This is a genomic window from Acinetobacter sp. YH01005 (genome assembly GCF_013420465.1).
Lineage (GTDB): Bacteria > Pseudomonadota > Gammaproteobacteria > Pseudomonadales > Moraxellaceae > Acinetobacter > Acinetobacter amyesii.
In genome coordinates, this window is the sequence record NZ_VOYA01000022.1 from 1 (window position 1) to 45,865 (window position 45,865).

General features: G+C 42.8%; 56 protein-coding genes. 12 read left to right on the top strand and 44 right to left on the bottom strand.

Going from position 1 to position 45,865, the window contains the following annotated elements; genetic code table 11:
* Positions 1 to 152: 152 nt before the first annotated feature.
* The 30 genes from FTT72_RS13205 to FTT72_RS13350 all read right to left on the bottom strand — a co-directional run bounded on the left by FTT72_RS13205 (position 153) and on the right by FTT72_RS13350 (position 16,420).
* Positions 153 to 1,643, bottom strand: coding sequence for an NAD(P)/FAD-dependent oxidoreductase (locus FTT72_RS13205; protein ID WP_180178532.1), 1,491 nt, complete (start codon positions 1,641 to 1,643; stop codon positions 153 to 155).
* Between the two features lie 216 nt (positions 1,644 to 1,859).
* A complete protein-coding gene (rplQ, locus tag FTT72_RS13210; RefSeq protein ID WP_005012953.1) occupies positions 1,860 to 2,225 on the bottom strand; it encodes a 50S ribosomal protein L17 in 366 nt (121 codons plus the stop codon).
* An 18-nt stretch (positions 2,226 to 2,243) separates the two neighbouring features.
* Positions 2,244 to 3,251 carry a DNA-directed RNA polymerase subunit alpha gene (locus tag FTT72_RS13215; protein WP_004650465.1) on the bottom strand — a complete coding sequence of 336 codons (1,008 nt, stop codon included), beginning with the start codon at positions 3,249 to 3,251 and terminating at the stop codon, positions 2,244 to 2,246.
* Between the two features lie 17 nt (positions 3,252 to 3,268).
* Positions 3,269 to 3,895, bottom strand: coding sequence for a 30S ribosomal protein S4 (rpsD, locus tag FTT72_RS13220; protein WP_078189268.1), 627 nt, complete (start codon positions 3,893 to 3,895; stop codon positions 3,269 to 3,271).
* A gap of 12 nt (positions 3,896 to 3,907) precedes the next feature.
* On the bottom strand, positions 3,908 to 4,294 hold the full coding sequence (rpsK, locus tag FTT72_RS13225; RefSeq protein WP_001040166.1) for a 30S ribosomal protein S11: 387 nt from the start codon (positions 4,292 to 4,294) through the stop codon (positions 3,908 to 3,910).
* 19 nt (positions 4,295 to 4,313) lie between these two features.
* Complete coding sequence (gene rpsM, locus FTT72_RS13230) at positions 4,314 to 4,670, bottom strand: 30S ribosomal protein S13 (protein WP_078189269.1); 357 nt, start codon at positions 4,668 to 4,670, stop codon at positions 4,314 to 4,316.
* A gap of 107 nt (positions 4,671 to 4,777) precedes the next feature.
* Positions 4,778 to 4,894 carry a 50S ribosomal protein L36 gene (gene rpmJ / locus FTT72_RS13235; RefSeq protein WP_000867907.1) on the bottom strand — a complete coding sequence of 39 codons (117 nt, stop codon included), beginning with the start codon at positions 4,892 to 4,894 and terminating at the stop codon, positions 4,778 to 4,780.
* Between the two features lie 20 nt (positions 4,895 to 4,914).
* A complete protein-coding gene (gene secY / locus FTT72_RS13240; protein WP_171263746.1) occupies positions 4,915 to 6,234 on the bottom strand; it encodes a preprotein translocase subunit SecY in 1,320 nt (439 codons plus the stop codon).
* A gap of 45 nt (positions 6,235 to 6,279) precedes the next feature.
* Entirely contained in the window at positions 6,280 to 6,720 is a 441-nt protein-coding gene (gene rplO, locus FTT72_RS13245; protein WP_180178533.1) for a 50S ribosomal protein L15, read from the bottom strand.
* Between the two features lie 3 nt (positions 6,721 to 6,723).
* Complete coding sequence (rpmD, locus tag FTT72_RS13250; RefSeq protein WP_005012961.1) at positions 6,724 to 6,900, bottom strand: 50S ribosomal protein L30; 177 nt, start codon at positions 6,898 to 6,900, stop codon at positions 6,724 to 6,726.
* Positions 6,901 to 6,906: 6 nt separating this feature from the next.
* Positions 6,907 to 7,404 (bottom strand): 30S ribosomal protein S5, encoded by a 498-nt coding sequence (gene rpsE, locus FTT72_RS13255; protein ID WP_067762902.1) that lies wholly within the window; start codon positions 7,402 to 7,404, stop codon positions 6,907 to 6,909.
* A gap of 2 nt (positions 7,405 to 7,406) precedes the next feature.
* On the bottom strand, positions 7,407 to 7,757 hold the full coding sequence (gene rplR, locus FTT72_RS13260; RefSeq protein WP_067762903.1) for a 50S ribosomal protein L18: 351 nt from the start codon (positions 7,755 to 7,757) through the stop codon (positions 7,407 to 7,409).
* Positions 7,758 to 7,771: 14 nt separating this feature from the next.
* A complete protein-coding gene (rplF, locus tag FTT72_RS13265; RefSeq protein ID WP_078189272.1) occupies positions 7,772 to 8,305 on the bottom strand; it encodes a 50S ribosomal protein L6 in 534 nt (177 codons plus the stop codon).
* A gap of 13 nt (positions 8,306 to 8,318) precedes the next feature.
* Positions 8,319 to 8,714, bottom strand: coding sequence for a 30S ribosomal protein S8 (rpsH, locus tag FTT72_RS13270; protein ID WP_180178534.1), 396 nt, complete (start codon positions 8,712 to 8,714; stop codon positions 8,319 to 8,321).
* Between the two features lie 12 nt (positions 8,715 to 8,726).
* Entirely contained in the window at positions 8,727 to 9,032 is a 306-nt protein-coding gene (rpsN, locus tag FTT72_RS13275; protein ID WP_067762906.1) for a 30S ribosomal protein S14, read from the bottom strand.
* Positions 9,033 to 9,041: 9 nt separating this feature from the next.
* Complete coding sequence (rplE, locus tag FTT72_RS13280; RefSeq protein ID WP_067762907.1) at positions 9,042 to 9,578, bottom strand: 50S ribosomal protein L5; 537 nt, start codon at positions 9,576 to 9,578, stop codon at positions 9,042 to 9,044.
* Between the two features lie 15 nt (positions 9,579 to 9,593).
* Positions 9,594 to 9,911 (bottom strand): 50S ribosomal protein L24, encoded by a 318-nt coding sequence (gene rplX, locus FTT72_RS13285; RefSeq protein ID WP_078189274.1) that lies wholly within the window; start codon positions 9,909 to 9,911, stop codon positions 9,594 to 9,596.
* Positions 9,912 to 9,920: 9 nt separating this feature from the next.
* Entirely contained in the window at positions 9,921 to 10,289 is a 369-nt protein-coding gene (gene rplN / locus FTT72_RS13290) for a 50S ribosomal protein L14 (RefSeq protein ID WP_005012978.1), read from the bottom strand.
* A gap of 89 nt (positions 10,290 to 10,378) precedes the next feature.
* On the bottom strand, positions 10,379 to 10,636 hold the full coding sequence (gene rpsQ, locus FTT72_RS13295) for a 30S ribosomal protein S17 (RefSeq protein ID WP_078189275.1): 258 nt from the start codon (positions 10,634 to 10,636) through the stop codon (positions 10,379 to 10,381).
* Positions 10,633 to 10,830 carry a 50S ribosomal protein L29 gene (gene rpmC / locus FTT72_RS13300; RefSeq protein ID WP_005012982.1) on the bottom strand — a complete coding sequence of 66 codons (198 nt, stop codon included), beginning with the start codon at positions 10,828 to 10,830 and terminating at the stop codon, positions 10,633 to 10,635. Before rpmC ends, rpsQ begins: the two co-directional genes overlap by 4 nt.
* Positions 10,830 to 11,243, bottom strand: coding sequence for a 50S ribosomal protein L16 (rplP, locus tag FTT72_RS13305; protein WP_078189276.1), 414 nt, complete (start codon positions 11,241 to 11,243; stop codon positions 10,830 to 10,832). Before rplP ends, rpmC begins: the two co-directional genes overlap by 1 nt.
* 3 nt (positions 11,244 to 11,246) lie before the next feature.
* Positions 11,247 to 11,999, bottom strand: a complete 753-nt coding sequence (rpsC, locus tag FTT72_RS13310) for a 30S ribosomal protein S3 (protein ID WP_078189277.1) — start codon at positions 11,997 to 11,999, stop codon at positions 11,247 to 11,249.
* 1 nt (position 12,000) lies between these two features.
* Positions 12,001 to 12,330 (bottom strand): 50S ribosomal protein L22, encoded by a 330-nt coding sequence (gene rplV / locus FTT72_RS13315; RefSeq protein ID WP_035265103.1) that lies wholly within the window; start codon positions 12,328 to 12,330, stop codon positions 12,001 to 12,003.
* A gap of 11 nt (positions 12,331 to 12,341) precedes the next feature.
* On the bottom strand, positions 12,342 to 12,617 hold the full coding sequence (gene rpsS, locus FTT72_RS13320; protein WP_004281508.1) for a 30S ribosomal protein S19: 276 nt from the start codon (positions 12,615 to 12,617) through the stop codon (positions 12,342 to 12,344).
* 19 nt (positions 12,618 to 12,636) lie between these two features.
* Positions 12,637 to 13,461 (bottom strand): 50S ribosomal protein L2, encoded by an 825-nt coding sequence (gene rplB, locus FTT72_RS13325; RefSeq protein ID WP_078189278.1) that lies wholly within the window; start codon positions 13,459 to 13,461, stop codon positions 12,637 to 12,639.
* An 11-nt stretch (positions 13,462 to 13,472) separates the two neighbouring features.
* Positions 13,473 to 13,793 carry a 50S ribosomal protein L23 gene (rplW, locus tag FTT72_RS13330; RefSeq protein ID WP_005012992.1) on the bottom strand — a complete coding sequence of 107 codons (321 nt, stop codon included), beginning with the start codon at positions 13,791 to 13,793 and terminating at the stop codon, positions 13,473 to 13,475.
* On the bottom strand, positions 13,790 to 14,392 hold the full coding sequence (gene rplD / locus FTT72_RS13335; RefSeq protein WP_078189279.1) for a 50S ribosomal protein L4: 603 nt from the start codon (positions 14,390 to 14,392) through the stop codon (positions 13,790 to 13,792). The genes rplW and rplD overlap by 4 nt, the downstream gene beginning before the upstream one ends.
* Positions 14,393 to 14,403: 11 nt before the next feature.
* On the bottom strand, positions 14,404 to 15,042 hold the full coding sequence (gene rplC, locus FTT72_RS13340) for a 50S ribosomal protein L3 (RefSeq protein WP_078189280.1): 639 nt from the start codon (positions 15,040 to 15,042) through the stop codon (positions 14,404 to 14,406).
* A gap of 60 nt (positions 15,043 to 15,102) precedes the next feature.
* On the bottom strand, positions 15,103 to 15,414 hold the full coding sequence (rpsJ, locus tag FTT72_RS13345; protein ID WP_000070912.1) for a 30S ribosomal protein S10: 312 nt from the start codon (positions 15,412 to 15,414) through the stop codon (positions 15,103 to 15,105).
* A gap of 268 nt (positions 15,415 to 15,682) precedes the next feature.
* Positions 15,683 to 16,420 carry a type 1 glutamine amidotransferase gene (locus FTT72_RS13350; RefSeq protein ID WP_078189281.1) on the bottom strand — a complete coding sequence of 246 codons (738 nt, stop codon included), beginning with the start codon at positions 16,418 to 16,420 and terminating at the stop codon, positions 15,683 to 15,685.
* A gap of 158 nt (positions 16,421 to 16,578) precedes the next feature.
* Here FTT72_RS13350 and FTT72_RS13355 point away from each other — a divergent pair, with 158 nt between their 5' ends.
* From FTT72_RS13355 to FTT72_RS13385, 7 genes are all read left to right on the top strand, one after another.
* Positions 16,579 to 17,781, top strand: coding sequence for a PLP-dependent transferase (locus FTT72_RS13355; protein ID WP_180021614.1), 1,203 nt, complete (start codon positions 16,579 to 16,581; stop codon positions 17,779 to 17,781).
* A 14-nt stretch (positions 17,782 to 17,795) separates the two neighbouring features.
* Positions 17,796 to 19,379 carry a helicase HerA-like domain-containing protein gene (locus tag FTT72_RS13360; protein ID WP_180021612.1) on the top strand — a complete coding sequence of 528 codons (1,584 nt, stop codon included), beginning with the start codon at positions 17,796 to 17,798 and terminating at the stop codon, positions 19,377 to 19,379.
* 150 nt (positions 19,380 to 19,529) lie between these two features.
* Positions 19,530 to 20,738, top strand: a complete 1,209-nt coding sequence (hmpA, locus tag FTT72_RS13365; protein WP_078192460.1) for an NO-inducible flavohemoprotein — start codon at positions 19,530 to 19,532, stop codon at positions 20,736 to 20,738.
* Positions 20,739 to 20,824: 86 nt separating this feature from the next.
* Positions 20,825 to 21,268, top strand: coding sequence for an Rrf2 family transcriptional regulator (locus FTT72_RS13370; RefSeq protein ID WP_078192461.1), 444 nt, complete (start codon positions 20,825 to 20,827; stop codon positions 21,266 to 21,268).
* Positions 21,269 to 21,353: 85 nt separating this feature from the next.
* Entirely contained in the window at positions 21,354 to 22,214 is an 861-nt protein-coding gene (yihA, locus tag FTT72_RS13375) for a ribosome biogenesis GTP-binding protein YihA/YsxC (protein ID WP_180039474.1), read from the top strand.
* 156 nt (positions 22,215 to 22,370) lie between these two features.
* On the top strand, positions 22,371 to 23,315 hold the full coding sequence (locus FTT72_RS13380; RefSeq protein ID WP_078189287.1) for a metal-dependent hydrolase: 945 nt from the start codon (positions 22,371 to 22,373) through the stop codon (positions 23,313 to 23,315).
* 219 nt (positions 23,316 to 23,534) lie between these two features.
* Positions 23,535 to 23,960, top strand: a complete 426-nt coding sequence (locus FTT72_RS13385) for a VOC family protein (RefSeq protein WP_180105599.1) — start codon at positions 23,535 to 23,537, stop codon at positions 23,958 to 23,960.
* Here FTT72_RS13385 and FTT72_RS13390 read toward each other — a convergent pair.
* Together FTT72_RS13390 and FTT72_RS13395 are read right to left on the bottom strand one after the other, a co-directional pair.
* Positions 23,957 to 25,216: a dicarboxylate/amino acid:cation symporter gene (locus FTT72_RS13390; RefSeq protein WP_171525930.1), complete on the bottom strand. Its 1,260-nt coding sequence runs from the start codon at positions 25,214 to 25,216 to the stop codon at positions 23,957 to 23,959. The two genes, FTT72_RS13385 and FTT72_RS13390, sit on opposite strands and share 4 nt — an antisense overlap.
* 249 nt (positions 25,217 to 25,465) lie before the next feature.
* Positions 25,466 to 26,338 carry an acyl-CoA thioesterase II gene (locus FTT72_RS13395; RefSeq protein ID WP_180026061.1) on the bottom strand — a complete coding sequence of 291 codons (873 nt, stop codon included), beginning with the start codon at positions 26,336 to 26,338 and terminating at the stop codon, positions 25,466 to 25,468.
* A gap of 287 nt (positions 26,339 to 26,625) precedes the next feature.
* On the opposite strand from FTT72_RS13395, the gene plsB reads away from it, so the two are divergent.
* The gene (gene plsB / locus FTT72_RS13400; RefSeq protein ID WP_180010517.1) at positions 26,626 to 29,199 is read left to right on the top strand and encodes a glycerol-3-phosphate 1-O-acyltransferase PlsB; all 2,574 of its coding nucleotides are present in this window, start codon (positions 26,626 to 26,628) and stop codon (positions 29,197 to 29,199) included.
* Between the two features lie 87 nt (positions 29,200 to 29,286).
* Here the strand turns inward: plsB and FTT72_RS13405 are convergent, their stop codons facing one another.
* Both FTT72_RS13405 and FTT72_RS13410 read right to left on the bottom strand, forming a co-directional pair.
* Complete coding sequence (locus FTT72_RS13405) at positions 29,287 to 29,835, bottom strand: methyltransferase domain-containing protein (protein ID WP_373685436.1); 549 nt, start codon at positions 29,833 to 29,835, stop codon at positions 29,287 to 29,289.
* A gap of 198 nt (positions 29,836 to 30,033) precedes the next feature.
* The gene (locus FTT72_RS13410; RefSeq protein WP_180178535.1) at positions 30,034 to 30,813 is read right to left on the bottom strand and encodes an NAD-dependent epimerase/dehydratase family protein; all 780 of its coding nucleotides are present in this window, start codon (positions 30,811 to 30,813) and stop codon (positions 30,034 to 30,036) included.
* Between the two features lie 59 nt (positions 30,814 to 30,872).
* On the opposite strand from FTT72_RS13410, the gene recG reads away from it, so the two are divergent.
* Both recG and FTT72_RS13420 read left to right on the top strand, forming a co-directional pair.
* Positions 30,873 to 32,918, top strand: coding sequence for an ATP-dependent DNA helicase RecG (recG, locus tag FTT72_RS13415; protein ID WP_180178536.1), 2,046 nt, complete (start codon positions 30,873 to 30,875; stop codon positions 32,916 to 32,918).
* 146 nt (positions 32,919 to 33,064) lie between these two features.
* Positions 33,065 to 33,697 carry a ComF family protein gene (locus FTT72_RS13420; RefSeq protein ID WP_180178537.1) on the top strand — a complete coding sequence of 211 codons (633 nt, stop codon included), beginning with the start codon at positions 33,065 to 33,067 and terminating at the stop codon, positions 33,695 to 33,697.
* Between the two features lie 46 nt (positions 33,698 to 33,743).
* Here the strand turns inward: FTT72_RS13420 and FTT72_RS13425 are convergent, their stop codons facing one another.
* Together FTT72_RS13425 and FTT72_RS13430 are read right to left on the bottom strand one after the other, a co-directional pair.
* Entirely contained in the window at positions 33,744 to 34,151 is a 408-nt protein-coding gene (locus tag FTT72_RS13425) for an NUDIX domain-containing protein (protein WP_180021593.1), read from the bottom strand.
* Positions 34,151 to 34,756, bottom strand: coding sequence for a TIGR00730 family Rossman fold protein (locus tag FTT72_RS13430; RefSeq protein ID WP_180103003.1), 606 nt, complete (start codon positions 34,754 to 34,756; stop codon positions 34,151 to 34,153). The genes FTT72_RS13425 and FTT72_RS13430 overlap by 1 nt, the downstream gene beginning before the upstream one ends.
* A gap of 155 nt (positions 34,757 to 34,911) precedes the next feature.
* On the opposite strand from FTT72_RS13430, the gene FTT72_RS13435 reads away from it, so the two are divergent.
* The gene (locus FTT72_RS13435) at positions 34,912 to 35,925 is read left to right on the top strand and encodes a CorA family divalent cation transporter (protein ID WP_078189297.1); all 1,014 of its coding nucleotides are present in this window, start codon (positions 34,912 to 34,914) and stop codon (positions 35,923 to 35,925) included.
* Between the two features lie 78 nt (positions 35,926 to 36,003).
* Here FTT72_RS13435 and FTT72_RS13440 read toward each other — a convergent pair whose 3' ends face one another.
* The 8 genes from FTT72_RS13440 to dxs all read right to left on the bottom strand — a co-directional run bounded on the left by FTT72_RS13440 (position 36,004) and on the right by dxs (position 44,761).
* Positions 36,004 to 36,264: a lipid asymmetry maintenance protein MlaB gene (locus tag FTT72_RS13440; protein ID WP_218945760.1), complete on the bottom strand. Its 261-nt coding sequence runs from the start codon at positions 36,262 to 36,264 to the stop codon at positions 36,004 to 36,006.
* 39 nt (positions 36,265 to 36,303) lie between these two features.
* Positions 36,304 to 36,939 (bottom strand): ABC transporter substrate-binding protein, encoded by a 636-nt coding sequence (locus tag FTT72_RS13445; protein ID WP_180008463.1) that lies wholly within the window; start codon positions 36,937 to 36,939, stop codon positions 36,304 to 36,306.
* A 17-nt stretch (positions 36,940 to 36,956) separates the two neighbouring features.
* On the bottom strand, positions 36,957 to 37,637 hold the full coding sequence (locus FTT72_RS13450) for an outer membrane lipid asymmetry maintenance protein MlaD (protein WP_168379104.1): 681 nt from the start codon (positions 37,635 to 37,637) through the stop codon (positions 36,957 to 36,959).
* Positions 37,637 to 38,416, bottom strand: a complete 780-nt coding sequence (gene mlaE, locus FTT72_RS13455) for a lipid asymmetry maintenance ABC transporter permease subunit MlaE (protein ID WP_078189301.1) — start codon at positions 38,414 to 38,416, stop codon at positions 37,637 to 37,639. Before mlaE ends, FTT72_RS13450 begins: the two co-directional genes overlap by 1 nt.
* The gene (locus FTT72_RS13460; protein WP_168379103.1) at positions 38,413 to 39,231 is read right to left on the bottom strand and encodes an ABC transporter ATP-binding protein; all 819 of its coding nucleotides are present in this window, start codon (positions 39,229 to 39,231) and stop codon (positions 38,413 to 38,415) included. The genes mlaE and FTT72_RS13460 overlap by 4 nt, the downstream gene beginning before the upstream one ends.
* A 407-nt stretch (positions 39,232 to 39,638) precedes the next feature.
* Complete coding sequence (locus FTT72_RS13465) at positions 39,639 to 41,450, bottom strand: DEAD/DEAH box helicase (protein WP_180178538.1); 1,812 nt, start codon at positions 41,448 to 41,450, stop codon at positions 39,639 to 39,641.
* Positions 41,451 to 41,907: 457 nt separating this feature from the next.
* Entirely contained in the window at positions 41,908 to 42,738 is an 831-nt protein-coding gene (locus FTT72_RS13470; protein ID WP_078189303.1) for an inositol monophosphatase family protein, read from the bottom strand.
* A gap of 112 nt (positions 42,739 to 42,850) precedes the next feature.
* The gene (gene dxs, locus FTT72_RS13475) at positions 42,851 to 44,761 is read right to left on the bottom strand and encodes a 1-deoxy-D-xylulose-5-phosphate synthase (protein ID WP_180160132.1); all 1,911 of its coding nucleotides are present in this window, start codon (positions 44,759 to 44,761) and stop codon (positions 42,851 to 42,853) included.
* Between the two features lie 311 nt (positions 44,762 to 45,072).
* Here dxs and ribA point away from each other — a divergent pair, with 311 nt between their 5' ends.
* Entirely contained in the window at positions 45,073 to 45,675 is a 603-nt protein-coding gene (ribA, locus tag FTT72_RS13480) for a GTP cyclohydrolase II (protein WP_168379100.1), read from the top strand.
* Positions 45,676 to 45,865: the final 190 nt, after the last annotated feature.

Here is a 45,865-nt window from a genome sequence, read left to right on the forward strand (position 1 = left end):
TGAAATACGGTATTCTGATGTGACAAAACCTGAATCCTGGTCGTTAAAGTGTTTGTTTGCACTCATATTTTAACTGTTAGGACTCAGGTTTTTTTATTTAAAGCAAACTATGGGACAGCAGTGGCATGATGCTCCTTTTTTATGTAACTGACTTAAGAAACTAATCTGGGTTTAGCCGCCACTTGATCAGACTTTTTTTCAAATTTCAGCACTCCATCTTCAAATGAAGCATGCTTTAATTCTTTACGATCTGCCAAATAGTTATTGCTGACTTTCCACGGTGCATGTTTACCCTGTTTTGGCATCACATCTGCCGCACGTGCAATATAACCTGAAGTCAAGCTTCCCATTACTGTGTCTTCTAACAACTCGGTCGCATCGCCTTGTGGAATCACTTGGTTATAACCATTTTGATCCATATAGTTAATCAATTTACAGATGTATTCAGAAGCAATATCAACTTTTAATGTCCATGAAGCATTAATATAGCCAATAATCATCGCCATATTTGGTACATCACTGACCATCACGCCACGGTACAACATATGCTTAGAGGTATTTAATGGCTGTCCATCGATTGTGGCACTGATCCCGCCTAGAATTTGAATGTTGAGTCCTGTAGCTGAAATTACTACATCTGCATCAAGATGTTTACCTGATTTTAATTGAATGCCATTTTCAGTAAAACTTTCAATTTGATCGGTTTCAACAGATGCACGGCCTTCGCGTAAAATTTTAAACAAATCACCATCTGGCACCACACAAAGGCGCTGATCCCAAGGATTGTAATCTGGGGTAAAGTGCTTCATATCCACTTTACCTTTCAACTGCAACTCAATTGATTTTAATAAAAATTTACGGAGTAATTTAGGTTGCTTTTGTGCAATAGCATAAACAGCCCGTTGGACACCGATATTTCGTGCACGGGTAAGTTTATAAGCAACATCTTCAGGTAATACTTTACGCATTTTGTCGTAAATGATGTCAATAGAAGGTACTGAGGCAATATAGGTCGGAGAGCGCTGTAGCATAGTTACATGCCCTGCACCGCCTTTTGCCATTGCTGGCACAAGGGTAATTGCTGTTGCGCCACTACCAATAATCACAACTTTTTTGCCTGCATAATTAAAATTTTCAGGCCAATGTTGTGGATGAATGAAGGTACCTTTAAAGTTTTCCTGCCCTTTAAACTCAGGTTGGAAACCTTGGTCATAATTATAATAACCCGTACAGCCAAAGACGAAATTTGCAACCCAGGTTTGTTGTTTCTTCTTCGCATCTTCAATAACAACAGACCATTTACGAGTTTGTGAATCGTAGTTCGCACTCACAACACGGTGCTGAAAATGAATTTTTTCTTTGATCTTATATTCATCAATCACTTCAGAAAGATAGCCTTTAATCGAAGACCCATCAGCAAGCACACTAGATTTTTTCCACGGCTTAAAATTGAAGCCAAAAGTTGACATATCCGAATCAGAACGAATACCCGGATATTTAAAAAGATCCCATGTACCACCGAAACTTCCACGTCGTTCAATAATTTCAAATGAACGATTTGGACAATTTTTTGAAAGATGAGCAGCCAAACCTACACCAGAGATCCCTGCACCTACAATGAGAATATCAACTTGTTTTTCCATGTTGTTCTTTTAACCTATCTTAGATTTATATTTATTAAATCACATTTTTGACAATGCACAATGTCAAGTTTAAGCAAAAGGCGATTTATTTTTATCTTTTAAGGACAAATTGAATTATTGTCTAACAATATACAGCCAATACAAAACTGCAGGCATTAAAAAAGGTCGGTTAAAAACCGACCTTTTTTAGAACAACGTACGCTGCTCTTCACGAAATTAGTTAACTTCGCGATCTACTAGCTCAACGTAAGCCATCGGTGCAGCATCACCTGCACGGAAGCCCGCTTTAAGAACACGTAGATAACCGCCGTTACGTTCTTTGTAACGAGGGCCAAGAACGGTAAATAATTTACCAACAGTTGCAGCTGAACGAGTACGAGCAAACGCTAAACGACGGTTTGCTACAGAATCGACTTTAGCTAAAGTGATTAAAGGCTCAGCAACACGACGTAATTCTTTTGCTTTAGGAACAGTAGTTTTAATTAACTCGTGTTCGAACAAAGAATTAGCCATGTTTTGGAACATCGCTTTACGATGACTGCTTGTACGGCCTAATTTCACACCACTATTACGATGACGCATGGTGATAGTCCTACTTAATTAACGGCTACGATAAGCAAAGCGATCGTCCATGCGGAGGCTAGCCGGTGGCCAGTTCTCTAAACGCATGCCCAATTGCAAGCCTTTCGATGCCAGAACATCTTTAATCTCAGTCAACGATTTTTTACCTAAGTTAGGAGTTTTAAGCAACTCAACTTCAGTACGTTGAACAAGATCGCCAATGTAGTAAATATTTTCTGCTTTCAAACAGTTAGCAGAACGAACAGTAAGCTCTAGATCATCTACTGGACGAAGCAAAATCGGATCAACTTCTTCACGAGGCTCTTGAGCAACTGGTGCTTGATCTTTCTGAAGATCAACAAAAATTGCAATTTGTTGTTGCAAGATTGTTGCCGCTTTGCGGATTGCTTCTTCAGGATCAACAGTACCGTTGGTTTCAAGATCAATGATCAATTTATCAAGGTCAGTACGTTGTTCTACACGAGCGTTTTCCACTGTGTAAGACACACGTTTGATTGGGCTGTAAGAAGCATCTAATTGTAAACGACCCACTGGGCGAGTTTCGCCTTCAGGGAAGCGTGAATCAGAAGTCTCATAACCACGACCTTGAGAAACTTTCAGGCGCATTTTTAATGAGCCAGAAGCACTTAAAGTACCGATCAAGTGTTCAGGGTTAACCACTTCAACATTGTGTGGTAAACGAAGGTCAGCGGCTGTAACGTCGCCAGGACCTTGTTTTTCCAATGTCAGATAAGCTTCATTTTGATCGAACAGCTTAATAGACAATCCTTTTAGGTTCAGCAAGAGCTCGACGATGTCCTGCTGCAAGCCTTCCAAAGTACTGTACTCGTGCTCGACACCTTCAATCTCTACTTCAACCACGGCTGCGCCAGGTAAAGAAGACAAAAGGATACGACGTAAAGCATTACCAAGAGTATGACCAAAGCCACGCTCTAATGGTTCTAGAATAACTTTTGCCGAGGTCCCGCTTGCCGCTTCGACCTTGATCGCTTGCGGAGTTAGAAACTCATTTGCAGTACGCGTCATTATTGCTACCTCAAGGATTATTTAGAATACAATTCTACAATCAAGCTTTCGTTGATTTCAGCAGGTAAATCAGAACGATCTGGTGCAGCTTTGAACGTACCTTCCAATTTAGAATGATCAATTTCAATCCAAGCTGGAATGCCACGTTGAGTCGCTAACTCAACTGCGTTTTTGATACGCAATTGTTGTTTAGCACCTTCGTGAACTGCAACAACGTCACCAGCTTTAACTTGGATAGACGCGATGTTAACACGACGACCATTTAAAGTGATTGAACGGTGAGATACAAGCTGACGAGCTTCTGCACGTGTAGAACCAAAACCCATGCGATAAACAACGTTATCTAGACGGCTTTCAAGAAGTTTCAACAAGTTTTCACCTGTTGCGCCTTTAACACGAGCAGCTTCTTTGTAGTAGTTACTAAATTGACGCTCTAAAACACCGTACATACGACGTACTTTTTGTTTTTCACGTAATTGTAGTGAGTACTCAGATTGTTTGCCGCCACGAGCGCCACCATGTTGGCCAGGTGCTTTAGCAGCTTTTTTTGTTTTGACGTCAAATGGTTTAACGCCAGATTTTAATTGCAGGTCTGTCCCTTCGCGGCGAGAGAGTTTGCATTTTGGACCAATATAACGAGCCATGAATGTTTCTCCTTACACGCGACGTTTTTTAGGTGGACGGCAACCGTTGTGCGGGATTGGCGTCACATCGGTAATGCTGTTAATTTTATAACCCACTGCACCTAAAGCACGAACCGCAGATTCACGACCTGGACCAGGACCTTTTACAAGGACGTCCAAGTTTTTCAAACCGTAATCTAAAGCAGCTTTACCAGCAACTTCAGCAGCTACCTGAGCAGCAAACGGAGTTGATTTACGTGATCCACGGAAGCCTTGTCCACCAGAGGTAGCCCAAGCCAGTGCATTACCTTGACGATCGGTAATAGTCACAATGGTGTTATTAAAAGAAGCGTGAATGTGTGCAACACCTTCAGAGACGGTACGAGTGACCTTCTTGCGTGTGCGAGTATCTTTAGCCATCTTTTAGCTTCCAGAAATCTTATTTCTTAATAGGTTTGCGCGGACCTTTACGGGTACGTGCGTTAGTTTTGGTGCGTTGACCACGGACAGGCAAGCTGCGACGATGACGAAGACCGCGGTAGCAGCCTAAATCCATTAAACGTTTAATGTTCATGGAAATTTCGCGACGTAAATCACCTTCGGTAGGAACCTTAGTAACTTCTGCACGAATCGCATCAAGCTGAGCGTCATCTAATTCACGAATTTTAGTTGTTGGTGCAATACCAGCAGCAGCTAAGATAGCTTTTGCAGTGTGGCGACCAATACCAAAAATGTACGTTAGAGAGATAACAGCATGCTTGTTATCCGGAATGTTTACACCGGCAATACGAGCCATTCAATTTTCTCCAAAAAGGCAGTTAAGATAATCAACCGCCCGACAAAATCTTTGAGGGGCGGATAATAACCTAATTAGCCTACTGAAATCAACAGGTCTTGATCAGATTAACCTTGACGCTGCTTATGACGAGGTTCTGCGCTGCAAATTACGCGAATAACCCCATTACGACGGATAACTTTACAGCTACCACAAATTTTCTTTACAGAAGCTTGAACTTTCATAATGAAACCTCTAAGTGCGCTTATCCTTTCGGATGAGCAGTCGTTTTACGCATTAACGATTGATTGTCATATTGATGCGATGTGAGATGAGCTTGGAGCTGAGCCATAAAGTCCATCACCACCACCACTACGATCAGTAAAGACGTACCACCTAAGCTAAATGGAATACCAAATGAGCTTTGTAGAATCATCGGCATTAAACAGATGATTGTGATATAAACCGCGCCAATAAAAGTCAAACGATTCAAAATATGATCTAAATAGCGTGCAGTTTGCTCACCAGGACGAATACCCGGCACATAAGCACCACTACGTTTTAAATTCTCTGACACTTCTTTCGGACTAAATACTAGCGCAGTATAGAAGTAACAGAAGAAGATAATTAATGCACCAAATAGCACCAAATACATCGGTTGACCCGGCGACAATACGAGTGCCAAATCTTGTAGGCCACGTTTAATCACGCCAGCATTTGGGTCTGCACTGCCAACCCATTGCCCTAAGCTCGCTGGGAACAATAGCAATGAACTCGCAAAAATTGCAGGAATCACACCCGCCATATTAATTTTTAATGGCAAATGTGTTTGCTGAGCAGTAAATACACGACGACCTTGCTGTTTTTGAGCATAGTTTACTGGAATGCGACGCTGCGCCTTCTCAATAAACACAATTGCTGCTAACACTGCAACAGATAGCAATGCAAAGATTGCAAGACCAATTAAACTAGATTGGCCATTATCTACTGAGGTTAAAGATTGCAGAACCAAGTTCGGCAAACCAGCAACGATACCAGCGAAGATGATCATGGAAATACCATTCCCTACTCCACGCTCAGTAATTTGCTCACCTAACCACATCAGGAACATTGTACCTGCAACCAAAGAAGTTACAGCAGGAACGTAAAAAGCAAGTCCACTAGTCAAAGTAATATTTTGACTAATCAGACCTGCACACATCCCAACGGCTTGCACAAGTGCAAGAAACAATGTGCCTTGTCGCGTATATTGATTGATCTTACGCTTACCTTGTTCGCCTTCTTTCTTTAAAGCTTCCAGCGAAGGAACAACCGTAGACATTAACTGCACGATAATCGATGCAGAGATATACGGCATAATCCCAAGAGCAAGAATTGACATACGCTCTAATGCACCACCTGAGAACATGTTAAACAAACCAAGGATCGTACCTTGGTTTGCATTAAACAGATTCTCTAGTGCGGCATTGTTAATGCCCGGTACTGGAATATGTGCTCCCAGTCGAAAAACCAACAACGCCCCGATGAGGAACATCATACGGCGAATAATTTCACGATATTTCACATGAAAAGGTTGGCCTTTCATCATGTTAACATGACCTGTCGAACTAGGAGTCATAGACACTGGGGATTACTCCTCGACTTTACCGCCAGCAGCTTCAACAGCAGCTTTAGCGCCTTTAGTCAATGCAACACCTTGAACAGTGAATGCACGAGTAATTTCACCAGAAAGTATGATGCGTGCACGCAACATATCTTTACGTACAACGTTAGCAGCTTTTAAAGTTTCAAGAGACACGATGTCGCCTTCAACTTTAGCAAGTTCTGATAAACGTACTTCAGCAGTTTTCAAAGCCATTTGGCTAGTGAAACCGAATTTAGGTAAACGACGGTATAACGCAGTTTGACCACCTTCGAAACCAGGACGTGTACCACCGCTCTTACGTGAGTTTTGACCTTTGACACCACGGCCACCAGTCTTACCAACGCCAGAACCGATACCACGGCCTAAACGAAGGTTGTCACGCTTAGCACCTTCTGCAGGTGCAATTGTATTTAAACGCAGAGTCATGGCTTATTCCTCTACACTAACCATATAGTAAACTTGGTTGATCATACCACGGTTAGAAGGCGTATCTTGCACTTCAACTGTATGACCAATACGACGCAGACCTAAACCTTTAAGGCTAAGCTTGTGATTTTTCAAGCGGTGCGATGAAGATTTAGTCTGGGTAACTTTAATCGTTTTCATGATTGATTACCCTTGAATTTGTGCTACTGATAAACCACGTTTCGCAGCAACTTTCTCAGGAGAAGTCATATCACGCAAACCGTTAAAAGTCGCGTTTACTACGTTAGCAGCGTTAGTAGAACCATAACACTTAGTTAATACGTTACGTACACCTACAGCTTCTAAAACTGCACGCATAGCGCCACCAGCAATTACACCAGTACCTTCAGAAGCAGGTTGCATGTAAACGCGGCTTGCACCGTGACGAGCATTGATAGGGTGCTGAACAGTACCGTCAACAAGGTCAACAGTAATCATGTTGCGACGAGCAGCTTCAAGTGCTTTAGAAATAGCAGCTGGAACTTCACGTGCTTTACCACGACCAAAACCTACGCGACCATTACCATCACCCACAACAGTTAATGCTGTGAAAGAGAAGATACGACCACCCTTAACAACTTTGGCTACACGATCAACGGCAACCAGCTTTTCAACAAGACCTTCGTTTTGTTCAACTTTAGCCATGATTAGAACTCCAAGCCGTTTTCACGAGCAGCATCAGCCAAGGCTTTGATACGACCATGATATTTGAAACCAGAACGGTCAAATGCAACTTTAGTTACACCAGCCGCTTTAGCACGTTCTGCAATTAAAGCACCAACTTTCTGAGCCGATTCAACGTTACCAGTAGTACCAGCACGTAGAGTAGCGTCTAAAGTAGAAGCTTGCGCTAATACTTTGCCACCATCTGCAGAGATAACTTGAGCATAGATGTGACGCGGAGTGCGGTTTACACACAAACGAGTCGCACCCAATGCACGGATGTGCAAGCGTGTGCTTTTCGCACGACGCAAACGGGATTGTTTCTTTTCGTTCATAAGAACCTCGCGCCTTATTTCTTCTTAGCTTCTTTACGAAGTACAACTTCGTCAGAATAACGAACACCTTTACCTTTATAAGGCTCTGGCGGACGGTAACCACGGATTTCTGCAGCAACTTGACCTAATTTAGCTTTATCAGCAGATTTAAGTACAATTTCAGTTGCAGTAGGAGTTTCTGCAGTTACACCTTCAGGAAGGTTGTAGTCGATCGGGTGAGAGAAACCAAGGTTAAGGTTAACAATGTTACCTTTAACCGCAGCTTTATAACCAACACCGATAAGCTGTAACTTACGTTCGAAACCTTCGTTAACACCTTTTACAAGGTTGTTAAGCACAGCGCGAGCAGTACCAGCTTGCATCCAAGCATCTTTAGATTCAGCTTTAGGAGCAATAACTAGAGTACCGTCTTCCTGTTTTAGCTCGACCAGCGCATGCAGGTTGAAAGACAATGTACCTTTGCTGCCTTTCACTTCGACCTGCCGGCCGTTCTGAGTAACTGTAACACCGTTAGGTACAGTTACTGGGGCTTTAGCCACACGAGACATGAGGAATCACCTATTAAGAAACAAAAGCAATAACTTCACCACCGATACCTGCAGCACGTGCAGCGCGATCAGTCATGATGCCTTTGCTTGTAGAAACAATTGCAATACCTAAACCTTGCTTAACGCTAGGAAGTGCATCTTTACCGCGATATTGACGTAGACCAGGACGGCTTACGCGTTTCACAGTTTCAATCACTGGTTTGCCTTCGAAATATTTTAAAGTAATCGTTAAAGTCGCTTTGCCTTCATTGTCAGCAACAGCTACATCAGCGATATAACCTTCTTGTTGAAGTACGTTAGCAATCGCAACTTTCAACTTTGAGTTTGGCATAGAAACAGTTTGTTTCTTTGCCATTTGTGCGTTACGAACACGTGTTAGCATGTCGGCAACGGTATCTTGCATACTCATTTATAGTGCTCCTTACCAGCTTGCCTTAACAACGCCCGGTACATCACCTTGCATTACTGTTTCACGTAATTTGTTACGGCTTAAACCGAACTTACGGAAGTAACCATGAGGACGACCAGTTAAACCACAACGGTTACGTAGACGTACTGGAGACGCATTACGTGGTAATGCTTGAAATTTCATCATCGCTTCGAAACGTTCTTCATCTGATGCATTTACGTTTGCGATAATTGCTTTTAATTCAGCACGTTTCGCAGCGTATTTAGCAACAGTAGCTTCGCGTTTCAATTCGCGATTAATCATACCTTTCTTAGCCATATCGACCTCTTATTTGAACGGGAAGCCGAATGCACGCATAAGCGCACGGCCTTCGTCATCGGTGCGAGCAGTCGTAGTGATGGTAATGTCCATACCACGAATACGATCAATCTTATCAAAATCGATTTCAGGGAACATGATTTGTTCCTTAAGACCCATTGAGTAGTTACCACGACCATCGAATGATTTCGCAGAGAAACCACGGAAGTCACGGATACGAGGGATCGCGATAGAGATCAAACGGTCTAAGAATTCGTACATACGTTCGCCGCGTAAAGTAACTTTACAGCCGATCGGCCAACCATCACGGATTTTGAAACCAGCGATAGATTTACGAGCTAAAGTAAGTACTGGTTTTTGACCAGCAATTGCTTGCATATCAGAAAGAGCGCCATCTAACAATTTCTTGTCAGCTGATGCAGCACCAACACCCATGTTGATGGTGATTTTTGTAATGCGAGGGATATCCATCACATTCTTAACGCCCAATGTTTCTTTTAATTGAGCCTTAAGTTCGTCGTTGTAACGCGTTTTAAGTCTGGCCATTGCCTAGTCAACCTATTACTTCGCTACCGCCACTGATTCACCATTAGATTTGAATACGCGAGTTTTCACGCCTTCAATCACTTGGTAACCAACACGGTCAGCCTTTTGGGTTGTAGCATTAAAAATTGCCACGTTAGAGATATGAAGCTCAGCTTCTTGAGTTACGATGCCGCCTTCAGCGCCAGTAGCTCGGTTAGGCTTTTGATGCTTCGTTACCAAGTTAAGGCCTTCAACCTTAACACGGTCATTTGAAACAGACAAAACAGTACCTTGTTTGCCTTTTTCTTTACCTGCGATCACAATTACTTGATCGCCCTTTTTAATCTTAGCCATGAGTGCCTCTTATAGAACTTCAGGAGCCAATGAAATAATTTTCATGAACTGTTCAGTACGAAGTTCACGAGTCACTGGTCCGAAAATACGAGTTGCAATCGGCGCTTTGTTGTTGTTCAAAATAACAGCTGCGTTATCGTCGAAACGAATAACTGAACCATCTGCACGACGGATGCCGAATTTTGTACGTACAACTACAGCATTCATCACGTCACCTTTTTTAACACGTGCACGTGGAATAGCTTCTTTTACAGTAACTTTAATAATGTCGCCAACAGAAGCATAACGACGATGTGAACCACCAAGTACTTTAATACATTGTACGCGGCGAGCACCACTGTTGTCTGCTACGTCGAGCATACTTTCGGTTTGAATCATTGCCCTACTCCAAAACCGAGCATCACCGGTCGCAATTTCGAAAGGCTCAAAGAGTACTCGAAATTGACCGATGATGCAAGAACGTTTAATTACTCAGCAGCAGCTTCAACAACTTCAACTAAAGTCCAAGACTTAGTTTTAGAAATTGGGCGGCTTTCTTTGATGCTTACTACGTCGCCAACTTTAGCAACATTGTTTTCATCATGAGCGTGTAATTTAGTTGAACGGCGGATTGATTTGCCATACAACGGGTGTTGAACGCGGCGTTCGATAAGAACAACGATAGACTTGTCCATCTTGTCGCTAACTACTTTACCGGTTAACGTGCGAACTGTTTGTTCACTCATTGTCCGTTCCCCTGTTTTTCGGTTAGGAGTGTCTTAATACGAGCAATAGTTTTACGAGTAAGCGCAACTTCGTGCGATTTACCCAATTGACCAGTTGCTTTCGCCATACGAAGACGGAATTGGTTAAGCTGTTGCTCATCAAGCAAAGCTGTCAACTCTTCTACCGACTTTTCACGTAGATCATTAGTTTTCATTACATTACCGTCCGAGTCACGATAGTGGTTTTAAACGGAAGTTTTGCAGCAGCAAGCGTAAACGCTTCGCGAGCAAGTTCTTCGTTAACACCATCAATTTCGTACAAGACTTTACCTGGTTTGATTTGGCAAACCCAGTATTCCACAGAACCTTTACCTTTACCCATACGAACTTCTAATGGTTTTTCAGTAATTGGTTTGTCTGGGAAAACACGGATAAAGATCTTACCACCACGTTTAATACGACGGCTGATTGTACGACGCGCTGCTTCAATTTGACGTGCAGTCATTTGACCACGTTCAATTGATTTAAGTGCAATAGTACCAAAAGATACTGAGCTACCGCGATGTGCTAGACCAGTGTTACGGCCTTTTTGCACTTTACGGAATTTAGTACGTTTAGGTTGTAACATGGATTATTCTCCTTTTTCAGCAGAACGATCATTGCGACGACCACGACGCTCTTGACCTTCACCACGACCACGACCACGTTTAGCTGGACGTTCTTCAGCTGGAGCTGGGTTCATGACTTGTTTCATGCCACCCAAGATCTCACCACGGAAGATCCATACTTTAACGCCGATCGTACCGTAAGTAGTCTCAGCACGCATAGTAGCATAGTCGATGTCAGCACGAAGAGTATGAAGAGGTACACGACCTTCACGATACCATTCAGTACGAGCAATCTCAGCACCACCTAGACGGCCTGAAACTTCTACTTTGATACCTTTAGCACCAGCACGCATAGAGTTTTGAACCGCACGCTTCATAGCACGACGGAACATTACACGTTTTTCTAATTGAGAAGCGATTGCTTCAGCAACTAAACGAGCGTCTAAATCTGGGCGATCGATTTCGTTGATACTTACTTGCGCAGGAACACCCATAATGGCTGTTAATTCGCGTTGTAATTTCTCAATGTCTTCGCCTTTTTTACCGATCACGATACCAGGACGTGCAGTGCTAATAGTTACTTTAGCTGCGCCTGTAGGGCGTTCGATAAGAATATTGCTTACCATCGCATTCTTAAGTTTTTTAGTTAAAAACTCACGAACTTGAAGATCTTTTAGCAAATATTCAGCATATTGTTTCGGATTCGCATACCAGTTAGCGTTATGACGTTTCACAACACCTAGGCGGATACCGATTGGATGAACCTTCTGACCCATATCAAACCCCTACCTTAACGGTAATGTGACAAGTACGCTTAGTAATACGATCTGCACGGCCTTTAGCACGTGGCAAAATACGTTTCAGGCTCATGCCTTCATCAACGTAGATCGTAGAAACTTTAAGGTCGTCTACATCTAAACTGTTATTGTGTTCAGCGTTTGCAATCGCAGATTCCAATGCTTTTTTAACTAAAACTGCAGCTTTTTTGTTGCTGAAGTTTAAGATATTTAAAGCATGCGCAACAGATTTGCCGCGAATTAGGTCTGCAACCAAACGTGCTTTTTGTGCCGAGATAGCGGCACCGCGTAATTTAGCAGTTACTTCCATCATAGCACCTATTAACGTTTAGACTTCTTGTCAACACCGTGACCACGATAGGTACGAGTTGGCGCGAATTCACCTAATTTATGACCAACCATATGCTCAGATACGATCACTGGAACATGGTTACGGCCATTGTGTACAGAAATTGTTAGACCAACAAAATCCGGTAAGATCATCGAACGACGCGACCAAGTTTTGATCGGCTTACGGTTATTAGCCGCGATAGCCGCTTCAACCTTAGCGAACAAGTGCGCATCGACGAATGGGCCTTTTTTCAGAGAACGAGGCATTGTCAGATTCCTTTACTTGTTACTTAACGCGACGGTCGCGAATGATCATCTTAGTCGTACGCTTGTTGGTACGTGTTTTGTACCCTTTAGCTTTTTGACCCCATGGACTTACAGGTTGAATACCTTTGTTACGTCCTTCACCACCACCATGTGGATGGTCTACTGGGTTCATCGCCATACCACGTACGGTAGGACGAACGCCACGCCAGCGTGATGCACCTGCTTTACCAAGTGAACGAAGGTTGCTTTCTGAGTTAGAAACTTCACCTAACACAGCACGGCATTCAACGTGTACTTTACGCATTTCGCCTGAACGAAGACGAATGATAGCGTAAGAACCGTCACGACCCAACAATTGAGCAGATGTACCAGCAGAACGTACTAATTGTGCGCCTTTACCGATTTTAAGCTCGATGTTGTGAAGAGTAGAACCGATAGGCATGTTGCGAAGTGGCAAGCAGTTACCTGGACGGATTGGAGCATCGTTACCAGATTGAACTTGATCACCAGCGCGAAGGCCTTTAGGTGCAATAATATAGCGACGTTCACCGTCAGCATATTTCAATAAAGCAATATGAGCTGTACGGTTTGGATCGTATTCAATACGCTCAACTACAGCAGGGATGCTGTCTTTGTTACGTTTGAAGTCTACGATACGGTAGTGCTGTTTATGACCACCACCAACGTGACGAGTTGTAATGTGACCGTTGTTATTACGACCGCCAGTACGTTTTTTAGCTTCAACCAACGGAGCATATGGCGCGCCTTTGTGAAGGTGGTTATGAACCACTTTCTCTACAAAGCGACGTCCTGGAGACGTTGGCTTACATTTTTGAATCGGCATAATTTTCGTCCTTATTCCGCTGCGTTTTCAGCGGTATCGCCCAAGTCAGCCATTTCAACATCTTGGCCAGCTTTCAGGGTGACGTATGCTTTTTTAACATCAGAACGACGTCCTAATGTTTTACCAAAGCGTTTAGTCTTACCTTTAGTGATCGTTGTGTTAACTTTAACAACTTGAACACCAAATAGTTGCTCAACAGCTTTTTTGATTTCAAGTTTGTTTGCATCTAGTGCAACTTTGAACACTTGAACACCAGCAGTTTCGCCTAAAACTTGTGCTTTTTCTGAGAATACAGGTCCTTGTAGGACTTGATAGATACGTTCGTTGTTCATCCGAGTTCTACCTCAATTTTCTTAGCAGCAGCAACAGACATAACAACTTTATCGAACGCGATCAAGCTAACAGGATCGATTGCAGCAGCATCAACCACATCAACGTGTGGAATGTTGCGAGCAGCAAGATACAAGTTCTCATCAACAGCATCTGTAACGATTAATGCACGAGGTGCATTCAAGTCGTTAAGTTTTGCAAGCAATTCTTTAGTTTTTGGAGCTGCAACAGCAATCTCTTCAACTAAAACAAGGCGATCTTGACGAACAAGCTCAGCCAGGATGCATTGCATAGCACCGCGATACATTTTACGGTTTACTTTTTGAGACCAGTCTTGTGGACGAGCAGCAAAAGTTTTACCACCGCCAACCCAGATTGGGCTACGAATAGAACCAGCACGAGCGCGGCCAGTACCTTTTTGACGGAAAGGTTTTTTACCACCACCAGAAACGTCAGCACGTGATTTTTGCGCTTTCGAACCTTGACGACCACCAGCTAAGTAAGCTGTAACAACTTGGTGTACAAGAGCTTCGTTAAAATCACGACCAAACGCAACTTCAGATAACTCAACAGCAGAGCCGGAAACAGTATTTAAATTCACGTTATTTCCCCTCAGGCCTTGATAGTAGGACGAACAGTAACGTCGCCACCAGTAGCACCAGGAACCGCACCTTTAACAACTAGAACTGAACGTTCTGCGTCGATAGCAACGATTTCAAGACCCTGTGTAGTTACACGTTCAGCACCTAAGTGACCAGGCATTTTTTTGCCTTTGAACACGCGACCAGGAGTCTGGTTTTGACCTGTAGAACCGATAACACGGTGAGATACAGAGTTACCATGTGTAGCGTCTTGAGTACGGAAGTTCCAACGCTTAACACCACCTTGGAAACCTTTACCTTTAGATGTACCAGTAACGTCAACAATTTGACCCACTGTGAACACATCTACACCGATAGTTCCGCCAACTTCACGACCTTCAAGATCAGCTTCTGTAGCGCGGAATTCTTGAACTAGACGACCAGCAGCTACACCCGCTTTAGCGAAGTGACCTTTCTGAGCGTTAGTTACGCGAGATTCGCGACGTTCACCAGTAGTGATTTGAATCGCTTGATAACCATCAGTTTCAAGCGTTTTGATTTGTGTGATGCGGTTAGGATCAACCTCAATCACTGTTACAGGTACAGAAACACCAGCATCTGTAAAGATACGTGTCATACCGCACTTGCGACCGACTAAACCAATAGCCATGTGCATAAACCTCTAAAAAAAGCGGCCTAATTAACTTAGAGCGTTAATTAACCGAAAGCCTTAACCCAAAGCGATCTGAACATCAACACCAGCTGCAAGATCTAACTTCATCAATGCATCAACAGTTTTATCTGTAGGTTGAACGATGTCGATCAAACGTTTGTAAGTGCGGATCTCGTATTGGTCACGCGCATCTTTGTTAACGTGTGGTGATGTTAAAACGTTAAAACGTTCGATACGTGTAGGCATCGGGATTGGACCACAAACTTGTGCGCCAGTACGTTTTGCTGTTTCTACGATTTCTTGAGCTGATTGATCAATTAGACGGTGATCAAAAGACTTAAGACGGATACGAATTCTCTGGTTAGACATACCAGTTAACTCCAAGCCAAATATATAAAGAATCACCCTTGACGCATCTCACCCCACTTTAAAAGAGGCAAGTGTCAAGAGCAGTGAAATATCACTAAGGTCACGATCGATGCCGCGACTGTCACGATGTTAACTACTTTATTCGTAGCTAACCCCCTTCATCAAAGGGTCGCCCATTATAGCTATTGTTTAATGCATAAGCAAATCTCTTTTGCTGTTTTTCTTATATTTTTCATTTTTTATGCAAGATCAATTGCTTAACTTTTAATCAATAGGCATTTTTTCTTAATACATACTCTATTGCTTGGTTTAGTATTTGATTTCCCTCAATAAATTTGTTTTTTGCACTTTTCCGTAGATCATGTACTGGCTGTACATGTGTTCCTGAAAAAAATGCCACTTCTTCATCATTTTCCAAAAATAAATCGAGTACTTCTGGGGTAATTTCAGGATGAAATTGGAAGCCCAAAACATTTTGTCCGATTTGATACATTTGATTACGACACGCATCATTTTCTGCCAGTAATACCGCCCCTTTGGGTATTTCAAATGTTTCACTGTGCCACTGCATAACTTTAAACTCTTCAGGTAGTTTGAAACAGTCATGCGGTACGTTAGCAACCTTACGGATAGTCGTCCAACCTAATTCTTGTTGTGCATTTCGGCTCACCGCCCCACCCAAAGCATTGGCAATCAATTGCCCACCTAAACAAAGCCCGATTGCGGGTTTTCCGAGTGCTAAATAGCGTCGCAGCCACCGTTTTTCTATTTTTAACCATGGAAAATTGGCCTCATCATTCACACTCATGGTCCCACCCATGATGATGAGTAAATCGACATCTTCAACATGCGGCAAAGCCTCGAGATCCAAGGCTTGATCGACAGGTAATGCAAAGAATTCTGTGGCCGTAATTTTGGCCTGATGCTGTTTTAAAAATTCATAACAACTGCCGAACCCTTCGCCAGCAATATGCTGAAAATAATGTACTTTTAAATGCGACTTCATGCGCTAAACCTATTGTTGTTGCTCTGATATCGGTTTTGCAAGAATGAAGCCAACTTTGCTTTTCACTTAATTTTCTATACAAAAGCATCGTAAATCCATGCGTTTTAGTCGTATTCTTTTGAACATTCATTATTATTTTGATCATTTCAGAGCGCCACGTGAAAAAGAATCCTCAAACTGAACTCATTCATGCACCAAGAATGGCACCGCAATACATCAATAGTGTTCAACCTCCCCTGTTTCGTGCATCCACTATAATTTTCGAAAATACAGATGCGCTATTTAATCGCCATTGGACCGATGATTATGACTATAGCTATGGCACGCATGGTACCCCCACGACATTTACCCTAGGCGATCAGCTTGCTCAGATTGAAGGAGGCTTGTATCACTTACTTGCACCAAGCGGTTTGTCTGCAATTAATTTGGTCAATTCATGTTTTTTAAGTCAGGGGGATGAGGTTTGGGTCGCAGATAATATCTATGGCCCAAATATGGAACATCTACGCAACCTAGAAACCCGCTACGGTATCGTGGTCAAGGTTTATAACCCGATTGATGTCAACTCATTCACACCTTCAGCGCAAGCCAAGCTTATTTGGTTAGAAGCTGCTGGATCTGTCACTTTAGAGTTTCCAGATTTAGTCGGCTTGGTCAAAAAAGCCCAAGCCCATAACATTCTCACTGCACTGGACAATACTTGGGGAGCAGGACTTGCCTTTAATGCTTTTGATTTCAGTGCTGAGCATCTGAGTGTCGATATCAGTGTACATGCCTTGACCAAATACCCAAGTGGCGGCGGGGATATTTTGATGGGTTCGGTAATTACACGAGATAAAAAGCTTCATCACAAACTGTTTCGTGCCCACGCCATTCAAGGCATTAGCATCTCTGGTGATGATGCAGCACAAGTACAACGCAGCCTGGCTTCAATGCGCCTGCGCTATGAACACCAGTCACAAAGTGCTTTAACTTTATTAAATTGGCTAAAACAGCAGCCAGCCTTTGTACAGGTTTTACATCCTGCTGATGAAGCTTCCGCAGGACATCAGCATTGGAAAGAAATTTGTACAGAACAACACAGTGCCGGCTTGGTCAGCGTGGTATTTAATGAAAAATATAGCCTGCAAGATGTACGCCGCTTTTGCGATGCGCTGAAACTCTTTAAGCTTGGTTTTAGCTGGGGTGGCCCAGTCAGTTTAGTCATGCTATATAACTTAAAAGATATGCGTGTACTCGAACATTCACATATTCAAGCCGGCTTACTGGTTCGCTTTTGTATAGGACTAGAACATCCTGCAGATTTAATACAAGATATAGAAAACGCACTACAACATTTAAATAAACAGCAACTCGAATAAATACAGGAACATCTATGGGTACACCAATTATTATTGGCAAAAAAACACAAGACACCACACAAGATGTGGTGCTTCATTCACAATTTGCAAACCGCCATGGTTTGATTGCTGGGGCCACAGGTACTGGTAAGACGGTGACGTTGAAGGTGTTGGCAGAAAGTTTTTCTCGGCTGGGTGTACCTGTATTTTTAGCCGATGCCAAAGGGGATGTTTCTAGCCTTGCCAAAGCAGGTGAAAGCAATCCTAAGTTTGACGAACGAATTAAAAGTTTAAATATCGAGAGCATTCCTTTTGCTGCCTCCCCTGTGGTGTTTTGGGATTTGTTTGGTGAACAAGGACATCCCATTCGCACCACCATTTCTGAAATTGGCCCACTGCTCCTTGCCCGAATTCTGAATTTAAACGACACGCAAGAAGGCGTGTTATCTGCGGTCTTTCGTATTGCCGATGATCAGGGCTTATTGCTCATCGACTTTAAAGACTTAAAAGCCATGATCAGCTACGTCAGTGAACATGCAGCTGAATTTAAAAATGAATATGGCAATTTATCGCCTGCAAGTTTAGGTGCAATTCAACGTAATTTGCTTGCCTTGGCAGATCAAGGCGGTGACAAGTTCTTTGGTGAGCCTGCGCTCAATATCATGGATTTCATTCAAACGGATGCACAAGGTCGTGGCAACATCAACCTGCTCGCAGCCGACAAGTTAATGAATACCCCTAAGCTCTATGCGACTTTCTTACTTTGGATGCTGTCAGAACTGTTTGAACAATTGCCCGAAGTTGGAGATATGGATAAACCCAAACTGGTGTTCTTCTTTGATGAAGCGCATTTATTGTTTGATAATGCCAGCCCTGCTTTACAAGAAAAGATTGAACAAGTGGTTCGTCTAATTCGCTCTAAAGGCGTCGGGATTTACTTTGTAACGCAAAATCCACTTGACCTACCCGAGAGTGTTTTAGGACAACTAGGTAACCGCGTTCAGCATGCGCTACGTGCATTTACCCCCAAAGATCAGAAAGCTGTTAAGACGGCAGCAGATACTTTCCGAGCCAATCCTGCGTTTAAAGTCGATCAAGTGATTACGGAACTGGCTGTAGGTGAAGCACTGATCAGCTGTCTAGATGAACAAGGCACACCTCAAATTGTTGAACGTGCTTGGGTGATGCCACCCTACTCTTCATTTAGCCCAATTGCTGTAGAAGAACGCAAAGCTCTGATGGCAAATAGCGTTGTCGCAGGTGTGTATGACACCGAAGCAGATCGTGAAAGTGCCTATGAACTTTTACAAAATAAAGTGGCGGAGCGCCAACAACAAGCCGTCCAAGCGGAACAAGATAAAATAGAAGCCAAAGAACAAGAAGCGTTGGCCAAACAACAAGCCAAAGAAGCAGATGCACTCGCTAAACAGCAAGCGCGTGAACAAGAACGCCTTGCACGCGAACAACAAAAAGACGCTGAGCGCTCAGCCAAACAACGTGAAAAACTGATTCAAGACACTGTAGGAACTTTTGCAAAAAGTGCAGCACGCAGCTTGGGTGGGTCGACAGGTCAGAAAATTATCCGTGGCCTCTTAGGTTCTATCTTCGGCAAGAAATAATCTAAAAGCCCAATTAAAAAGTACAAATTTATGGAATCTTTTTATATTCCATAATTTTTTTATGGTTTTTACTAAAACATGTATTGCGCGGATGTATTTAAAAATGTATTTTAAATACATCTTATAAATAACAGCCATGAGAGATCAGCTATGACTCCGCAGCAAATTGACCTAGTAAAAGCTACTGTTCCTGTTCTACGTGAAAATGGTGTCGCGCTGACTGGTTACTTCTATAATCGTATGTTGGGCAATAACCCTGACCTCAAAGAAACCTTTAACATGGGACATCAGCGCAGCGGTGCTCAGGCACAAGCCTTGGCGGGTGCTGTATTGGCTTATGCTGAAAATATTGAGGACCCATCTGTACTTTTACCAGTTGTAGAATTAATTGCGCATAAACATGTGAGTCTTAACATTCAAGCGCCAGACTATAATATTGTCGGCGAAAATTTGCTGCACTCGATCAGTGAAGTATTAAGCATTTCAATGGAAGATCCACTGATTGCAGCTTGGGCAGCAGCATATGGACAATTGGCAGACTTGTTTATCAGCACTGAAAAAGCGATTTATGAGCAACATCAGCAAACTAAAGGCAGTTGGTTAGGTTGGCGTAATTTCAAAATCGCGAAAAAAGTGGCTGAAAGTGATGAAATCACCTCATTCTACCTTGAGCCTTCTGATGGTGGTGATTTACCAAAATATGAAGCAGGTCAGTACATCTCTGTACGTGTATTGGTCGATGAGCTGGGTCTAAAACAACCACGTCAATATACACTGTCTACCAGCCCACAAGACAACTACTTACGTATCTCTGTAAAACGTGAAGATCAGAAAGGTGACTTGGTTCCAGGTTGGGTATCGAATACACTGCATGGCTTGGAGATCGGTTCAGAAATCGAAGTGTCTGCACCAACAGGTAATTTCTTCCTGATTGATTCACAAAAACGCAATGTCTTTATCAGTGGTGGTGTAGGTCTAACACCAATGATTGCGATGCTAAATCAGTTGGTGACTTTAGACATGCCACAACCTGTAACATTTATCCATGCCTGCCGTAGCAAACAAGTGCATGCAATGCATAAACACATTCAGGATTTGGAAGCAAAATACCCACGTCTTAGCACCTTTACAGCGTATGAGTTCCCTCATGCTAATGATAAATTAGGTGAAGATTATGATGCTGCTGGTCGTCTAGACTTAGGCAGCATGGATACTGCACTGTTACCGATCAATGCGGATTATTACCTTTGCGGTCCAATGCCATTTATGGCTGAACAACAGAAAGCTTTAATTGCTCGTGGTATTCCTGCTAGCAATATTCACAGCGAAGCTTTCGGCACTGGTGGTGTAAAACACTAACTAAGCTATTCACCTGAAATACAAAGGGTTAGTTTAGTTATGCTAGACTAACCCTTATTTATTTCTCTCAGACTCACAGTATTATCATGCAACTCAATAAATTCACCGATTATGCATTACGCATTTTGCTCTATATCGCACGTCCTCGTGATGTGCCTTATAACATTGCTGAAATTGCAGAAGACCTGCACGTTTCGCGTAATCACTTGGTGAAAATTGTGCATTTTATGGCAAAGCAAAACTGGTTAATCACCAGCCGCGGCAAAGGTGGCGGCATTCGCCTAAACCCTGAAGCACTTGAGGCTCAGCTCGGTCAAATCGTACGGATTTTGCAAGGTAATCACCAGATTGTTGAATGCAATGACCCACCCTGCGTACTGCGCAGTCAGTGTGGTTTAAAAAGCATTTTAGACCAAGCTTTAGAACAGTTTTATCAAAGTCTCGATCAGTACAAACTTGCCGATGTCTTGCAACCAAGCAGCGCATCTAAATTTACAACACAATCTCCGATTCAAATGATCAATCTCTAATTTCACTTTGCCTGCGACAAAATTCGCTTGCCTGCCCGACTTCCTTTATAATACGTGTTGTTAAATCAGTTATTGAAGTTGGGTTATGCATCAGCACAGAGGAAAATCACGAAACAGTAAAGCGGCCAATGCGCCGAAGCAAAAGATTACTTATGAGAAAAAAGTAGACTCTGCGATTACTGAATATGCTGTGCGCTCGCTCAACTGGCTACGCAAAGCTGAGTTCTTAATGAGTGCGCCTAAACTCAACCTCTGCGTTGAAGATACCGGCTATGAAATTGCCTTTGCTGGCCGCTCAAATGCGGGTAAGTCAAGTGCCATTAATGCGCTCACTAACCAAAAACAATTGGCTCGTGCATCGAAAAAACCGGGTCGTACCCAAATGATCAACTTTTTCAGTCTAGGAAATCCTGATCAACGTTTGGTCGACTTACCGGGTTATGGCTATGCCGCTGTACCTGAAGCGATGAAAATCGTGTGGCAAAAAGAGTTAGAAAACTACCTGATACACCGTGAAAGTTTACAAGGCCTTGTGCTGCTGATGGATATCCGTCATCCACTACAACACTTTGATGTCATGATGTTGGAATGGGCACATTCACGTAAATTGTTCGTGCATGTACTGCTCACCAAATCAGATAAATTAAACCGTGGCCCAGCCTCTAAAGCACTACAAGAAGTGAAAGCAGCATTGAAAAAAATGAAGCTAAACTTCTCTATCCAATTGTTCTCATCATTGAATAAACAAGGTTTAGAAGAATTAGCGAGTGTCATGGCGGGTCGTCTCAACTTCACTCTAGAACAATCGACAGAGTTTGATCTTGATAGCATTCCTGAAGCATCAGAAGATGATATTGAAATCGATGCAGACGCGGAAGCATTCGATGACTTCCACACTACATCTGAAGACTTACCCCAAACTGAAGGCAAAAATTCAGACCACTAATCGAGTAATGTTAAAGTCAGTATAAAGATGATTGTCTGACAAAAAGTATCATCTGAAGATAATGAAATGTCCTGTATTGCTAATCACAATGCAGGATTTTTTTAGATACTGAATACATCAAATGTGTACTCGATCACATAAAAACAAGGATAGGTCATGAAATTACTCTCCCGCTTGAGAAACACAAAACTTGGATCATCAATCGAATATAAAATTAAGCCACGTAAAGTGAAATTTGAGTGGCAAGATACTCAGGTTGATTGGGTACCCAATCAACCTTTTGTCAGCTATTTTATTAATGAAATTAATATGATCTTACCGGCTGGTGAGTTTTGGTTTTGCCGTCTGTATAACAAAGTATTGCCACAAATTAGAGATGAAAAATTAGCAGAGGACGTTAAAGCATTTATCCGCCAAGAAGCCATGCATGCTCAGGCGCATAACTCTGCCAATAAAGAATATCTGTCTCAGCGCAATATCAGTATTCAACGCAACCTTGAAATCATGGACTTCCTCTTTGGCAAACTGCTTGCGGACCAACCTTTAGGGCTCAACGTACCTAAAGCTTTGGATCATCAATGGGATCTCTTTCGTTTAGGGGTGATTGCAACAGTTGAGCACATGACCTGCGTACTAGGCAAATATGCTTTATATAACAAAGAGTGGGAACGCCTCGGTGCCGATCCGAATATGCTCGATCTAGTAAAATGGCATGGTGCAGAAGAGATAGAACATCGTACCGTGGCTTTTGATTTGTATCGTCATCTCGGTGGGGGCTATATTTCTCGCTATTATCAAAGTGTGATCGTGATTGCTGCCGTACTTGGTCTATGGGTCGATGGTGCAGCACATATCATGCAGCAAGACTCGCGCTATGCATCGATTAAACCTGCCGTATATAAACCGTGGATTTGGCGTGAATGGGCGCGTATCGCGCAAAAAGACAATCGCTTATTGCCACATCCGCTTTGGTTGGTGTCGCAGCAATTGGGGTATTTAATGCCTTGGTACGATCCTGTACATGAAGCAAAAACTGAAGATGCGATTGCCTATCTCGACAACTCTCCTGCTGCAAAACGTGCCGCACTGAAAGTTGCTTAAACACCATTTAAAATCTGTATTAAGCAGGGTTCGCCCTGCTTTTTTTGTGCTCACATCCATTACGCTCCATTTTTTATTGAGCAATCAACAAACTCAAGATGGATAGGCTCATAAGTTCGAGGTTTAAAGTACAGTTATTCCGAGTTCCCTATTCTCTTTAAAATGCATTTATACTCAGTCTCATCCTAAAATAAAAATACACCGTTCAGGAGCATCTCCATGCACGCTCACATCTCCGTTATTACACTGGCCGTGAAAGATTTACACGCTGCATTCGCGTTTTATCAGGAGGGTTTAGGTCTAAATAGCGCAGGGATTATTGGGACTGAATTTGAACATGGTGCTGTGGCATTTTTTGATTTACAACACGGTTTAAAGCTCGCACTCTGGCCGCAAGATAGCCTGAGTCATGACACCGGAATCAGTACATCAGCGTTTTGTCCAACTCAAATGTCTCTTGGACATAACGTCAACAGTACCGCAGCCGTCGATCAAATCATGCAACAAGCCCAACGCGCAGGTGCAAAAACAATTAAGCCCGCACAGCCCACGTTTTACGGTGGTTATGCAGGCTATTTTCAAGACTTAGATGGGCATCTGTGGGAGATCGTCTACAACCCACATTTTAGCTGTTTATCTGCTTAATTCGACAACGCTGGTTCATCTACATCTCGCGTATGACGATCCACCACCACACTAATCATCATATCACCCTGTACGTTCACCACAGTCCGTACCGTATCCAATAGACGATCGATCGGCAGCAATATCGCAATGGCTTCTGCAGGAAGCCCAACCGATTGTAAAACCATAATCATTGTCACCATTCCAGCGCTTGGAATACCCGGCGCACCGAGTGAAGCAATCATGGCGGTTGCACAGACAATTAACTGCTGACCCAAGGTTAAATCTAAGCCCATCAAGTTGGCAATAAATAACGCAGCAGCAGCTTCATACAGCGCTGTACCATCCATATTTAACTGTGTGCCCAAAGGAATCACAAAGCCTGCTGTTTGAGGACGTACACCTAAATTTTCCTGCGCACATTTCATCGACAGTGGCATCGTTGCTGAACTTGAACTGGTTGCAAAAGCAGTGATTAAGGCAGCTCGTGTTCCTCTAAAAAATGTCAGTGGACTCATTTTCCCAAAAATCCAAAGCAACAGAGGTAACACCACTGCCCCATGGAAAATCGTGGTCCCTGTGACTACGGCAGCAAACTCCGCGAGGCGACTCAACACCGAAATATCTTCGGTAGCAATCAATTTAGCCAATAATGCAAAAATACCAATCGGTGCAAGCTTCATCACCCAACCGATGATCATCATCATGATGTCAAAAAATTGCTGACTGAGCTTTCTCACACTTCGAAATTTTTCACCGCCTTTGACCAAGGCCACACCTAAAAATAGTGAAAACACCACGACAGCGAGTACATTGCCATCACTAAAGGCTTTAAACGGATTGATCAGTGTATTTTGAATAAAATTGGTAAAGAATGAACCTGCTGTGAGGGTGTCAGGACTCTGATGTTGTTGCATTGCATCTTGGAACATGACGATGTCCACGCCCTGCCCAACTTTAAAAATATGCGCACATGCTAGACCCAAGATCAGTGCCAAAGTCGTAGTGGTGACACAGCACGCTAAGGTAATTTTCCACGTACGACTCAGCTGACCACCCGCTTGTAAATTCGATACCCCCACCACAATCGAACTAAAGATCAGCGGAACCAAGATCATTTTCAGCAAGCCAATAAAAATACTACTGGCAATCCCCAAGCCATACAGGCTGGCGGATAAAAACTGCGTCTCTGGAAACTGAATTAATAAAAACCCAAATGCCACACCCAATATTGCGGCAATTAAAATCTGCGTATTTAAGCTCATTGTGCCTTGCATTAATCATCCTTTATTCAGGCACTATGCCATGCGACCCATTGAGAATCGAGGAATTTTTTGTCACATATACTGCTACAATTCTGCAAAGCATGTATTCAACCCAATTCAATTTGTACTGCACCCTAATTAGATAACTCGATTCCGTGAGTAGTTGCATAACCCCAAATTGACGGAGATAAAAAACCGAATCAGAAGATTCGGTTTTTTCAGTATTTCAACATGCACGACTTAACACATAGTGCTCAAAGCTTATTGGGTTTCAATTTCACGTAAACGAATCAAGCCTTCTTGTGTCGTACTACAGACCAACTCACCGTTTTGCCACATGCGACCGAAATTTAGACCACGTGAACTGGCACTGACCGTGGCATCCATGTCATAAAGCATCCACTCATCCACACGGAATGGCTTATGGAAATACATGGCATGATCAATACTCGCACACTGCAAACTAGGTGATAAATAACTTAAACCATGTGGACGTAGTGCAGTCGTCATCAGCGTAAAGTCTGAATAGAATGCCGCAATAGCCTGATGTAAAGAGATGTCATCAACATCGGCAGCAATCGTGTCATGGGTACGAATATAGTGTGCATACGATGGCGCAGCAGGCTGCGGTTGGTACGGGTTTTGTGGATCAATCGGGCGAATTTCTACATGGCGGTCGCGCATAAAAGATGCACGGACGTTTTCAGGAACAAACTCCACCATCATTCGTTTTAGCTCAGCTTCAGATTTTAAATCCTCAACGGCTGGATATTCTGGCTCTGCAACTTGGTAGTTCAACCCTTCTTCTTGCTCTGCAAATGACACCATACACATGAAAATGGTTTTACCATGTTGAATCGCACGGACCTGACGACTCACAAAACTGCGTCCATCGCGAATACGATCCACTTCATAAATGATCGGTGCATTGATATCACCACCGAATAAGAAATAGGCATGCAAGGAATGAGCAGGTCGATCTGTGGTATAAGATGCCGCACGTAGCGCCTGACCTAAAACCTGTCCACCAAAGACACGTTTCCCGACCAAATTTCGGCTTTGCCCACGAAAAATATTTTCTTCTAATTTTTCAAGACTGAGTAAATCAACCAACTCTTGTGTTAAGGCATTCATAACAAACCTATCTATCATTCGGGATTAAGCTAACGCAGGCAACATCAACAGATGTTTAAATATATTTTCCATTTTGCCATAAATCCAGACTAAAACCCTAAAGATTCGCTGACTGATCTGTCACCTTACTGATGCAATATAACTGCTAAAAATACGTTTTTTAACGATAAAATCTTACAATATCTATGCAATTTGTCAGAAAATGACATACAGTTTTTAAGTACAATTACGCAGAATAGATTCCCCTCAGAATCTCTGTGGTTTGGTCATGAAAAGTAGGAGTTTGTATGTCCAAGAGCGGCTTTGGTCAGATGTATCGAAAGCTTTCGAGTAAACTGCTTGACCTTGTGGTAACACCGCATGTTTTAGGTGAAGTCCCTGTAGAACCTGTAGTGACTGAAACCGATACAGATACCGGCGTACAGACAACGAAAATTACCTGCTACGTTCTGCAAAATCATTCACGGAGTAATGCTTTAATTGTCGATGGTGAAACCCGTCGTTTAAAGCTACACCCTGCACTCGACCCAATGACAGTGGGTACGCAAACAGAAAAAGCATCTGTGGTGTTTTTACAACATCATGATGAAGACAATTTACTCAATCCACCGCCACATGCCTTTCCACCTCGTTTATTACGTTTAATTGAGGTTTTGGAAAAAAATCCTGATGCGGATGTTGAGCTCGTTCCTGTAACCGTGCTGTGGGGCCGTGAACCCGATAAAGAAGATTCTTGGTTTAAATTATTATTTACCGATACATGGTCTACACCAAGCAAAGTGAAGCAGCTGGTCAATATTGGTTTGCACGGTCGTCAATCCTACCTTGAATTCCATGAGCCACAGTCTTTGCGTCGTTTGGTTGAATATGCCAAAACTACACATCCAAACTTGTCACCTGCGACTTATATTGTCAGCACACTGAATGATTATTTAGATGCACAGCGTGAAGTGGTTTTGGGGCCGGATTTATCTGACCGTCGTAATGTGATGCACGGCCTGATCAAATCTACGGATGTGCAAGATGCGATTCGTCGTGAAAGCATTCGCAGTAAAATCAGCATGGTTGAAGCTGAACGTCGTGCGATTGGTTATTTAAATGAAATCGTTTCTGACTATTCTGCATCAACAGTACGTTTTGCTGACTTAGCCCTGACTCGCCTATGGACACAGCTTTATGATGGCGTCGAAGTACATAACTTCAGTACCGTTCGTGAACTAGCCAAAGACTACGAGATCATTTACACCCCATGTCATCGTAGCCATATCGACTATTTATTATTGTCTTATGTGATCTATAAACGTGGCTTGATGGTGCCGTACATTGCTGCGGGCGATAACTTAAACATGCCATTTGTCGGGCAAATTTTACGTGGCGGCGGCGCGTTCTTTATTCGTCGTTCATTCCGTGGCAATGGTCTCTACACCACCGTATTTAAAGAATACCTCTACAGTATTTTGGCGCGTAATACGCCGCTTGAATACTTCATCGAAGGGGGTCGTTCACGTACTGGTCGTTTATTACCACCGAAGACCGGCATGCTCGCCATGACTGTCCATGGTCATTTACGTAATCCAGCCAAACCGATCGTGTTCTTACCGACCTATATTGGTTATGAGCGTTTAATGGAAGGTGCGACCTACGTTGGCGAAATGAATGGTAAGCCGAAAGAGGGCGAATCGATCATCGGGATTATGAAAACTCTGCGTAAGATCGAACGTATTTTCGGTAAAGTGCATTTGAACTTTGGTGAGCCGGTTTTCCTTGATGATATGTTGAAACAGCATAATGCAAGCAACATCAAAATCGAGAAAAATGACGACCCAATTCCGCCAGAAGTTTCGGATGCCATTAACAGTTCTGCACACGTGATTTTAGAAAATATTAACCGTGCAGCAGTGGTGAACCCAGTTTCATTGCTTTCACTGATTTTATTGGCAACATCTAAACATACTTTAGATGAAGAGATTTGCATTAAGCAGTTAGATACCTATCGTGATCTTTTAACTGCCTTACCTTACGATGAGCGCATGCAAGTAACACCGCTGTCAGGTAAAGAAATCATTGCTTATGGTTTAAAACTCAAGCTGATTAAACGTGTTCATCATGTCCTTGGCGATATTATTGCCATTGCTGATAATCAAGCGGTGCTGTTAACCTACTTCCGCAACAACATCCTGCACGCATTTATTTTGCCATCACTCATTGCCGCTTTGGTTGAACATAATGGTTCTATTCGCCGTGGTGATTTAATTAATGTCATTCGTACACTGTATCCGTTCTTAAAAGCTGAGTTGTTCCTTAAATGGAATGATGAAGAACTTAAAGATCAGATCTGTGCGTATGCAGAAGTACTGATCAAAGCCAAGCTAATTTCTGAAGATGCAGAAGGCAACCTGATCTCCCCTGCGCCTAACTCAGAGCAGCACAATCAGTTAGTGGTCTTAGCTGCACCCGTGATGCAAAGTCTTGAGCGTTACTACATGACTTTGGCCTTAATCACACAACGTGGTTCGGGCAATATCTCTACGCGTCAGGTTGAAGAACTCAGTCACTTGGTTGGTCAACGTCTATCTGTGTTGTATGAATTTAACTCGCCTGAGTTCTTTGATAAGGCCTTATTCCAAAGCTTTATTAAAGTCTTAACCCAACAAGGTTATATCAGCACCAATGAAAACAACGCCATTGTGTTTGATGAAAATTTCCAAAATGTTGCGCAGTATGCCAACCTCGTTTTGGATGATGTGACCCTGCAAATGTTGCAGCACATTACAACCTTTAGTGATGAAGAGTTAAAAGAAGCACTAGATAAAGTTGCTGCGGAACAAGCTAAAAAGCGCTTGAAACGTAAGAAAAAATAAACGGTTCTGATTTTTTTCACTATAAAAGCAAAAGAATTTGAGCAAAATTAGGGACAAGTTGTAAAAAGCTTGTCTCTATTTTTTGGACTATACAAAAGTATTTAATATTTTCTTTTTTAAAATTAAGGTATGTACATTCCAAAATTTTGGATTTCCATTGGCTAGCGGTTTATTGCCTTTAAATTCATCGATATAAATAATATCAAAGTCCGCATCAAACAATTGTTTAAGCTCTTCCTGTTCAAAACCTATAAATTTTTCAGAAAAATTATTTACCCAATCATCATCTTTCCCTAATAGTTGTATGAGTAAAATGCCTTGCTCACTTAAGGATTCCTGCATTTTCTTTAAAACACTTTCAAGCGAATCCGTAGAACAAAAAAATAAACTGAATAAAGCAATAATTAAACTAGCTTTAGGAAAGCTATAGTCTTCAAAGGCCTGATTAGAAAATAAAAAATTCTTATTGTCTTTAAATTTACTTAGACAGATATTTTTAGCTTCAACAGTTGGATCAAATGCATATACTTTAAAATTATGACGGAGTAGAAATGATGATTCATTTCCTGCACCACAACCACAATCAATCGAGATCTTTGGTAAATTTTCAAAATAACTCAAAGCTTTTTCCAGAATCGGTCTATGGGGTAGATTCTAAGTAAGTTCAGCAAATGATTTTGTCATTATTTAATTTTTATCCTTTGAGATCCATCCGAAAATTTGAACAATACATGTTGTAAAAGACCTATCTTATTCATTTATAGAATTTCTTTTAATACTCACAAAGCTGCTCTGAATTTTATACGTCACGCCAATTTTACATACACATCACAATCAATCGTGCGCTAACTTAAAACCACTCTCCATCATCCGCGTTGCATAAATCTTTTTACCTGTTTCTACTTCACTCTCTAAAACCAATTCGGGTAAATGCATAGCTCTTTGCAATTCCAAGATTCGCTCATGCAAAGGTTGAGGTTGGTTATTAGTACAAATATATGATTTTTCAGGATGTTCCACGTGAAGTAGATGACACAGAAATTTTGCCAAATCATCGATATGTATTCGATTTGACCAATGAATATTGGGATAGCGATGAGTCGTTTCTGCCAGTTTCTGCATTCGTGTTGTCGATGTGCCATAAATCCCAGAGGGACGTACGATCACGCATTCGTTAGGAAATGCTTGTGTGTAGCGATGCTCCATTTCCAGTAACAACATGCCCTGCTCATCGATCGGATGTGGCACAGTGTCATCATCAATCCGCTCCCCCGCATGTTCACCATAGACACGAGTGGAAGACACCACGATTAAACGTTGTATTGAATGATGTGCTAATGCTTGAACAATCGGCTGTACAGAATCGACATAAGTGTGTCGGTAAGCATCCACAGCATTGAGTTGAGCATGACGTGCAGGAGCCAAAAGAACATAGACTACATCAATCGGTTGAACCTGCGACAAATCCAGTTGGTGAACATCTTGGATTAAATGTTCTGCAAAATCATCCTCTTTCGCACTACGACTCACTGTGGTAATTTGGTGACCTTGCTGAAATAATTGTTTAGCAACACGTTGCGATGTTTTACCATAACCGATAAATAGAATATGCATCAAACGACCTATTCTCAGAACTGATCCATTTAGATCATATAAACCGAAGTTGAGGGGACATGGCTGCCGTCCATCAATTGCAAGGGGTTGGCAATGCCGCCGCTGCTTTACTTGAAAAACTTAATATTTTCACGACAGATGATCTTTTGTTTCATCTGCCACGCGACTATGAAGATCGTAGCACGATCATCCCCATGAACCAATTAACCGTGGGCCGCAGTTATTTACTAGAAGGCACGGTCAAAAATATCGACTTCCCACCCGGTAAGCGTAAATCGATGGCCGCCCTTTTGGATGACGATTGTGGCAAAGTCACTTTACGTTTTTACCATATCTACAAAGGCATTACTGATCGGGTAAAACCGGGAAATCGTTTACGGATTTTTGGTGAAGTCCGTGTTGGTGCTCGTGGCTTAGAAATGTATCATCCTGAACTACAGGTGATCACTGAACACACGCCATTACCACAAACCCAACTCACTGCGATTTACCCTGCAACCGAAGGCTTAACACAGCCCAAACTACGTGAATACGTCAAACAAGCACTACAGATATATAGTGATGACTTACCTGAACTATTGCCAGAAAAATTCACCAATGGCTATGCACTAAAACAGGCTTTGGACTATATTCATCATCCCCCTGTCGATGCCAATATGTTGCAACTCAGCCAAGGTTCTCATCCTGCACAGCAACGTTTAATTTTCGAAGAATTGGTTGCCCATCAGGTCAGTTTGCTCAGCCGCCGTGCTTATATTCAACAAATCGAAGCACCGTCTTTCTCTGCAAGTAAGAACTTCACCAAACAACTTTTAAGTACACTACCGTTTGAAATGACCGGCGCACAAAAACGCGTATCCAAAGAAATTGCGGTCGATCTGAAAAAGAACAAACCTATGCTGCGACTCGTACAAGGTGATGTGGGTGCAGGTAAAACCTTAGTTGCAGGTGTGGCTGCCTGTCATGCGCTCGAGGAAGGTTGGCAAGTGGCCATGATGGCGCCAACAGAAATTTTGGCCGAACAACATTATCTAAATTTCAAAAAATGGTTTGAGCCGATGGGTCTAACTGTGTCTTGGCTTTCAGGCAAGCAAAAAGGTAAAGCTCGAGCTGCGGCAGAACAATGTATTCAAGATGGTTCTGCTAATTTAGTGGTCGGCACGCATGCTTTATTTCAAGACAATGTTCAATTTGCCAAATTGGGTTTAGTGATTATTGATGAGCAACACCGTTTTGGTGTCGATCAGCGTTTGGCACTTCGGAACAAAGGTCTCAATGGCATGACACCACATCAACTGGTGATGACAGCAACCCCTATTCCTCGTACCTTGGCCATGTCGGCTTATGGCGATTTAGATACCTCCGTCATTGATGAACTGCCGCCCGGTCGTACACCGATTCAAACAGTCACTATTCCACTTGACCGTCGTGAAGAAGTACTACAGCGGATTGCCAGCAATTGTGCTGAAGGTAAACAAGCCTATTGGGTCTGTACCTTAGTTGAACAATCCGAAACCTTAGATGCTCAAGCCGCTGAAGCGACTTTTAATGAAATTAAAGAACGCTTTCCAGACCTCAATATTGGTCTGGTTCATGGCAAAATGAAGGCCGATGAAAAACAAGCAGTGATGCAGCAATTTAAAAATAATGAATTGCAATTACTGATTGCAACCACAGTGATTGAAGTTGGTGTTGACGTCCCGAATGCCTCAATCATGGTAATTGAAAATGCAGAGCGTTTAGGGCTTTCACAACTACATCAGCTACGTGGTCGTGTAGGACGTGGTGCCAAAGCCAGTTTCTGTGCCTTGCTGTATAAAAATCCCTTATCGCAAAATGGGCAAGAGCGTTTACGCATCATGCGCGAGACCAATGATGGCTTTATCATTGCTGAAAAAGATTTGGAAATTCGTGGTCCCGGCGAGCTCCTCGGCACTAAACAAACAGGCGATATGGGCTTTCGTGTAGCAAAATTAGAGCGAGATGACCATTTACTCAATCAGGCACACTATGTGGCTCAACAAGTCCTAAATGATTATCCTGCACAGGCTCAAGCACTTTTAAAACGCTGGCTGCCGGAAGCTCCTCGTTATGCCTATGTATAATAATTATTGGGATGACAGATCGATCATCCTAAAAATACAGATTGGCTTTAACCAGTAAGCTTGTCGAACAGATTGCTGTAGTGTCGTGATTGCACTTCACAGCAATCTGTGCAAAATACTCAAAAAAGAATGATTAGAATAAAAACATGCTCCAATCCATCCAACATTTCATCCGAAAAGGAATGCAGAGCGTTTCCCCTTGCCTGCTCTGTGGTATCGATCGACAACAACATCATTCGCTTTGTACTGACTGCTGGGAACAACTGCCTTGGTTTAAAAAAATGGTTAATCGCCATGAACACAGCATCTCTTGTGCCTTTTACTATGATTTTCCAATAGATCGCATCATCCAAAGCTATAAGTATGAGCAACAATTGCACTATCAAAATTTACTGGCACAGAGCCTTTTAAGCATGCGCTTAGCTAGAGTTCAAGCCATCGTGCCGATGCCTATTTCAGTAGAACGCCTCAAAGACCGTGGGTACAACCAAATGCTACTCGTTGCACAGATGATGGCAAAGCAATTGCGCATCCCTGTTTGGCAACCCGTGATTCGTCAAGCACAGCACGCTCAAAAAGGTTTAAGTCGGCTAGAACGACTAGAAAATATCGAACAGCAATTTATTATCGACCCAACCGAAAAACGCCGTTTCCGCAAAGTCCTCATCATCGATGATGTGGTGACCACGGGGAGTTCAATCCATGCATTAAGTACGCTGTTACATCAGCTACATTGCACGCAGGTATATGCCGCATGCATTGCTGCGGCACAGTCTTAGTTTCAAACATCAACCACTAATAAAGAAACTGAGCAAGCGAAGCGGTTTAGCTTTCAGCAAGAGATCGCGCCTGCTGCTTCACCCAAGGAATCACCACCTCACGTGTTAAAGGTGCAAGTTTTGTTTGTGTATCATCCAAGCTGACCCATTGCATCGCTGCAATTTCCGCATCAATTTTCGGTTCACCTTGCAACTGAACAAGATAGACATAACTCACCAGTAGATGATCTGCTTCGTTCGCAGCGGCCGTTTCAAAACGACCAATGAATTGCTCAATCTGCGCAGCGCAGCCTATTTCTTCCTGAATTTCACGCAGCATGGTGATTTCAGGGGCTTCATTGGGTTCTAACTTACCACCCACTTGCATAAAGAATGCCGTGTGTTTTTTACGAACCACTAAAAGTTCATGCTGTTCATTTAGAATAATTGCTGCGGCTACAGTAATAGTTTTCATCAATCTTGTTCCAAATCCGCGATAAAGGCTGTACGTTCAACCATGCCCCATTTCGGCTCTGGCGCAGTGAAATGTTGAAACTGCTCAACAATCGTTTCAATATTATCTTCTGCAATTAAGCCTTCGATAAAACGCGGATGGGTAAAGCCTTTTTCTGCAGTTGTTTTTAGAAAATTCAATAAATCGTCATAAAAACCATCAACGTTGAGAAAGGCACATGGCTTTAAATGAATGCCCAATTGAGCCCACGTCCACTGCTCAAAAATTTCCTCTAAAGTCCCTGCTCCACCAGGAATCGCCACAAAACCATCCGAGAGTTCAGACATTTTAGTTTTCCGTTGTTGCATATTTTCTACCACATGCAATTCGGTTAAATCTGGATGTGCCAATTCTTTATCGACCAAGACTTTTGGAATCACCCCAATGACTTGCCCACCTGCACGCAAAGCACTATCTGCCACAACACCCATCAAACCTGAACGACCACCACCATAGACCAGTGTGATGCCTTGTGCCGCTAAATGACGACCGACTTTTTCAGCCACCTGTAAATAGGCAGGATTGTTACCAAGGGCGGAACCACAGAAAATTGCGATAGATTTCATTTATAATCACCATCAGATCAGGAACGCTATGCTGGAAAAATCAACTTTAAACAGATTTTTTCATAAAATAAGCATTAGAACAGTGTTTTTCAGCAAATCCTTGTCTAAAATACACCCATTCATTTTTAACTTACTGCGCAAGGGGAAAAGACAACATGCTTGAAGCCTTTTACGCCACAGAGCGCGGTAGCCTGGAAGATGTCACCATCAATGGTGACTTCGATTTACATCAGGATTTAGTCTGGCTCGATCTCATTGCCCCGTCTCAGGAAGAGCAGCAATGGATTATGGATGCCTATGATCAAAATTTACCTACATTAAAATCATTAGAAGATATTTCGTCGAGTGCACGATTCTACCGTGATGACGACGGTATTTTGCACATCAGCACCTATTTTTTAACGAAAAATAAAAATTTTCAGGTCGATGGCGAACCCGAAGAAAATGCCAGCACCTTAGCTACCGTGCAGACAGTTGCCTTTATTTTGCATAAAGAACGCTTATTCACTTTACGGGGTGAAAAGCTGGTAGCTTTCCGTGCCTTTCGCGCCCGCGCGCGTCGTAATGACTATGAAATTGACTATAAAGATCCAACTTGGATTTTATTGGGCCTTTTAGAAGCCAAACTCGATGAGCTTGCGGATATCTTGGAAGATATCCACAAGGACTTAGAAAAGTATTCCACAGAAGTGCTAAATAACCGCCATCGTGAGATGATTTTAGACTTAGATGACATGATTACCCGACTTGCGCATTTAGAAGATATGCTCGGGAAAGCTCAACTGTGTTTGATCGACTTACGTCGTGTTCTCACCTTCCTGTCACGTCCTCGCGCCTTGGGCAGCCATATTTATGATGCCGACATCCGAGAACTCAGTGAAGACGTGCGCTCTCTTGTTGAGCATGATGCCTTTTTGTTCCAAAAGGTTCGATTCTTACTGGATACCACCTCTGGGTTCATTAACACCGAACAGAATGATACGATTCGTCGATTCTCGATTTTACCAAGTATGCTTGCGCCACCAATGTTAGTAGCTAGCGTCTATGGGATGAACACCGATGTACTGCCCTTCGCGCATGGTACAACAAGTTTTATCGTGGTCAGCTTAATCATCGTGGCATTCTTTATTGGTCCATTGATGTACTTTCGCTGGAAGAAATGGATTTAATCCGTTCCTATTGCGTAGACTTGCGAGAACTTCTTCTCTCACTGAAATAAAAAAAGCACCTTACGGTGCTTTTTTTATTTAGATCAATTGCAAGTCATGCTCAAGATGACAGGCTTGAATAATCTTCATCATTTTTTCAGGGACTGCTTTAAACTGCAAACCTTGCGCTTTTGGCGTTTGACGTAACCAACGGACCAAAACAGCTAAAGCCAAAGTACTGCCATGCTCAAGCTCAGCAAGATTGACCACTAAGGGAAAAGCTTGCTGTTGTTGAATCAATTTCAAGCCGTCTTGATAGTACAATTCGGCATTGTTGTAATCGATTTTGCCTGAAACCATCAATTCTTGTTGATGAAGTTTAATCACACATCACCTATCTTATTTTTTCTTGTCCAATGCTGCGTCAGCATCAGGTTTGAAGTTCGCAATTGCTTTATCAATGTTACCGCCATTACGTTTTACAGTTGCCGCAAACTGATTACGGAATTGTAAGCCTAGGTCGATACCCGAAACGTTGATATTACGGATTTTCCATTGTGAACCTTTATCCGCCAACTGGAAAGAGACTGGAATTTTTTCACCGTTGTTATGGAAATCAATCGTTACAACAGGGTTCTTACTGTTCGACACCTTATATGGACGCATGCTATACGTTTGGTTACTAAACTTGGCAAAAGCTGAACCATAGTTTTCGATCAGTGTTGCACGGAAGTTACGTTCAAACTGTGCACGTTGAGCCGCTGAGCTGTATTGATTCGTTGCATACGTACCCATCACGATACGTGTGAACGCTTGTGAATCGATGTACGGGTCTAAGTTTTGACGAACAATCGCTTTCACAGCCGCAGGGTTATTTTGTAGTTTTGCGTGGTCTGCTTTTAAACGTGTAATGAGGCCATCAGCCACTTTTTTTACAAATGCAGGTGGTGCTTCGCTTGGAGCAGCAAAAGCTGTACCTGCCATCATAGTTGATAAGATACTTGCTGTAAGCGTATGTTTTAACAATGTGTTCACTTAATTTCTCCTAAAAATTATTCAACAAATGCAGGTTCTTCTGCCGTTGTTGTGTCAGCAGCTTCTGTTTTTTGTTCAGTATCTGCTGTGCTGTCAGATTTGTTCCCTGCACCACCGGTCACAAATTTAGACACCAAATCTTCGATTTCCATCGTACCTTGGGTATTACCAATTTGGTCACCACGTTTTAAGAAGTTGACACCACCACCCGGTACAATTTTCAAATATTTCTCGCCCAATAAACCATTGGTTGCCACCATAATGTAAGCATCTTCATCGATATTGGTGATGGATTTCATGTTAGCAATCAGTTGTTGTTCCATTTCTTTTTGTTTCGCAGGTGTCGCTGCTTCATAGTCTGATGTGTAACGCAGCTCTTCGAGTGCATTCTTTTGCACTTCTTTTAATTGTTCTGCGTTGTAAGAGGTTAATGAGCCATCCATAATCAGATGTGCTGTCACTAAGCGCGTCACAGGATCGAGTTTCAACGACTCCACTTGACCAACTTTGACACCGCTTAAGGTGACTTTGGCACGGGGTTTAATCCCGTTTACATTTTCAAATGTCGCGGTCAATTCATAACTGTCTTCGATGTTATTGCCGACCAAACCACTCACACGCATCGCCAAGAAGAAAATAGCGATAGCAAAAAGAATGACAAAAAAACCGACGGCCAGTTCACTCGTACGTGATTTCATTAAATACCTCCGAACATGACCGCAGTCAACACGAAATCTGATCCTAAAACACACAACGAAGAATACACGACAGTACGTGTGGTCGACGTTGCAATACCTTCTGAAGTTGGGACACAGGCATAACCCTGATAGACCGCAATCCATGTACAAATTAATGCAAAAACAAAACTTTTGATGATGGTGCCATTAAAGACGTCTTTAAAGAATTGCACACTGTTCTCGATGCCACTCCAATAAGAGCCTTCATCTGCACCCAGAAAATCAACACCCACCAATTTACCACCCATGATGCCGACCGCAGCGAAAATCACCGACAACATTGGCAAGCTAAAAATACCAGCCCAAAGTCGAGGCGAGATCACTCGTTTTAAGGGATCGACCCCGATCATTTCCATACTCGACAACTGCTCAGTGGCTTTCATCAAACCAATTTCAGCCGTTAAAGCTGAACCTGCACGACCTGCAAAGAGTAAAGCCGCAACCACAGGTGCAAGTTCACGCAATAAAGTCAGTGCAACTGCGGTGCCGAGCATCGCTTCACTACCAAAGGTCGACAGAATGCTATACATCTGCAAACCCAGTACCGAGCCAATAAATAAGCCAGATACCACAATAATCAGTAATGAAAGCACACCAACACGGTACATCTGATAAATAAACAATTTCACGCCAAGTAAAGTCGGCATGGAAAAAAGAATCTGCAGCAACATAATGGTTGCTACGCCGATTCCTCGAACACGTTCAATGACGCGTCTACCTAATGCGGCAATAGCATTCATGAACGAACCTCATGATTTAAATAGGGCTGATGACTGAATTGATAATCGACTGGACCTTCTACCGAACCCGTCAAGAACTGCTTCACAAAAGGCGAAGCATGTGCTTTTAATTGCTCAGGTGTTCCCTCGCCCTGCACTTTCCCTTCAGCCACCACATAGATGTAATCTGCAATTGATAATGTTTCAGCCACATCATGCGAAACAATAATCGTGGTTAGATCTAAAGCTTCACGTAACGAACGAATCAAGCGAGTTAAAACCCCCATCACAATCGGGTCTTGCCCTGCAAAGGGTTCGTCATACATGATCAACTCAGGATCGAGTGCAATAGCTCGTGCCAAAGCCACACGACGATTCATACCACCTGAAAGTTCAGAGGGCATCATTTGTTCTGCACCACGTAAACCAACAGACTCTAATTTCAACGCAACAATTTCAGCGATCAAATGCTCTGGCAACTTGGTATGCGCACGAATTGGAAAGGCTACGTTTTCATACACCGACATATCGGTAAATAATGCGCCGCTCTGAAACAACATCCCCATACGCGCACGCGCAGCGAAGAGCTCCTGACGTGACATCTGTGCAATGTTTTGCCCATCAAGCAACACTTCTCCATTATCGGGAGTCAATTGACCACCAATTAAACGGAGTAAAGTCGTTTTACCTGTACCAGATGGACCCATAATTGCAGTGATCTGACCACGACGAATTTTTAAACTGACATTGTCATAAATGACGCGCTCTCCTCGCTTAAAACTCAGGTTTTTCACTTCGATCAGTGCCTGAGTCTGAGAAGACGTTTGATTATTCATAGCTGAGGATTTTCCTGCATTTTTTTCAGCATGCATACTATAAAGGATTGAAGTTTAAAATGTTACCATTGCATGAGCGCATATCCCTGCATTCCATCAGGTAAAGTGTTTTTTATTATTAATGCGATTTTATAGAGGATGATTTCAACCCAATAGAAGAATTTAGTTAAAATAATTGTATATATAGTAAACGATATTACACAATAAGAGTGTCAAACCGATATAAGGCATAATTACCTCGATCATTACTGTACGCATATTTGCCAACGCGTTTCCGTTCATATTAATTATCATTAAACACATAAAGTTTGATCAAGTATACATTTTTCTGATTAAAAAGCTAATTTAAATCCATAAAAAAAACCGGTGTTTCCACCGGTTTTTTCGATATTTCTTTCGAAATTCAATTAGTCATTGAATTTACGACGTGGACGGTCTTCACCGAAAGTGCGTTCGCCACGTGGTTTATCATCACCAAAACGTTTTGGACGGTCATCGCCGAAACGTTTTGGACGATCTTCACCAAATGAACGTTGAGGACGGTCACCGTTGAATTCACGACGTGGACGATCTTCACCAAATGAACGTTTTGGACGATCGCCATAACCTTCACGAGCTGGTTTGTAATCTACACGGTTACCACGGTTGTCATCGTTAGAACGACGGTCAAAACCACCTTCACGACGTGGACGATCGCTGTTAAATTCGCGACGTGGACGATCTTCAAAACCGCCTTCACGACGTGGACGATCGTTGTTGTATTCGCGACGTGGACGATCTTCGAAACCGCCTTCACGACGTGGACGATCGTTGTTAAATTCGCGACGTGGACGATCTTCGAAACCGCCTTCACGACGTGGACGATCATTGTTGTATTCGCGACGTGGACGATCTTCGCCACCGAATGAACGACGTTCGCCATCACGGTTGCCTTCACGACGTTTGAAGTTTGATTCACCTTCAAAACGACGACCGCCACCGAAACCACCACGACCACCGCGACCGCCATCACGACGACCACGACCGCCATCACGGCTACCACGTGCAGGAGGTGGAGATGGCTCAAGACCTTCAATTTCAGATACATTTAAACGTGCATCTAAGAAGTCTTCTAAAGCACGGATTTTACCGCGTTCACGGTAAGTCGCTAAAGTAATCGCGTTACCAGTACGACCCGCACGACCTGTACGACCGATACGGTGTACATAGTCTTCGTTCTTCATTGGAAGACCGAAGTTAATTACGTGAGAAATAGTTGGTACGTCTAGACCACGTGCAGCAACGTCAGTCGCAACTAAGATTTTTGCACGACCTTCACGAATGCTACGTAAACGACGGTTACGTACAGTTTGTGGCATTGCACCGTGAAGAGCGACAACTGAGTGACCTGCTTCTGCAAGTTCTTCAGCCAACATATCTGTATCTTCTTGAGTAGATGCGAATACAACTGCTTGATCTACAGACTCATCAGATAACCAGTGAGTCAAAAGTTTTTTCTTGTGTTCGAAACCGTCAGTCCAGTGAAGAGTCTGAGTAATGTCAGTATTTGTAGAATGACCAGTTTCAATCGCAATACGCTGTGGATCATTCATCATGCGTTCTGCAAGTGTAATGATACGCGGCGCAAATGTTGCAGAGAACATTAATGTTTGTTTACGGTTAGCAGCCAAGTCGCTGATCGCTTCTAGGTCTTCAGAGAAACCTAAGTCAAGCATACGGTCAGCTTCGTCAACGATTAACGCATCAACGTTATCTAATTTAATTTGACGACGGTTAACCAAGTCAAGTAAACGACCTGGAGTCGCTACGACAACTTGTGCACCTTTAAGCTGTTGGATTTGTTTACCGAAAGGCATACCACCCATAATTGCAGCAATACGAACACCTTTCATGTGACGTACTAAAGCAATTGCGTCTTGGCTAACCTGTTGAGCCAATTCACGTGTAGGGCAAAGTACAAGAATAGACGGTGCAGTTACCGCTTTCATGCGCTCTTTGAAAGACATCAATGTGTCTTGACCAGCCAAAGCATTCACAGTTGGGAGTAAGAATGCAGCAGTTTTACCAGAACCAGTTTGGCTTGATACAAGAAGGTCTTTACCTTCTAATGCAGCTGGAATTGATTGTTCTTGCACTGGAGTCGGTGTAGTAAAACCTAGACCTTGTAATGCTAGTTGTAACGACTCATGTAAAGGAAAATCAGCAAAAGTTTTGCTCATAGAGTATTTCACCCCAAAAATGGGTGCTCCATTAAAAATATAAATTCAGATGGACATCGGCAAAAAGCGGCACAGCAAAAGACGCTGAAAATATAGAATCAGCGGCGATCCGAGAACGACGATGCGTATAACGCACACATGATTACAGCCGCAACCTGAAGGAATCGCTTAGCGATTGGGTGGGGCGCGAAATATCGTCCTCTCTTTGGACCGGAACGCGCATACACAATGATAGAAGAGAATGTTCAGGTAATGAACGAAATTTAGTGCGTGCGGGGATTATAGCAGAAAGTTTTTAAATGTCACCTGTTTTAGTCAACTTCAGAATATTTTTTGTAAGAAGCTTTAAATTATAGGTGTTTAAGCTATTATTTTTGACCGATTAGACAAAAATAAAGCCCTCATAAAGAGGGCTTTATTTCATTATTCTGTCAATAAACTCGAACTAAGCGTTCTATTATTTAGCAGCTTCACCCCAAGCTGGAACAACAGCTTGCATAAGTGGTTTAAGCATTTTCATAGAACATGCAAGTACTTGACCATTGTCCATTGAGTCGTTACCACCACGAGCATCAACCACAGTACCACCCGCTTCTTTCACAATAAGTTCGCCTGCAGCGATGTCCCATGGTTTCAAACCAAGTTCGAAATAACCATCGAAACGACCGGCAGCAACATATGCTAGATCAAGAGCAGCAGAACCTGAACGACGGTATTGAGCACCGGCTTCAGTCACATTTAACAATGAGTTGAAATGGTTTTTCGCATAAGAAACCACTTCGCCATTACGAATTTTACGATACGCATGACCCACTGAAAGGAACGTGTTTTCTAGGCTGTCTTTTACATTTACACGAATACGGCGTTGGTTCATCATCGCACCGCGACCACGGCTTGCAGAGAACAACTCATCTTTCACAGGGTCATAAATAACACCGTGTTGAGTTACACCTTTATGTTGAACTGCAATAGAGATACAGAAATGTGGAACACCATTGACAAAGTTTAATGTGCCATCAAGTGGGTCGATGATCCAACACCAATCAGCGTCGTGACCTTTGCCTTCTTGAAGACCAAACTCTTCGCCTAGGAAACTGTGATTTTTATAGCTTTTACGTAGGGTATCGATAGTCAATTGTTCCAAATAACGGTCTACACGCGTTACTGGACCATCAATTCCTTTTTCTTCGACTTGTAGATCGAGTTTATGACGATTTTGATGCGCTTTTAAAAGCTCTTGACCAACTAATTGAGCCGCACGCGCAGCCATAACCACCATAGGTTCCATTGAACACCCACTACAAATTTGAAGATACTGATAAAGAATAATGCATAAAAGCCCTTATATCTTATCAAATATAAGGGCTTTTAGGGAAAAAATGTTTCTAAAAATTAGAAATTCAACAAACCACTGTTTGCTTATGTTTTAGCCAGCTCTGTGTCACTGAAGCGCCAATGCCTTCAGCATCCAGTCCAGCCTGATGCAACATTTGAGCATGTGTTGCTTGATGCATGAACTCGTCAGCTAAACCTAAATTCAGCACCGGCTTAACCACGCCTGCTTGGGCTAAATATTCATTCACTGCACTGCCCGCACCCGCCATGACTGCATGCTCTTCAACTGTCACAAACAGTTGCGTACTTGCTGCGATTTGATCGATCAACTGTGTATCTAATGGCTTCACGAAGCGCATATTAATCACACGTACAGCCACATCTAGCTTTGTCGCTAAAGCCTGTCCTGCCTCTAGTGCCGCTTGAACACGACTACCGAAAGCCAGAATAGAAATGGTGTCATCTTGCTGATCATTGAAGTTTGCAACAATTTCACCACGGCCAATTTCAAGCTCAATCATCTCTTGCTGAATCTCAACACCCAGTCCATTACCACGTGGGTAACGTACCGCCGCTGGGCCTTTATACAAATAAGCCGTATGCAACATTTGACGACATTCATTTTCGTCTTTCGGCGCCATGATCACCATGTTTGGCACGGTACGCATAAAGGCATAATCATATGCACCGGCATGCGTTGGGCCATCTTCACCAACCAAACCTGCACGGTCGATACCAAATGTCACATCAAGATTTTGCAAAGCGACGTCATGAATCAGCTGGTCATAACCACGTTGTAAGAAGGTTGAATAGATTGCAACAACCGGTTTTACCCCTTCACAGGCCATACCCGCAGCCAAAGTCACCGCATGTTGTTCTGCAATGGCAACATCAAAGAAACGCTCAGGGAACTGCTTGGCAAATTGCACCATGCCTGAGCCTTCACACATCGCAGGAGTAATCGCCAATAAACGATCATCCTGTGCAGCTTCATCACATAACCACTGACCAAAAACATCTGAATATTTCGGTGCAGTTGCCACTGCAGCAGGTGCATTCACTTTACTGATGGCATGGTATTTGATTTGATCTGCTTCGGCAGGTGCAAAGCCTTTACCTTTTTTGGTATAGACATGCACTAAACGTGGGCCTCTGCGTTTTTTTAAGGCTTCAAACACATGTGTCAATTGTTCAACATCGTGCCCATCAAAAGGACCAAAGTAGTCAAAGCCAATGGCTTTAAATAGGTTGTCTGCAGCATCGGTCGCAGCACAATGTAGGCGTGAGTTATACGCCCATTCAGGATGAGGTTGAATATAGGCTTCGCCATTTTCAGAAATATTCACCGATTGACCACTTTCCCAAATCGCAGCCAAATGCTTAGCAAAACCACCAGTACTGCATGAGATCGACATATCGTTGTCGTTCAATACCACCATGAGGTCAGCATTGTGTGCCACCGCATCGTTCATGGCTTCAAAAGCCATGCCCGCTGTCATCGCGCCATCACCCACGATTGCAACCACATGACAGGGATCTTGCTTGAAGCGACGTGCCAATGACATCCCAAGACCAGCAGAAATCGCGGTTGATGAATGGCCTACACCAAAGGTGTCAAATTCAGATTCTTCACGGGCAGGAAACGCAGCCAAACCATCTTTGGCACGAATCGTCACTAATTGTTCACGACGACCAGTTAAGGCTTTATGCGGATAGGCTTGATGACCCACATCCCAAATCAGACGATCACGTGGCGTATCAAAACAGTAATGCAATGCCACGGTTAATTCGATCACCCCAAGATTGGCACCAAAATGCCCACCACTTTGTCCGGCCGCATACAAAATAAATTGACGTAACTCATCCGCCACTTGCTCTAATTGGCTGCGCTCGAGTAAACGAAGTTGTTGAGGATGGTTAATCGTATCCAGCAACGGTGTTACAGGGCGTTGAAATGGTATTTCTTTATACAGCATAATGTGGCAAAGCCTTCTAAAGCCTGGCAAATTCCTAAGCTCGGTCTAAATGGGTAACTCGATCATATCGTCGAATTGTATCACCTTACAATCAGCCAAACTTGTAGCGATGTAATTTTTAGCAATGATCTCGTTGGGGAGATTTTGAATGAGTCAGATTATCCTGAATAATCTTCCTATTTATCAACTATTATCGTTCGCTTTATACAAAAAAGAAAATGTTCTGCATAAATTCGTCGTTGCAATTCTACCAATGTCCAAGCATTACGCTATACTTTAGCCAATTTATAATCGAATAAACGGGTTAAGCAGTGCCTATAGAATTTGTCGCAACGTCAAGATTACCGACCGCTTTTGGTGAATTCAATATTACGGTTTTTCAGGATCCTGAAACCGGTGAAGAACACGTCGCACTCTCTAAAGGACTAGAACAAGCTCCCACTGAACCTGTTTTAGTTCGTATCCACTCCGAATGCCTCACCGGTGATGCCTTCGCTTCACTCAAATGTGACTGCGGCCCACAGCTTCAAGCGACCCAAAAATTAATTAATGAAGCAGGTCAAGGGGTGATTTTATATTTACGCCAAGAAGGTCGTGGTATTGGCTTGACCAATAAAATCCGTGCTTATGCCCTACAAGACCAAGGCCATGACACAGTGGATGCCAATTTATTATTGGATCTTCCTGCCGATGCACGTCGTTATGATATGTGCCCTATCATGTTGAATCATCTCAACATTACGGCTGTGCGTCTCATTACCAATAACCCATTAAAAATTGAAGCGCTCCAAGAGCAAGGGGTGAATGTCGTTGATCGTGTTCCGCTGACTGTGGGTTTAAATCCATTCAACGAACAATATTTAAAAACCAAACATGATCGTATGTCGCATATGTATCAAAAGGACGATTTTTAAAAATCCTTTAAATTCTCCATAAATTAATCCCTCCAAACCTCCCTTTACAAAAGGGAGGCTTCCCCACTGCTGTCCCATAGTTTGCTTTAAATAAAAAAACCTGAGTCCTAACAGTTAAAATATGAGTGCAAACAAACACTTTAACGACCAGGATTCAGGTTTTGTCACATCAGAATACCGTATTTCATGA

Bases quoted from the DNA above. Each gene is read 5' to 3' on its own strand.
- FTT72_RS13205 (WP_180178532.1), bottom strand. From the start codon at position 1,643: ATGGAAAAACAAGTTGATATTCTCATTGTAGGTGCAGGGATCTCTGGT.
- rplQ (WP_005012953.1), bottom strand. From the start codon at position 2,225: ATGCGTCATCGTAATAGTGGTGTGAAATTAGGCCGTACAAGCAGTCAT.
- FTT72_RS13215 (WP_004650465.1), bottom strand. From the start codon at position 3,251: ATGACGCGTACTGCAAATGAGTTTCTAACTCCGCAAGCGATCAAGGTC.
- rpsD (WP_078189268.1), bottom strand. From the start codon at position 3,895: ATGGCTCGTTATATTGGTCCAAAATGCAAACTCTCTCGCCGCGAAGGG.
- rpsK (WP_001040166.1), bottom strand. From the start codon at position 4,294: ATGGCTAAAGATACTCGCACACGCAAGAAGGTCACTCGTACCGTCTCT.
- rpsM (WP_078189269.1), bottom strand. From the start codon at position 4,670: ATGGCTCGTATTGCCGGTGTAAACATTCCGGATAACAAGCATGCTGTT.
- rpmJ (WP_000867907.1), bottom strand. From the start codon at position 4,894: ATGAAAGTTCAAGCTTCTGTAAAGAAAATTTGTGGTAGCTGTAAAGTT.
- secY (WP_171263746.1), bottom strand. From the start codon at position 6,234: ATGAAAGGCCAACCTTTTCATGTGAAATATCGTGAAATTATTCGCCGT.
- rplO (WP_180178533.1), bottom strand. From the start codon at position 6,720: ATGACTCTGCGTTTAAATACAATTGCACCTGCAGAAGGTGCTAAGCGT.
- rpmD (WP_005012961.1), bottom strand. From the start codon at position 6,900: ATGAAAACGATTAAAGTTACCCAGACTAAATCTTCATCGCACCGCTTG.
- rpsE (WP_067762902.1), bottom strand. From the start codon at position 7,404: ATGGCTAAAGTTGAACAAAACGAAGGTCTTGTTGAAAAGCTGGTTGCC.
- rplR (WP_067762903.1), bottom strand. From the start codon at position 7,757: ATGAACGAAAAGAAACAATCCCGTTTGCGTCGTGCGAAAAGCACACGC.
- rplF (WP_078189272.1), bottom strand. From the start codon at position 8,305: ATGTCTCGTGTGGCTAAAGCCCCAGTAACTGTACCTAACGGTGTTACA.
- rpsH (WP_180178534.1), bottom strand. From the start codon at position 8,714: ATGAGTATGCAAGATACCGTTGCCGACATGCTAACACGTGTTCGTAAC.
- rpsN (WP_067762906.1), bottom strand. From the start codon at position 9,032: ATGGCTAAGAAAGGTATGATTAATCGCGAATTGAAACGCGAAGCTACT.
- rplE (WP_067762907.1), bottom strand. From the start codon at position 9,578: ATGGCCAGACTTAAAACGCGTTACAACGACGAACTTAAGGCTCAATTA.
- rplX (WP_078189274.1), bottom strand. From the start codon at position 9,911: ATGGCTAAGATTAAAAAGGGCGATCAAGTAATTGTGATCGCAGGTAAA.
- rplN (WP_005012978.1), bottom strand. From the start codon at position 10,289: ATGATTCAAACCGAAAGTATGCTCGACGTAGCAGACAACAGTGGTGCT.
- rpsQ (WP_078189275.1), bottom strand. From the start codon at position 10,636: ATGAGTGAACAAACAGTTCGCACGTTAACCGGTAAAGTAGTTAGCGAC.
- rpmC (WP_005012982.1), bottom strand. From the start codon at position 10,830: ATGAAAACTAATGATCTACGTGAAAAGTCGGTAGAAGAGTTGACAGCT.
- rplP (WP_078189276.1), bottom strand. From the start codon at position 11,243: ATGTTACAACCTAAACGTACTAAATTCCGTAAAGTGCAAAAAGGCCGT.
- rpsC (WP_078189277.1), bottom strand. From the start codon at position 11,999: ATGGGTCAGAAGGTTCATCCAATCGGTATCCGCCTAGGTGTTGTGAAA.
- rplV (WP_035265103.1), bottom strand. From the start codon at position 12,330: ATGGAAGTAACTGCTAAATTACGCGGTGCCGCTATCTCGGCACAAAAA.
- rpsS (WP_004281508.1), bottom strand. From the start codon at position 12,617: ATGCCTCGTTCTCTGAAAAAAGGCCCATTCGTCGATGCGCACTTGTTC.
- rplB (WP_078189278.1), bottom strand. From the start codon at position 13,461: ATGCCGATTCAAAAATGTAAGCCAACGTCTCCAGGACGTCGCTTTGTA.
- rplW (WP_005012992.1), bottom strand. From the start codon at position 13,793: ATGAACAACGAACGTATCTATCAAGTCCTACAAGGACCTGTATTCTCA.
- rplC (WP_078189280.1), bottom strand. From the start codon at position 15,042: ATGGCTATTGGTTTAGTCGGTCGCAAGTGCGGTATGACACGTATCTTT.
- rpsJ (WP_000070912.1), bottom strand. From the start codon at position 15,414: ATGTCTAACCAGAGAATTCGTATCCGTCTTAAGTCTTTTGATCACCGT.
- FTT72_RS13350 (WP_078189281.1), bottom strand. From the start codon at position 16,420: ATGAAGTCGCATTTAAAAGTACATTATTTTCAGCATATTGCTGGCGAA.
- FTT72_RS13360 (WP_180021612.1), top strand. From the start codon at position 17,796: ATGGGTACACCAATTATTATTGGCAAAAAAACACAAGACACCACACAA.
- hmpA (WP_078192460.1), top strand. From the start codon at position 19,530: ATGACTCCGCAGCAAATTGACCTAGTAAAAGCTACTGTTCCTGTTCTA.
- FTT72_RS13370 (WP_078192461.1), top strand. From the start codon at position 20,825: ATGCAACTCAATAAATTCACCGATTATGCATTACGCATTTTGCTCTAT.
- yihA (WP_180039474.1), top strand. From the start codon at position 21,354: ATGCATCAGCACAGAGGAAAATCACGAAACAGTAAAGCGGCCAATGCG.
- FTT72_RS13380 (WP_078189287.1), top strand. From the start codon at position 22,371: ATGAAATTACTCTCCCGCTTGAGAAACACAAAACTTGGATCATCAATC.
- FTT72_RS13385 (WP_180105599.1), top strand. From the start codon at position 23,535: ATGCACGCTCACATCTCCGTTATTACACTGGCCGTGAAAGATTTACAC.
- FTT72_RS13390 (WP_171525930.1), bottom strand. From the start codon at position 25,216: ATGCAAGGCACAATGAGCTTAAATACGCAGATTTTAATTGCCGCAATA.
- FTT72_RS13395 (WP_180026061.1), bottom strand. From the start codon at position 26,338: ATGAATGCCTTAACACAAGAGTTGGTTGATTTACTCAGTCTTGAAAAA.
- plsB (WP_180010517.1), top strand. From the start codon at position 26,626: ATGTCCAAGAGCGGCTTTGGTCAGATGTATCGAAAGCTTTCGAGTAAA.
- FTT72_RS13410 (WP_180178535.1), bottom strand. From the start codon at position 30,813: ATGCATATTCTATTTATCGGTTATGGTAAAACATCGCAACGTGTTGCT.
- recG (WP_180178536.1), top strand. From the start codon at position 30,873: ATGGCTGCCGTCCATCAATTGCAAGGGGTTGGCAATGCCGCCGCTGCT.
- FTT72_RS13420 (WP_180178537.1), top strand. From the start codon at position 33,065: ATGCTCCAATCCATCCAACATTTCATCCGAAAAGGAATGCAGAGCGTT.
- FTT72_RS13425 (WP_180021593.1), bottom strand. From the start codon at position 34,151: ATGAAAACTATTACTGTAGCCGCAGCAATTATTCTAAATGAACAGCAT.
- FTT72_RS13430 (WP_180103003.1), bottom strand. From the start codon at position 34,756: ATGAAATCTATCGCAATTTTCTGTGGTTCCGCCCTTGGTAACAATCCT.
- FTT72_RS13435 (WP_078189297.1), top strand. From the start codon at position 34,912: ATGCTTGAAGCCTTTTACGCCACAGAGCGCGGTAGCCTGGAAGATGTC.
- FTT72_RS13440 (WP_218945760.1), bottom strand. From the start codon at position 36,264: ATGGTTTCAGGCAAAATCGATTACAACAATGCCGAATTGTACTATCAA.
- FTT72_RS13450 (WP_168379104.1), bottom strand. From the start codon at position 37,637: ATGAAATCACGTACGAGTGAACTGGCCGTCGGTTTTTTTGTCATTCTT.
- mlaE (WP_078189301.1), bottom strand. From the start codon at position 38,416: ATGAATGCTATTGCCGCATTAGGTAGACGCGTCATTGAACGTGTTCGA.
- FTT72_RS13460 (WP_168379103.1), bottom strand. From the start codon at position 39,231: ATGAATAATCAAACGTCTTCTCAGACTCAGGCACTGATCGAAGTGAAA.
- FTT72_RS13465 (WP_180178538.1), bottom strand. From the start codon at position 41,450: ATGAGCAAAACTTTTGCTGATTTTCCTTTACATGAGTCGTTACAACTA.
- FTT72_RS13470 (WP_078189303.1), bottom strand. From the start codon at position 42,738: ATGGAACCTATGGTGGTTATGGCTGCGCGTGCGGCTCAATTAGTTGGT.
- dxs (WP_180160132.1), bottom strand. From the start codon at position 44,761: ATGCTGTATAAAGAAATACCATTTCAACGCCCTGTAACACCGTTGCTG.